General features: G+C 71.2%; 42 protein-coding genes. 19 read left to right on the plus strand and 23 right to left on the minus strand.

Annotation, left to right across the window (positions count from 1 at the left end; translation table 11 throughout):
* Together NON00_RS14455 and NON00_RS14460 are read left to right on the plus strand one after the other, a co-directional pair.
* A partial coding sequence (locus NON00_RS14455; RefSeq protein WP_256022330.1) for an ATP-binding cassette domain-containing protein occupies positions 1-1,154 on the plus strand: 1,154 nt, incomplete at its 5' end.
* Between the two features lie 149 nt (positions 1,155-1,303).
* On the plus strand, positions 1,304-1,684 hold the full coding sequence (locus NON00_RS14460; protein WP_256022331.1) for a nuclear transport factor 2 family protein: 381 nt from the start codon (positions 1,304-1,306) through the stop codon (positions 1,682-1,684).
* 1 nt (position 1,685) lies between these two features.
* Here NON00_RS14460 and NON00_RS14465 read toward each other — a convergent pair whose 3' ends face one another.
* The 8 genes from NON00_RS14465 to NON00_RS14500 all read right to left on the minus strand — a co-directional run bounded on the left by NON00_RS14465 (position 1,686) and on the right by NON00_RS14500 (position 9,541).
* Complete coding sequence (locus tag NON00_RS14465; protein ID WP_256022332.1) at positions 1,686-2,486, minus strand: tetratricopeptide repeat protein; 801 nt, start codon at positions 2,484-2,486, stop codon at positions 1,686-1,688.
* Positions 2,487-2,659: 173 nt separating this feature from the next.
* Positions 2,660-3,601 (minus strand): hydroxymethylglutaryl-CoA lyase, encoded by a 942-nt coding sequence (locus NON00_RS14470; protein ID WP_256022333.1) that lies wholly within the window; start codon positions 3,599-3,601, stop codon positions 2,660-2,662.
* Entirely contained in the window at positions 3,598-4,797 is a 1,200-nt protein-coding gene (locus tag NON00_RS14475; RefSeq protein WP_256022334.1) for a CaiB/BaiF CoA-transferase family protein, read from the minus strand. Before NON00_RS14475 ends, NON00_RS14470 begins: the two co-directional genes overlap by 4 nt.
* 114 nt (positions 4,798-4,911) lie before the next feature.
* Positions 4,912-5,073 (minus strand): hypothetical protein, encoded by a 162-nt coding sequence (locus NON00_RS14480; RefSeq protein ID WP_256022335.1) that lies wholly within the window; start codon positions 5,071-5,073, stop codon positions 4,912-4,914.
* Positions 5,070-5,900 (minus strand): ABC transporter permease, encoded by an 831-nt coding sequence (locus tag NON00_RS14485; protein WP_256022336.1) that lies wholly within the window; start codon positions 5,898-5,900, stop codon positions 5,070-5,072. The genes NON00_RS14480 and NON00_RS14485 overlap by 4 nt, the downstream gene beginning before the upstream one ends.
* The gene (locus NON00_RS14490; protein ID WP_256022337.1) at positions 5,897-6,844 is read right to left on the minus strand and encodes an ABC transporter permease; all 948 of its coding nucleotides are present in this window, start codon (positions 6,842-6,844) and stop codon (positions 5,897-5,899) included. Before NON00_RS14490 ends, NON00_RS14485 begins: the two co-directional genes overlap by 4 nt.
* The gene (locus tag NON00_RS14495; protein ID WP_256022338.1) at positions 6,829-8,526 is read right to left on the minus strand and encodes a peptide ABC transporter substrate-binding protein; all 1,698 of its coding nucleotides are present in this window, start codon (positions 8,524-8,526) and stop codon (positions 6,829-6,831) included. The genes NON00_RS14490 and NON00_RS14495 overlap by 16 nt, the downstream gene beginning before the upstream one ends.
* A 304-nt stretch (positions 8,527-8,830) precedes the next feature.
* Positions 8,831-9,541 carry an orotate phosphoribosyltransferase gene (locus tag NON00_RS14500; RefSeq protein WP_256022339.1) on the minus strand — a complete coding sequence of 237 codons (711 nt, stop codon included), beginning with the start codon at positions 9,539-9,541 and terminating at the stop codon, positions 8,831-8,833.
* A gap of 51 nt (positions 9,542-9,592) precedes the next feature.
* On the opposite strand from NON00_RS14500, the gene NON00_RS14505 reads away from it, so the two are divergent.
* Positions 9,593-10,543, plus strand: coding sequence for a mitochondrial fission ELM1 family protein (locus NON00_RS14505; protein ID WP_256022340.1), 951 nt, complete (start codon positions 9,593-9,595; stop codon positions 10,541-10,543).
* A gap of 20 nt (positions 10,544-10,563) precedes the next feature.
* On the opposite strand, the gene NON00_RS14510 is transcribed toward NON00_RS14505, so the two are convergent.
* A complete protein-coding gene (locus NON00_RS14510; protein ID WP_256022342.1) occupies positions 10,564-10,797 on the minus strand; it encodes a hypothetical protein in 234 nt (77 codons plus the stop codon).
* Between the two features lie 30 nt (positions 10,798-10,827).
* Here NON00_RS14510 and NON00_RS14515 point away from each other — a divergent pair, with 30 nt between their 5' ends.
* On the plus strand, positions 10,828-11,898 hold the full coding sequence (locus tag NON00_RS14515) for a tartrate dehydrogenase (RefSeq protein WP_256022343.1): 1,071 nt from the start codon (positions 10,828-10,830) through the stop codon (positions 11,896-11,898).
* 140 nt (positions 11,899-12,038) lie between these two features.
* Positions 12,039-12,278, plus strand: coding sequence for a hypothetical protein (locus tag NON00_RS14520; RefSeq protein ID WP_256022344.1), 240 nt, complete (start codon positions 12,039-12,041; stop codon positions 12,276-12,278).
* Positions 12,279-12,352: 74 nt separating this feature from the next.
* On the opposite strand, the gene ggt is transcribed toward NON00_RS14520, so the two are convergent.
* Both ggt and NON00_RS14530 read right to left on the minus strand, forming a co-directional pair.
* The gene (gene ggt / locus NON00_RS14525) at positions 12,353-14,044 is read right to left on the minus strand and encodes a gamma-glutamyltransferase (protein ID WP_256022346.1); all 1,692 of its coding nucleotides are present in this window, start codon (positions 14,042-14,044) and stop codon (positions 12,353-12,355) included.
* Positions 14,041-14,790 carry a gamma-glutamyl-gamma-aminobutyrate hydrolase family protein gene (locus tag NON00_RS14530; RefSeq protein WP_256022348.1) on the minus strand — a complete coding sequence of 250 codons (750 nt, stop codon included), beginning with the start codon at positions 14,788-14,790 and terminating at the stop codon, positions 14,041-14,043. Before NON00_RS14530 ends, ggt begins: the two co-directional genes overlap by 4 nt.
* A 127-nt stretch (positions 14,791-14,917) precedes the next feature.
* On the opposite strand from NON00_RS14530, the gene NON00_RS14535 reads away from it, so the two are divergent.
* Positions 14,918-15,415, plus strand: coding sequence for an ankyrin repeat domain-containing protein (locus NON00_RS14535; protein WP_256022350.1), 498 nt, complete (start codon positions 14,918-14,920; stop codon positions 15,413-15,415).
* Positions 15,416-15,561: 146 nt separating this feature from the next.
* On the opposite strand, the gene NON00_RS14540 is transcribed toward NON00_RS14535, so the two are convergent.
* Both NON00_RS14540 and NON00_RS14545 read right to left on the minus strand, forming a co-directional pair.
* Positions 15,562-16,272 (minus strand): amino acid racemase, encoded by a 711-nt coding sequence (locus NON00_RS14540; RefSeq protein ID WP_256022351.1) that lies wholly within the window; start codon positions 16,270-16,272, stop codon positions 15,562-15,564.
* Positions 16,269-17,045, minus strand: a complete 777-nt coding sequence (locus NON00_RS14545) for a sulfite exporter TauE/SafE family protein (protein WP_256022352.1) — start codon at positions 17,043-17,045, stop codon at positions 16,269-16,271. Before NON00_RS14545 ends, NON00_RS14540 begins: the two co-directional genes overlap by 4 nt.
* 71 nt (positions 17,046-17,116) lie before the next feature.
* On the opposite strand from NON00_RS14545, the gene NON00_RS14550 reads away from it, so the two are divergent.
* Together NON00_RS14550 and NON00_RS14555 are read left to right on the plus strand one after the other, a co-directional pair.
* Entirely contained in the window at positions 17,117-17,947 is an 831-nt protein-coding gene (locus NON00_RS14550; RefSeq protein ID WP_256022353.1) for a sulfite exporter TauE/SafE family protein, read from the plus strand.
* 113 nt (positions 17,948-18,060) lie between these two features.
* Entirely contained in the window at positions 18,061-18,315 is a 255-nt protein-coding gene (locus tag NON00_RS14555) for a hypothetical protein (RefSeq protein ID WP_256022356.1), read from the plus strand.
* Between the two features lie 99 nt (positions 18,316-18,414).
* On the opposite strand, the gene NON00_RS14560 is transcribed toward NON00_RS14555, so the two are convergent.
* Positions 18,415-19,995, minus strand: a complete 1,581-nt coding sequence (locus tag NON00_RS14560; RefSeq protein ID WP_256022357.1) for a DUF697 domain-containing protein — start codon at positions 19,993-19,995, stop codon at positions 18,415-18,417.
* A gap of 66 nt (positions 19,996-20,061) precedes the next feature.
* Between NON00_RS14560 and NON00_RS14565 the strand changes: the two genes are divergently transcribed.
* Positions 20,062-20,826 carry a hypothetical protein gene (locus NON00_RS14565; protein ID WP_256022360.1) on the plus strand — a complete coding sequence of 255 codons (765 nt, stop codon included), beginning with the start codon at positions 20,062-20,064 and terminating at the stop codon, positions 20,824-20,826.
* 127 nt (positions 20,827-20,953) lie between these two features.
* Here the strand turns inward: NON00_RS14565 and NON00_RS14570 are convergent, their stop codons facing one another.
* Positions 20,954-22,291 (minus strand): FAD-binding oxidoreductase, encoded by a 1,338-nt coding sequence (locus NON00_RS14570; protein WP_256022362.1) that lies wholly within the window; start codon positions 22,289-22,291, stop codon positions 20,954-20,956.
* 258 nt (positions 22,292-22,549) lie between these two features.
* Between NON00_RS14570 and NON00_RS14575 the strand changes: the two genes are divergently transcribed.
* Together NON00_RS14575 and NON00_RS14580 are read left to right on the plus strand one after the other, a co-directional pair.
* Positions 22,550-23,491 (plus strand): glyoxylate/hydroxypyruvate reductase A, encoded by a 942-nt coding sequence (locus tag NON00_RS14575; RefSeq protein WP_256022364.1) that lies wholly within the window; start codon positions 22,550-22,552, stop codon positions 23,489-23,491.
* Positions 23,491-24,261, plus strand: a complete 771-nt coding sequence (locus tag NON00_RS14580; RefSeq protein ID WP_256022365.1) for a class II aldolase/adducin family protein — start codon at positions 23,491-23,493, stop codon at positions 24,259-24,261. Before NON00_RS14575 ends, NON00_RS14580 begins: the two co-directional genes overlap by 1 nt.
* A gap of 116 nt (positions 24,262-24,377) precedes the next feature.
* On the opposite strand, the gene NON00_RS14585 is transcribed toward NON00_RS14580, so the two are convergent.
* Entirely contained in the window at positions 24,378-26,024 is a 1,647-nt protein-coding gene (locus NON00_RS14585) for an ABC transporter substrate-binding protein (RefSeq protein WP_256022366.1), read from the minus strand.
* A 308-nt stretch (positions 26,025-26,332) separates the two neighbouring features.
* Here NON00_RS14585 and NON00_RS14590 point away from each other — a divergent pair, with 308 nt between their 5' ends.
* The 8 genes from NON00_RS14590 to NON00_RS14625 are packed head-to-tail and all read left to right on the plus strand — an operon-like array spanning position 26,333 to position 35,847.
* Positions 26,333-27,109: a class II aldolase/adducin family protein gene (locus tag NON00_RS14590; protein WP_256022367.1), complete on the plus strand. Its 777-nt coding sequence runs from the start codon at positions 26,333-26,335 to the stop codon at positions 27,107-27,109.
* Positions 27,110-27,120: 11 nt separating this feature from the next.
* Entirely contained in the window at positions 27,121-28,806 is a 1,686-nt protein-coding gene (locus tag NON00_RS14595) for an amidohydrolase (RefSeq protein WP_256022368.1), read from the plus strand.
* Positions 28,807-28,810: 4 nt separating this feature from the next.
* Positions 28,811-29,752 (plus strand): ABC transporter permease, encoded by a 942-nt coding sequence (locus tag NON00_RS14600; RefSeq protein ID WP_256022369.1) that lies wholly within the window; start codon positions 28,811-28,813, stop codon positions 29,750-29,752.
* 21 nt (positions 29,753-29,773) lie between these two features.
* Positions 29,774-30,649, plus strand: a complete 876-nt coding sequence (locus tag NON00_RS14605; RefSeq protein ID WP_256022370.1) for an ABC transporter permease — start codon at positions 29,774-29,776, stop codon at positions 30,647-30,649.
* A gap of 39 nt (positions 30,650-30,688) precedes the next feature.
* Positions 30,689-32,281, plus strand: coding sequence for an ABC transporter substrate-binding protein (locus tag NON00_RS14610; protein WP_256022371.1), 1,593 nt, complete (start codon positions 30,689-30,691; stop codon positions 32,279-32,281).
* Between the two features lie 25 nt (positions 32,282-32,306).
* Positions 32,307-33,740 carry an amidohydrolase family protein gene (locus tag NON00_RS14615; protein WP_256022372.1) on the plus strand — a complete coding sequence of 478 codons (1,434 nt, stop codon included), beginning with the start codon at positions 32,307-32,309 and terminating at the stop codon, positions 33,738-33,740.
* Complete coding sequence (locus NON00_RS14620) at positions 33,740-34,783, plus strand: ABC transporter ATP-binding protein (protein WP_256022374.1); 1,044 nt, start codon at positions 33,740-33,742, stop codon at positions 34,781-34,783. The genes NON00_RS14615 and NON00_RS14620 overlap by 1 nt, the downstream gene beginning before the upstream one ends.
* Positions 34,780-35,847, plus strand: coding sequence for an ABC transporter ATP-binding protein (locus NON00_RS14625; protein ID WP_256022375.1), 1,068 nt, complete (start codon positions 34,780-34,782; stop codon positions 35,845-35,847). The genes NON00_RS14620 and NON00_RS14625 overlap by 4 nt, the downstream gene beginning before the upstream one ends.
* A 100-nt stretch (positions 35,848-35,947) precedes the next feature.
* On the opposite strand, the gene NON00_RS14630 is transcribed toward NON00_RS14625, so the two are convergent.
* The 7 genes from NON00_RS14630 to NON00_RS14660 form a co-directional block, all read right to left on the minus strand.
* A complete protein-coding gene (locus tag NON00_RS14630; RefSeq protein WP_256022376.1) occupies positions 35,948-36,256 on the minus strand; it encodes a hypothetical protein in 309 nt (102 codons plus the stop codon).
* Positions 36,253-36,546, minus strand: coding sequence for a toxin-antitoxin system protein (locus NON00_RS14635; protein WP_256022377.1), 294 nt, complete (start codon positions 36,544-36,546; stop codon positions 36,253-36,255). The genes NON00_RS14630 and NON00_RS14635 overlap by 4 nt, the downstream gene beginning before the upstream one ends.
* Before the next feature lie 102 nt (positions 36,547-36,648).
* On the minus strand, positions 36,649-37,830 hold the full coding sequence (gene lpxB / locus NON00_RS14640) for a lipid-A-disaccharide synthase (protein WP_256022378.1): 1,182 nt from the start codon (positions 37,828-37,830) through the stop codon (positions 36,649-36,651).
* Positions 37,827-38,711 (minus strand): carbon-nitrogen hydrolase family protein, encoded by an 885-nt coding sequence (locus NON00_RS14645; RefSeq protein WP_256022379.1) that lies wholly within the window; start codon positions 38,709-38,711, stop codon positions 37,827-37,829. The genes lpxB and NON00_RS14645 overlap by 4 nt, the downstream gene beginning before the upstream one ends.
* Positions 38,708-39,310, minus strand: coding sequence for a GNAT family N-acetyltransferase (locus tag NON00_RS14650; protein WP_256022380.1), 603 nt, complete (start codon positions 39,308-39,310; stop codon positions 38,708-38,710). Before NON00_RS14650 ends, NON00_RS14645 begins: the two co-directional genes overlap by 4 nt.
* A 94-nt stretch (positions 39,311-39,404) precedes the next feature.
* On the minus strand, positions 39,405-40,040 hold the full coding sequence (locus tag NON00_RS14655) for an isochorismatase family protein (RefSeq protein ID WP_256022382.1): 636 nt from the start codon (positions 40,038-40,040) through the stop codon (positions 39,405-39,407).
* A gap of 194 nt (positions 40,041-40,234) precedes the next feature.
* Positions 40,235-41,818 carry an ABC transporter substrate-binding protein gene (locus NON00_RS14660; protein WP_256022383.1) on the minus strand — a complete coding sequence of 528 codons (1,584 nt, stop codon included), beginning with the start codon at positions 41,816-41,818 and terminating at the stop codon, positions 40,235-40,237.
* Positions 41,819-41,911 lie beyond the last annotated feature (93 nt).

Below are 41,911 nucleotides of genomic sequence, written 5' to 3' on the forward strand. Positions count from 1 at the left end.
ACCCGGCGCTGGGCGGGGAGGCGGCGCTGCGCCGGCTGGTGGCCGCGCTGCGCGCCGCCGCCGTGGCCGAGGCGCAGAGCCAGCTCCGCACCGCCGCCGTGGACCCGCTGCTGGGCATCGAGGACATGCTGGCCGCCAATGCCGAGCCGCGCGCCCTGGCCCGGCTGGAAGTCTCCGCCGCCGCCCTGGCCGAAACCCAGGAACAGCTCACCCGCCGCGCCGCCTGGGGCGGGGCCGCCGGGGCGCTGCTGGCCCAGGCGGCGCTGCTCGGCGCGCTGGGCTATGGGCTGGCCGGCGGGCCGGGCGCGGTGGGCGCCACCATCATTGGCCTGTTCCTCGCCCTGGCGGCGGGGGAGGTGCTGGCCGGGCTGCCGCGCGCCGGCACCGCCCTGGCCGCCGCCGGCGCCAGCGCCCGCCGCCTGTTCGAGGCCGCCGACACCCCGCCCCCCGTGGCCGAGCCCGCCAGCCCCGCCGCCCCGCCGCGCGGCCACACCCTGCGCGCCGAGGGCGTCCGCTTCGCCTGGGCGGAGGACCGCGAGCCGGTCTTCACCGATCTCAGCTTCGACCTGCCGGAGGGCGGGCGGCTGGCGCTGCTCGGCCCCTCGGGCGCCGGCAAATCCACCCTGGCCACGCTGCTGCTGAAGCTGGCGGCCCCGCAGGCCGGGCGCTTCACCCTGGGCGGGGTCGATCTGGCCGATCTTCCGGCCGATGCCGTGCGCGCCCGCATCGCCTGCCTGACGCAGGATGCGCGGCTGTTCGATGACAGCATCGCCGCCAATCTCCGCATGGCCGCGCCCCAGGCGGACGACGCCGCCCTGTGGCTGGCCCTGGAGCGCGCCGGCATCGCCGCCGAAATCCGCGCCCTGCCGCAGGGGCTGGACACCCCCTGCGGCGAGGGCGGCGCCCGCTTCTCCGGCGGGCAGGGACGGCGGCTGGCCCTGGCGCGCGCGCTGCTCTCCCCGGCCGATCTCATCATCCTCGACGAGCCCTCCGCCGGGCTGGACCCGCTGGCCGAGCGCGCCTTCCTCGAAACCCTGGAAAGCGCCACCGAGGGCCGCAGCGTCATCCTGATCGCCCACCGCCTGCTCGGCGTGGAGCGCCCCACCCGCATCCTCCGCCTCATCGGCGGCCGCGCCCTCCCCGCCATGGGTTAATTTTTTTCAGGCTGCCGCCGTCCTGTGGGGAGGCGGGGCGCGGGGCAGGGAAGCGAGTCGCTGGTGGAGGGGGTGTGATGGGGCCAGGGTCGGGACAGGGGTCGGGACAGGGGTCGGGACAGGGGTCGGGACAGGGGCCGGGTGATTGGGTGCGGGCCTTCTACGAGGCGCGGCGGGCGAATGACCCGGAGGCGCTGCGGCCCTGGCTGGCGCCGGATGTCCGCTGGTCCGAGCCGGTGGTGGGCGAGCATATGGGCCTGCTCATCGGCCCGGATGCGGTGATCGATATGCTGCGCCGGGCGCTCGCCACCACCGGGGGCAGCTTCTCCCTGCGCGTCGTCGAGACGATCGAGACCGGCCGCCACTGCGCCGCTATCATCGAATGGCAGGCGGAGAAGGAGGGCCGCCTGATCCGCGGCCGCGAAATGGCGGTCTATGGCTTCTCCGACGGGGGCTCCTCCGGCGTGCGCATCCGCGAGGCCAGCTTTTTCGCCGCCAATCTGGAGGATGACGCGGCCTTCTGGGCCTGACTCAGGCGGCGGGGCCGGCCTTGCGGATCAGCTCCGCCAGCAGGGTTTCGCCGAAGGCGCGCAACTGTGGCTCGGGGCGGGTGGCCAGGGCACGGGCCATCTTGCCCAGGAAGCCGGGCGAGCCGGCCCCCGCCGCCCGGCGGAACCAGGACAGGGCCTCCTCCGCCCGCCCGGCCTCGGCGGCCAGGCTGCCCATATTATACTGCGCGCGAAAATCCCCGAGTTCCGCCGCGCGGGCATAGAGCGCATGGGCCGCCGCCACGTCGCGCGGGGTTTCCCAGCCCTGTTCCATCCAGGTGCCGAGCACGGTCATGGATTTGGCGTGGCCGCCCTCGGCGGCGCGGCGGAACCAGCGCAGGGCTTCCGCCCGGTCCTCCGCCACGCCGGCGCCGCGCGCCAGCAGGGTGGCGAGGTTGTACTGCGCCCAGCCGAAGCCCTTTTCCGCCGCCTCCCGATACAGCGCGGCGGCGCGTGGCAGGTCCACCGGCGTGCCCCAGCCCATTTCATGGCAGCGGCCGACCATGGTGAGGCCCTTCAGATCCCCCGCCTGGGCGGCGACCTGAAACCAGCCCAGCGCCGCCGCGCGATCCTCCGCCACGCCGCGCCCTTCCAGCAGGATCTGCCCGTAGAGGATCTGCCCCTCGGTCATGCCGGCGCGGGCGGCGGCGGCGATCCAGCGCGCGGCCTCCTCCGGCGGGCCGGAAAAGGCCGCCTGGAGTTGCTCCGCGCTGGCCTCCCGCACCACGGACAAGGGCAGGGGCGGCGGAGCGGCAGGGCGGCGGGTGCGGCGGCGGAACAGCATGGCCTCTCTTTAGGGTTGTTGAGAGGCATTCGCAATTTCAGCAGGAAAAATGTTCTTTTTTGGAAAAAAAGAACCAAAAAACGTTTATCAGTTCAGCGTCCCGCTGTGCCGGGAGACGGCGGCAGCCTGAAAGAAAGTCTTTTTGCTTCTTTTTCTTCAGAAAAAGAAGAAATTCAAACCTTTGAATGAAGTGTTCCGCCCTGTTTCGCCCGCCCCGGCAGGGGATGCCCCACCACGTCTTCCGCGAGGCGCGCGGCCTCCAGCAGGGCGTCCAGGTCCAGCCCCGTCTCGATGCCGGATTCCGCGCAGAGCAGGGCGAGATCCTCGGTGCAGAGATTCCCGGCCGCGCCGCTGTGCTTCGCGAAGGGGCAGCCGCCCAGCCCGGCAATGGCGGCATCGAAGCGGGTGACGCCGAGGCGCATCCCCTCCCAGGCATTCACCATGGCCAGGCCGCGCGTGTCGTGCAGGTGCAGGGAGAGTTCGAGGTCGGGCCAGGTTTCGCGCACGGCGCCCACCACCTGGGCGATGCGGTGCGGCGTGGCCCAGGCCATGGTATCGGCCAGGGAGATGACCGGCCGCGCCAGCCCCGCCCCGCCGGCCAGGGCGAGGATGGCGGCGATGCGGTCCAGCACCGCGGCAACCGGCACCTCGCCCTGAAAATTGCAGCCGAAGGCGGCCATGATGGTGGCGCGGGCGAAGGGCACCTTGTGCTCGGCATAGAGCGCCATCAGCGCGGCGGCGGCGGCGAGGTCCTGTTCCCGGTCGCGGTTCTGGTTGCGTTTGCCAAACACCTCGGAAGCGGAGACGGACACGCTGCCATCGATGGTGAGGTTCGGCGCGACGAGGGCGCGCAGGAAGCCTTTCGCATTCAGCCAGAGCGCGCCGAAGGCCACGCCCTCCACCGCCTGTAGCCCCTGGCAGACGCGTTCCGCATCCGCCATGCCCGGCACCCGGCGCGGATCGACGAAGGACACCGTCTGGATGCGCCGCAGCCCCGTGCCGGCCAGGGCCTGGATCAGCGCGATCTTGCGCGCCGTCGGGATCTCCCCCGTCTCGAACTGGAAGCCCTCGCGCGGGCCTTCCTCGCGGATCTCGATGCGGGCGGGCAGGCTCATGCGGCGGGCTCCGGGTCGGGGAGGGCGAGGATACCCGCCGCCGCCAGTTCTGCCTGCTCCCCCGCGCCGATGCCGAGGGCGGCGAGGATTTCCGCCGCGCCCTCGCCCACCGCGGGCGGCTGGCGGCGCAGGGTGAGGGGGGCGTCCTCGAAACGCAGCGGCGTCATCGGCAGGGGCGCGGCGAGGCCGGGGCGCAGCCGCGTCTCGCCCAGGATGCCGCTGGCCAGGAGATGCGGGTCGGTGAACAGATCCTCCGGATGCGCCACGGGGGCGCAGGGGATGCGCGCGGCGCGGCCGAGTTCCAGCACCCCGGCCACCGTCATGCCGCTGAAGATGTCTGTCAGCCTGGGCATGATGCGGTCACGGGCGGCGACGCGGCCGGCATTGTCGGCCAGGGCCGGGTCCGCCGCCAGCTCCGCGAGGCCGAGCCGGGTGGCCAGGCGCTGCCAGTGCTGGTCGCTGGTGACACCGACGAAAACCTGCCCGTCGGCGGCGGTGAAGACGTCGTAGATGGCCCAGGTGATGCGGCGGGCCGTCATCGGCGGCACGCGCTCCCCGGCCATGGCGCCGGCGGCCATGTGCTGGCCCATCATGAAGGCCACGCTTTCGAACAGCGCGGATTGCACCTTCTGGCCCTGGCCTGTCTGCTCCCGCTGGCGCAGCGCGGCCAGGATGCCGACCACGCCGAACACACCGCCCATGATGTCCACCACCGAGGTGCCGGCGCGCATGGGGCGGCCGGGCAGGCCGGTCATATGGGCCAGCCCGCCCTGCATCTGCACCACCTCGTCCAGCGCGGGGAGGTCCTCATAGGGGCCGGGCAGGTAGCCCTTCAGCGCGCAATAGACGAGGCGGGGGTTGATGGCGCGCAGCGCCTCCCAGCCGAGGCCCAGGCGCTCCATGGTGCCGGGGGCGAAATTCTCCACCAGCACATCGGCGGTGGGGAGGAGGCGGCGCAGCACCGCCTGCCCGCGCGGGTCCTTCAGGTCCAGCGCGAGGCTGGCCTTGTTGCGGTTGTAGGTGGCGAAGAAGCCGGTGCCGAAGCCGCCGAGGCGGCGGGTGCGGTCGCCCTCCGGCGGCTCGATGCGGATGACCTCGGCGCCGAGATCGGCCAGCACCACGCCGCAGGACGGGCCCATGACGGTGTGGCCGAAATCCAGCACGCGCAGGCCGGTGAGCGGCAGGGGGGCAGACATTTTCTTTCCAGTAGAAATTATTTCTGTTGGAAAGAATGCAGGAGGGGGGAGAGAAAGGTCAAGGGGAAGGAAGGAAGAGGTTCTTTTTTGGAAAAAAGAACCAAAAAAACTTTTTCAGTCCGGGCGCCGGCGGCGCAGCCGCCGCCACAGCCCATAGGCCACCACCAGGACCAGGAGGATGATCAGCGAGCCCACCAGCCTGTTCAGCGAGTGGAAGAACGCCGCCATGTCGAGATAGGCACGCACCACGGAAAAAAGGCCGTCCAGCAGCTTCATCGGTCTCTCTCGCGCGCCACGCCATCGGCCACCAGGGCACAGCCGGCCACGGCGGCCAGGATCGCGAGGCCAGGCCAGACAGCGGCCAGCGGCGCGGCGAAGACCGCCTCCTGCGCATTGGCCAGCATATTGCCCCAGGAGGGTGCGGGGGGCTGGATGCCGAGGCCGAGGAAGCTCAGCACGCTCTCCGCCAGGATCGCCCCGGCGACCGAGAGCGCGCAGGCCACCGCCACCGGCGCCCGCAGCCCAGGCAGCACATGGCGCCAGAGCAGCCGCGCCTCGGAGACGCCCAGCGCCCGCGCGGCGCGGATATAGTCCTGCGCCAACAGGGAGAGTGCCGCCGCCCGCGCCAGCCGCGCCACCCCCACCCAGCCGAACAGCACCAGGATGGCGACGATGCGCAGGATATCCGTCAGCGCCTCGCCGCGCGGCAGGCCGAGCTTCGCCGGGTCCATCGCCGCCAGCAGCACCAGGATGGGCAGCGCCGGCAGCGCCAGCAGCCCATCGGCCAGCCGCATCAGCACCGCATCCACCCAGCCGCCGCGCCAGGCGGCCAGCAGCCCGATGCCCGTGCCCAGCAGCGAGGCCGCCAGCGCCGCCGCCAGCCCGACGCCGAGCGACACCCGCGCCCCATAGGCAAGGCGCAGCAGCAGGTCGCGCCCCAGCTCATCCGCGCCCAGCGGGAAATCGCCGCCGGGCGGGGCATAGCGGGCGAAGAGATCCGGCGTGAAGGCATCCCGCCCCAGCGCGGCGCCGAGCCAGGGCGCCGCCAGCGCCGCCAGCGCCAGCAGCCCGAGCAGCAGGAGGCCGAGGCGAAGCCGCGTCATCGCCCCTCGCCAATGCGCGGGTCGATCCAGGCCTGGGCGAGATCGGCGGCCAGCGTCGCCAGCATCGTCACCAGCGCCACCAGCAGCAGCGCCAGCAGGGCGAGATTGTAGTCATTGCCCATCACCGCGTCATAGAGCAGCTTGCCCATGCCGGGGCGGGCGAAGAGCGTCTCCGTCACCAGCGCGCCGGAGACCAGGGCGCCGGCATCGAGCGCCAGCAGGGTCAGCAGCGGCACGGCGGCATTGGGCAGGGCGTGGCGCCAGAGGATGCGCCCCTCGCCATTGCCGCGGGCGCGGGCGGCGGTGATGTGCGGCCGCGCCAGCTCCGCCCGCAGCGCGGTGGCGGCGTGGCGGGCATAGGCGGCCATGTGGCCGAAGGCGATGGTGGCCACCGGCAGCACCAGGAAGGGCAGGGCGGATTGCCCCGGCTCCGGCAGGCCGCCCGCCGGCAGCCAGCCCAGCGTGACGGCGAACAGAATGACCAGCAGGATGCCGAGCCAGAAGGAGGGCACCGCCTGCCCCAGCAGCGCCGCCGCCTGCACCAGCGGCGCTGCGCGCGGCCGGCGCGCCGCCAGCCCGCCCAGCGCCACGCCGAGCAGCGCCGCCAGCGCCACGGCGGCGCCGACCAGCGCCAGGGTGGCGCGCAGCGCCGGCCAGAGCACCGCCCCCACCGGCTGGGCGAAGAGGCGCGAATAGCCGAATTCCCCGCGCAGCACCCCCGCCCCCCAGGCCAGGTAGCGGGTGAGCAGGGGCTGATCCAGCCCGTGCAGGGCGCGCAGCCGGGCGGCATCCTCCGCCGTCAGCCGCGGGTCGGAGACGAGGGCGAGCGACACCGGGTCCCCCGGCATCAGCCCGATGGCGAACCACGCGGCCAGGGAGAGCAGCAGCAGCGTCAGCGCGATCTGCGGCAGGCGCAGCGCCGCCAGCCTCAGCGCGCCCGCCATTCCGCCACCCAGAGCGAGGAGTAATTGAGGTGCCCGGTGGGCCGCACCCCCTCCAGCCAGCGCGGCCAGATATGGGCGTCCGAGCGGTGCCAGAGCGGCAGCACCGGCAGGTCCTCCGCGATCTGGCGTTGCAGGGCGGACCAGAGCGGGCGGCGCTTCGCCGGGTCGAGCTCCAGCGGGATGGCCTCCAGCAGCCGGTCCACCTCCGGGTTGCTGTAGCCGGTGTAGTTCTGGCCGGAGAAATTGCGCGCCTCGCGCGGGATCTCGTCCGAATGGAAGGTGGAGCGCGGCACGCTCTCCGGGCTGCTGATCCAGGCGAAGAGCGCCAGCCCGCCGAAGCGCCTTTTGCTCAGCGTCTCGCTGAAGAAGACGCGCGGCGGCTCGTTGCGGATGCGCGCCTCGATGCCCACGGCCTTCCACATGCCGGCCAGGATCTGCTGCACCTGCTCCCGCGCGCGGTTGCCGGCGGTGCTCATGAACTCCAGGCTGAGCTTCTGGCCGCTGGCGTCGCGGCGGATGCCATCGGGCGCCATGCGCCAGCCGGCCTGCTCCAGCAGGGCGGCGGCGCGGGCGGGGTCGAAGGGGTATTGCGGGATGTCCGGGTCGAACATGGCATCGCGCGGGTGGATGCCGCTGGCGGCCACGGCCTGCTGCCCGTCATAGAGCCGCGCCACGATCTGCGCCCGGTCCGCCGCCAGCAGCAGGGCCTGGCGCAGGCGCCGGTCGGCCAGGATCGGGTTGTCCAGCCGCAGGTCGATATGCTCGTAGGTCAGGCCGGGGGTGAAGGCGAAGCGGAAGCGCTCGCCGCTGCGCTTCTGCAGCGCGGTCGCCTGTTCCAGCGGCAGGCCCAGCTCCCCCGCGATCATGTCCACCTGCCCGGCCAGCAGCTGCGCCTCCAGCGCCGCCGTGTTCTCCACGGCGCGGATGCCGATGCGGGCGAAGGCCGGGGCGGGGCCTGCCCAGTGCGGGTTGCGCTCCAGCGTCACGCCGCTGCCGGGCTGCACGGCGCTGATGCGGTAGGGGCCGTTCCACAGGGCGGGATTGGTGGTCTCGGTGTCATAGGCGGTGCGGCTGCGATAGGCGCGGCGGTCCGCCTCCCAGCGCGGGCGCTCGATGCGGGCGGGCAGGGGCTGGAAATCGCCGAGGGAAGCGAAATCATAGGTCACCTTGTCCAGCCGCAGCGTCACCGTGCGCGGGTCCACCACGATCAGCTCATAGGCGGAGCGGTAGAACTCGGCGGGACCGAAGCCGGTCTCGAAGGCGCGCCCGGCCTCCCAGGCGAAGCGCAGATCCTCGGCCGAGACGGGGGTGCCATCGGCCCAGCGCTCGCCCTCGCGCAGGCGGTAGGTCAGGCGCAGGCCCGCCTTGCCCTCCGGCGTCGTCTCCGGCACGGCATCGCCATTCTCCAGGCTGGGCAGCCGCTCACAGGCGAGGCAGGTGAGCTTCCAATCCGCGTCATAGGCCGTCATCGGCCGCCGCGCGAAGCCCAGGATATAGGACTTCGCCGCCATCGACTCGATATTGGGGTGGAAGGTGGAGGGGTATTGCGTGATGCCGATGGTCAGGCTCTCGCGCGTGCCCCCGGCCGGGCTATTCCCCGCACCATTCCCGGCACCATTCCCCTGGGCCAGAGCCAGCGCCGGGAGCAGCCCGAACAACCCCGCCAACACCACCCTTGCCATGCCGGTTCCATCTGCCGCTCATGGCCGGGACGGGAGCGCGGCACCGGCCACGGCCGTCCTGGCCCTGTCTCGCCGCACTTTCCCACCCTCCCCCTTTTTTTCCAGTTTTTTTCCAGCTGCCGGTCATGGCCGGTTTTTTGTCAGCTGCCGGTCATGGCCGGGACGGGATCGCGGCACGGGGCACGATCGCCTGGGCCCAGGGGTGCACCGAGGTGCGGAACCCGGCGAGGCGATGCAAACCGCCCCCCGGCTTCCGTGTTGCGTCCCGCTTCTCAACGGGACGGCGGCAGCCTGAAAGAAAGAATCAAGCGGTCTGGATTTCGTCGGGGGAGCCGATGCCGCCATGGGCCTTGGACCAGCCGGTGGGGTCTTCCAGGAACTTGCGGACTTCCTTCAGCGCGGCCTCGGAGAAATAGGGCTTCTCGCGGCAGACCTCGAGCACGTCCCACCAGGTGCAGAGGTGGAGGAGGTTGAGGTTGATGTCCTTCAGCCGCTCCTGCCCGCCGGGGAAGACGCCATAGAAGAAGACGACGAAGGTGTGGTCGCAGATGGCGCCGGCATCGCGCAGGGCCTGGGCGAAGCGGATCTTGGAGGCGCCGTCGGTCGTCAGGTCCTCGACCAGCAGGGTGCGCTTGCCCTCGGGGACATCGCCCTCGATCTGGGCGTTCTTGCCGAAGCCCTTGGGCTTCTTCCGCACATAGGACATCGGCGCCATCATCCGGTCGGCGATCCAGGCGGCATAGGGGATGCCGGCGGTCTCGCCGCCCGCCACGGCCTCGATCGTCTCATAGCCGATGTGGCGGCCGATCTTCTCCACCGCGAGGTCGATGATCTTGTTGCGCGCGCGGGGGAAGAAAATGATTTTGCGGCAGTCGATGTAAACCGGGCTCTTCCATCCGCTGGTGAAGGTATACGGCTCTTCCGGGCGGAAGTTGACGGCCTTGATCTCCAGCAGAATGCGCGCGGCGGTCAGGGCGGCGTCGCGGTCCCAATCAGAGGCGTGGGTCGAGGGCATGGCGGGGTCTCCTTTGGTGGCGGTTGGTAACGCCCTGTGCGGGGCGCGTCCATGACGGATGCGTCTCCCGGTGTCTGGGTGCTGGCCGATCCACGCGCCGGCACGGCGGCGCAGGCCCTCGGCATCGCCGAGCGGCTGGGCGTGCCCTTCCGCAGCCTGCCGCTGGAATGGGGCGCGCTGGCGCGGATTCCCTGGCCGGTGCCGACGCTGGCGGGGCTGGCGCCGGGGGCGCGGGCGGCGCTGCTCGGCCCCGCGCCGGGGCTGGTGATCTCGGCCGGGCGGCGCTCGGCGCCGGTGGCGCGCTGGCTCGGGCGGCGCGGCGCGCGGCTGGTGCATGCCATGCGCCCCGGCTTTGGCGCCGAGTCCTTCGACCTGCTGGTGATCGGCCGGCATGACGCGCCGAAGCCCGCCGCCAACCTCTTCCCCATCCTCGGCGCCTGCCACCGGATGGGGCCGGCGGTGCTCGCCACCGCGCGGGCGGAGTGGGCGGAGCTGGCGGCGCTGCCCGGGCCGCGCGTGGCGCTGCTGCTTGGCGGGGCGGTGCGCGGGCAGGGGATGGAGCCGGCACTGGCGGCCGCGCTCGGCCGGCAGGCGGCGGGCCTGGGCGGCAGCGTGCTCGCCACCACCTCCCGCCGCAGCGGTGCCGCCGCGCGCCAGGCCCTGGCCGCCGCGCTGGAGGGGGTTCCGCACCGGCTGCATGGCTGGGGCGGCGGCGGCGCCAACCCCTATGCCGGCTTCCTGGCCTGGGCGGATGCCATCATCGTCACTGGCGACTCGGTCTCGATGCTCAGCGAGGCCCTGGCCAGCCCGGCGCCGGTCTTCATCGCCGAGACCACCACCGCGCCGCGCCACCGCCGGCTGTGGGAAAGCCTCTATGCCGCCGGGCAGGCCCGGCCCCTGGCCCCGGGCGCGGCGCTGTTCCCGCGCGCGCCGCTGGATGAGGCGGCGCGGGTGGCAGCCGAGATCCAGGCGCGGGGATGGATGGAGGAAGTAGCGATATAGATTTACTTTTGTTTATTTTTTTATTTAAAATCATAGATATCTTCTTTTTCTGAAGAAAAAGAAGCAAAAAGACTTTCTTTCAGGCTGCCGCCGTCTCCCGTCCAAGCGGGACGCTGAACTGAAAAAAGTTTTTTGGTTCTTTTTTTCAAAAAAGAACCTCTTGCCTTGAAACCCTCGCGCCGAGGCATCGCGCAGCAGAAGCTGCTGCCGGAGCGGGGGAGGGGGGCCTTGCCCTGCCGGGGCGGTGCGGCCACGCTCCGCCGGCCCTGACTGGAGGAGGACCCATGTCCCGCAAATACCGCATTGCCGTCGTGCCGGGTGACGGCATCGGCAAGGAGACCGTGCCCGAGGGGCTGCGCGTGCTGGACGCGGCGGCGCGGCGCTTCGGCTTCGAACTGGAGCTGGCGCATTACGACTGGTCCTGTGAGACCTACCAGAAGACGGGGCGGATGATGCCGGAAGACGGCATCGACCAGCTGCGCGAGAGCGACAGCATTTTTCTCGGTGCCGTGGGCTGGCCGGGCGTGCCGGACCATATCTCGCTCTGGGGCCTGCTGATCCCGATCCGGCGGGAGTTCGACCAGTATATCAGCCTGCGCCCCTGCAAGCTGATGCCGGGCGCCAAGACGCCGCTGGCCAACCGCACCCCGGCCGAGATCGACTTCTACGTGGTGCGCGAGAACACCGAGGGTGAATATTCCTCCAGCGGCGGCAAGATGTTCGCCGGGACGGAGCGGGAATTCGTCACCCAGGATGCCGTCTTCACCCGCAAGGGCGTGGACCGGGTGATGAAATACGCCTTCGAACTGGCGATGACCCGCCCGCGCAAGAAGGTGACCAGCGCCACCAAGTCCAACGGCATCACCTTCACCATGCCCTACTGGGATGAGCGCTTCGCCGCCATGGCGAAGAACTACCCCGAGGTGACGACGGACCAGTTCCACATCGACATTCTCTGTGCCCAGTTCGTGCAGCATCCGGACTGGTTCGACGTGGTGGTGGGCTCCAACCTGTTCGGGGATATTCTTTCGGATCTCGGCCCGGCGGTGGCGGGCTCCATCGGCATCGCGCCCTCGGCCAATATCAACCCGGAGAAGGCGCATCCCTCGATGTTCGAGCCGGTGCATGGCTCGGCGCCGGATATCGCCGGCAAGCATATCTGCAACCCGATCGGCCAGATCTGGTCCGGGGCGATGATGCTGGAGCATCTGGGCGAGAAGCAGGCGGCGGACGCCATCACCCGCAGCATCGAGACGCTGCTGGCCGAGGGCGGCCCCCGCACGCGCGACATGGGCGGGCAGGCCAATACCGCCGATGTCGGCAAGGCCCTGGCCGAGGCGGTGGCGGCCGCCTGAGCGGCACGGGCGGGGAGGGGGCCTGATGGCCGCCTCCTCGCGCAGAGGAAACTTGAACAGCCATTCAGATGAGCTTATAAAAACCGCCGGGACGAGTTGCGAGTGATTCTCATTTGGCTCGCAACTGCAGGAGAGAGCGGATGGGCAACGACTTCAGCCACATCACCCGTCGGTGTGAGCGGGCGGTGGTGACCGCGTATCGCGAACTGCGCGAGACGGGGAATGACGATCTCTCGTCATTCCGCGCCTGCACGGCGCTGTACCGGATTCATCACCCCGAGGCCTCGGTGAACGAGGCGCGCCGGCTGGTGTCCGAGTGGATCGACCACCACATCGTGCGTGGCGAGTCCGGCCCGACGGATGGCTGCCTGTGCCCCTGAGGGCTTTCTGACAGAAAAAAGATGGGGGTCCGGGGGAATTCCTTCCCCCGGCCTTTTTTTATCCCTGTCTCTTTTTACGCCTTATTCCTGACTTCCGGGTTAAAGCGCACCCCCGGCCGGGCCAGGCCGCCGGAAATCCCCACCGGCGTGCCATCGGCGCGCCAGCAGGCGGCGCCCTCGATCATGCCGTTGTCATGGAAGCGCACCGCGCCCATGCCGCCGCCGATATGCTTCACCCGCTGCACCTTGTGCCCGAGGCCGGAGAGCGCCGCATCGAGCGCCGCGCCGATGGTCGGCTCCAGTTCCAGCGTATGCCCGTTGGTCCAGACGCGCGGCGCCTCCACCGCGTCCTGCAACTCCATGCCGTGGTCGATCAGGTTGATCACCGCCTGCATGGCCGAGCCGAAGATGCGCAGCCCGCCCGGCAGGCCGAGGGCGAAGCAGGGCTTGCCGTCCTTCGCCACGATGGTCGGCGCCATCGAGGTGAAGACCCGCTTGCCCGGCGCGACCGACAGCGCCTGGCCCGGATGCGGGTCGAAGTTGAACATGTAGTTGTTGGCGATCAGCCCGGTGCCGGGGATGGTGAAGCGCGCCCCGAACAGGCTGTTGATGGTCTGCGTCGTGGCGACGATGTTGCCCGCCGCATCCGCCACCGTGACATGGGTGGTGTTGGCGGATTCGGCCGGCGGGATGCCCGGCGCCCAGTCCTGCGCGCGGTCCTGGCGCAGCAGGGCGCGGCGCTCGGCGGCATACTCTTTGGAGGTCAGCCGCTCCACCGGCACCTTGACGAAGGCCGGGTCCGCCGTGGCCACGCCGCGGTCGGCGAAGGCCATCTTCAGCACCTCGGCCAGCAGGTGCACCGTGGCCGCGCTGCCGGAGCCGAGGGCGCCGATGTCGTAGCCCTCCAGCAGGTTCAGCATCTGGGTGATGTGCACGCCGGAGGAGGAGGGCGGCGGCGGCGCCATCACCGCATAGCCGCGGTAATGCCCGGTGACGGGCGCGCGCTCCACCACGCGGTAGGCGGCGAGGTCGGCGCGGGTGATCAGCCCGCCCGAGGCCGCCATGTGCCCGGCCAGGGCCTCTCCCAGCGGGCCGTCATAGAGGGCGGCGGGGCCGTGCTGGGCGATCAGGCGCAGCGAGGCCGCCAGCTCCGGCTGGCGCACCAGCGCGCCCACCTCGGGCGGGGCGCCGCCGGGCAGGAAGGTGGCGGCCAGCCCCGGGTCCAGCGCCAGTTCCGCCGCCGCATCGGCGATGGCGCCGACCAGATAGGCGGTGGCGCGGAAGCCCTCCGCCGCCGCGCGGATGGCGGGGCGCAGCACCTCCTCCAGCGGCAGGGTGCCGTGCTGCGCCAGGGCCTGGCACCAGCCGGCCAGCGCGCCCGGCACGCCCATGGCCAGCACGCCCAGCGCGTTCTTCCGCCCTTCCGTCTCCTGGTAGTCCGGCAGGGTGTCGGAAATCGGGGTGTACATGTCCGGCCGCGCCGCCGCCGGGGCGGTGGAGAGGCCATCCAGCACCAGATGCCGCCCATCGGCCAGCCGCAGATGCGCGACGCCACCGCCCAGCGGCCCCACCATCATCGGCTCCACCACCGAGAGGGTGAAGAGCGCGGCGATGGCCGCATCCACCGCATTGCCGCCGGCCAGCAGCATCTCCGCCCCCGCCGCCGAGGCCACGGGGTGGTTCGTCACCACCATGCCCCTGCTGGCCAGGGCCGGCTGCTTCTCGCGCGCGAAGGGGCTGCCGGCGTTCTTCTTCCAGCCGCTCATGCCGCGGCCTCCTGGCAGGCGGCGCCGAAGGCGCGGAAGATCGCGGTGCTCGGCGCGTCCTCGTGGTAGCGCCATTCCGGGTGCCACTGCACGGCGAGGTGGAAGCCCTTCGACTCCTTCGGGCGCAGCGCCTCCACCGTGCCGTCCGGCGCCACGGCCTCCACCGCCAGGGCCTCGGCCACGCGGTCCACGCCCTGCATGTGCACCGAATTCACCCGGAAGCGCGCCTGCCCGGTGATCTCGCGCAGCAGCCCCTCCGCCTGCACGTCATGGCGCATCTGGTAGCGCTCCGCGCTGGTGCCGCCATGGCCGCGATGGTCGTCGCGCCCGTCCAGCACATGCAGGCGGCTGTGCAGCGTGCCGCCGAAGGCCACGTTCATCTCCTGCAATCCACGGCAGATGGCCAGCACCGGCAGGCCGCGCGCCACGGCGGCGCGGATCAGCGGCAGGGTGAAGGCATCGCGGTCCGGGTCCTCCATCTCGCCCTCCGGCGCGGCGGGGCCGCCATAGAGGGCGGGCTGCACATTGCTCGGCGAGCCGGGGATCAGCAGCCCGTCCAGCCGCTCCAGCGCCTCGGCCACCTCCAGGGCAGGCAGGGGGGGCAGCAGCACCGGGCGGACGCCGGCGCCCTCGGCCAGGGCGATCATGTAGCGCGAGGGGGTGGCATGCTGCATATGCCCGCCCAGGTCACGGTGGCAGGCGGGAACACCCACCCAGGGGCGGCGCGAGGTCACGATGGCGGTCAAGGCAGTCCAGGCTCCGGCAGTCGGGAGGAAAGGCGCAGGCTCGCGCCGTGGCGCGGGCTTGTCCAGGGGTGGCGCCCCTTCGTTGCGCCCGCCCCGCCCCCATATCCGCCGCAGGAGAACCCAGCCGATGAGCGATGACACCCCCGAAGCCCTGAGCGACCTCGCCAGCCGCCTCTTCGACGCCGCCCGCGCCGGGAATGTGGCGCTGCTGGAGGAGGCCCTGGCCCACGGCCTGCCCGCCGACCTGCGCAACGACAAGGGGGACAGCCTGCTGATGCTCGCCGCCTATCATGGGCAGGATGCGGCGGTGCGCCTGCTGCTGCGCCACGGTGCCAACCCGGACCTGCCCAATGACCGCGGGCAGCTCCCCCTTGCCGGGGCGGTGTTCAAGGACGCCACGGCGGTGGTGGAGGCCCTGCTGGCCCATGGCGCGCGGGTGGACGCCGCCGGCCCCGATGGCCGCACGCCCCTGATGCTGGCCGCCCTGTTCAACCGGGATATCGTGCTGCGGAAGCTGCTCGACGCCGGGGCGGACCGCAACGCCACCGATGCCTCCGGCGCCACCGCCGCGCAGATGGCGCGCGCCATGGGGGCGCGGAATACGCTGGCGCTGCTGGAAGAATAAGGGTTTTAAAGTTATCGTTCTTTTTTAGAAAAAAAGAACCAAAAAACTTTTCTCAGTTGGCGTCCCGCTTCGGGTCTGAGGCGGGACGCTAAACTGAAAAAAGTCTTTTTGCTTCTTTTTCTTCAGAAAAAGAAGATATTTAAAACCTACTTCCCGGCCCAGCGCAGCGCCGCCAGCGCCAGCGCGTCGATGGTATCCACCAGCGGCAGGCCGATCTCCGCCGCCGGCCCGGCCTGGATGCCCAGCGGGATTTCCGTGCAGCCCAGCACCACCGCCGCCGCGCCGCGCGCCTTCAGCGCCCGGGCGGCCTCGGCCAGCGGGGCATAGGCCTCGGCCACGCGGTTGGCCTTCACCAGCGCGATGCCGGGGGAGACCAGGGTGGCCATCTCCGCCTCCGTCGGCACCAGGCAGTCATAGCCGCGCCCTTCGAGGCGCTGCTGGTAAAGCCGCATGGCCAGCGTCCCCGCCGTGGCCAGCAGGCCGATGCGCCCGCCCCGGATGCCCTGCCGCGCCAGATCCTCCGCCGCCGCGTCCACGATGTGCAGGATGGGCAGGGCGGTGGCGGCCTGCATGGCCTCGTACCAGCCATGCGCCGTGTTGCAGGGAATGGCGATGGCGCCGCAGCCCGCCGCCTCCAGCCCGCGCAGCCCGCGCAGCAGCCAGGGCAGCGGGTCCTCCCCCTGGCCCAGCCGGGCGGCGGTGCGGTCCGGGATGCGCGGGTCGGACCACAGCAGCGCGGGCAGGTGGTCCTGGTCGCGCATGGCGGGGGTCAGCAGCGTCAGCCGCAGCATGAATTGCGCGCTCGCCAGCGGCCCCATGCCGCCCAGCACGCCGAGGAAAGGGGCCGCGCCGCTCACAGGCCCAGCCCATCCGCCACCAGCTTGCCGCCGGTCAGCGCCAGAAGAGAGTAGATCAACCGATAAAACACCTTGTCGCTGATGCGCCCCTGCAGCCAGACGCCGAGCCGCACGCCCACCGGCGCCAGCGGCAGCAGCACCAGGCTGGTGAGCAGGTTGCCCAGGCTGAGTTGCCCGAGCGCCGCATAGGGCACCAGCTTGGCGTAGTTGACCACCCCGAAGAACACAACCGTGGTCGCCGCCAGCTGCGCCCGCTCCAGCCGCAGCGGGTAGAGATAGACCGCCAGCGGCGGCCCCCCGGCATGGGCGATGGTGCTGGTGAAGCCCGAGACGATGGACCAGAAGCCGCCGCGCACCGCGCTGGGCGCCGCCGGGGCGGGGGGCGTGCCACGCCGCGCCAGCCACAGCGCCCGCGCCAGGAAGGCAAGCGCGATCACCCCCACCATCAGCTTTGTCAGCCGGTCGCCCATGGCGCCGAAGGCCAGGCTGCCCAGCACGATCCCCACCAGCCCGCCGGGGAGGATGACGCGCATCTCCCGCGCGCTCCACCGCCCCCACCAGGCGCGCAGCCCGGCGAGGTCCATGGCGCAGAGCACCGGCAGCGAGATGGCCGCGGCCTGCGGCGCCGGCAGCAGCAGCGCCATCGCCGGCACCGAGAGATTGCCACCCCCCGAGGCGAAGCCGCCCTTGCTGATGCCGGTGATGAGCAGCGCCGGCACCGCCAGCGCATAGAACCAGGGATCGGTGATCAACAGGGAGTCGAGGGAGGGCACGGGCTGACGGACCAGAAGGGAAGTGATACGGCATCGTGCAACCAGAACCCCCGCCCGCCAAGGTGCCCCGCATGGAAACGCTCTCCGACCCCCTCTGGCTCGCCGCGCTGGCCGCCGTCATGGCCCTGACGGGGCTGCTCTCCGGCACGCTGGCGGGGCTGCTTGGGGTGGGCGGCGGCATCGTCATCGTGCCGGTGCTGTTCAACGTCTTCCCGCTGCTCGGCATCGAGGAGGTGGTGCGCATGAAGCTGGCCGTGGGCACCAGCCTCGCCACCATCATCCCCACCTCCATCGTCTCCGCCCGCAAGCATCACGCGAAGGGCGCCATCGACACCGCCCTGCTGCGCGCCATCTGGCCCTCGATGATCCTGGGCGTGGCGCTCGGCACCGTGCTCGCCATCTGGCTGAAGGGCGATGCCCTCTCTGCCGTCTTCGCCACCATCGCCCTGCTGGTGGCGCTGAACATGGGCTTCACCGGCGTGGACTTCAAACTGCGCGACACCACGCCGCGCGGGCCGGGCCTCTGGGGCATCGGCGGCTTCATCGGCACCGTCTCGGCCATGATGGGCATCGGCGGCGGCACGGTCGGCGTGCCCATCCTCTCCATGTTCGGCACGCCCATCCGCGCGGCGGTGGCCACGGCCTCCGTCTTCGGCCTCATCATCTCCATCCCCGCCACCATCGGCTTCGTCTCCGGCGGCTGGGGGGCGGCGCACCTGCCGCCGCTCTCGCTCGGCTATGTCAACCTCGTGGGCTTCGCGCTGATCGTGCCCAGCTCCATCATCGCCACGCCCTGGGGCGTCCACCTCGCCCACACCATCCCACCGCTGATGCTCAAGCGCGCCTTCGCCCTCTTCCTGGCGCTGACGGCGGCGCGGATGTTCCACGGGCTGCTCACCTGACGCAGGCCCGCGCGGCGTGAGAATGAGGCGCAGCGCCACGCTCCAGGCGTGGAGGGTGGTGTTAGCCTCCGGGCCGGCGGGGCAACCCGCCAGCCACCGCGCAGAGAGATGACATGCTGAAGACGCTCGCCGCCACGGCCCTGATCACCCTGTCCCTCGTCCCCACCGCCTTCGCCGCCTGCTCCCCCGATGACGCCATGCTGAAGGCCTCCGCCATCGCCGAGGCCCTCGCTTCCAAGACCCAGGGCAAGGCCCAGGGCGTCGCCGCCATCATGACCGAGATGAACGCCGCCGTCGGCGACGGCAACGTCACCGAAGCCACCTGCACCAAGCTCGACGCCCTGCTCGACCGGGCGAAGAAGCTGTAAGTCAGAACAGAAAAGTTCTTTTTTGGAAAAAAGAACCAAAAAACTTTTTTCCACCGGCGCCCCGCCTTCCTGGCAAGGCGGGGCGCGCACGGAAAACAATCAGGCGGGGGGCGCTTTCGCCTTTTCGCCCCAGCTTTCCCAGAAGCGGCGGAAGCCTTCCTTCAGCTCGTCGCCCTCGGGCATGTGGCCCTTCGCGGCGTGGAAGCGGCAGAGATATTCCGTGAAGCCATAGCCCAGGCCATAGGTCGTGCTCGCCGCGATCGTCGCGGTGATGGCGCCACCCAGCAGGCTGCCCACGCCCGGAATCAGCTTCAGCACCTGCCCGGCCACCATCCGCCCCCCCGCCGAGGTCGCCAACGCGCCGGCCAGGCTCGCCGCCAGGGCCAGCATGTTGTCGCGGTCCATCGCCACGCCCATCGCCACGGCGATCGCCGCCACCATGCCGACATTCACGGCGAAAATACCCGCCGCATCGGCCACCGGCACCGGCACGGCGGCGGCGGCGGCGGCCGAGGCCGCGGCGCCCGCCGCCAGCTTCAGCGCCCGCCGCCGCTTGCGCTCCAGATCCACCTGCTGCGCGGCGATGAAGGCGGCCTGCCGCGCCTCCGGCAGCACCTGCTCCGTCGCGGCGATCAGCTCCGGCAGGCCGAAGGGCGCGCGCTCCTCCCAGGCCTCGGCCAGGACGCGCACGATGTGGCGGGCCTCCGGGATCTCCGCCCGCACCGTCTCCTGGAAGGCGCGCGGGCCGATCGCCTTGGTCAGGATCACCACCGCCGGAATGCCGTGCCGGGCGCAGAGCTTCGCCACCTGCCGCTCGCCCTCCTCCACCCGCGTCCCCGGTTCGCTGATGCAGAGCCACAGGAGGTGGATGCGCTGGTCGAACTGCCTGCTGGCATTGCCGCGCTCGATCTCGGCCTCCAGCGCGGCGAGGGTGGGCTGGAAGGCCTCCATCTCCAGCCCCTTGGTGTCGCAGAGGCGGACGGGCAGGTGCGGCGGCTCGAACCAGGCGATGCCCTGGGTGACGGGGCGGCCCATCCCCGTCTGCGCCACCGCCGCGCCGAACACGGCATTGACCAGCGTGCTCTTGCCCACCCCCGTCTTGCCGGCCAGCAGGATGTTCACCTTGCCCATGCGCTGCCGCTCCTGCTCTGCCTGTTTCTGGAAATCCACGAGCAGCGGCGCCTGCCCGATCACCTGCCCGATGGCTGAGAACCAGTCCTGCACCCGTGGCCCCTCCCGCCCTGTCTCCTGCCGGTAGATGGGGGCGGAGAGCGGCAGGCGCATCCGCCGCGCGCGCGCCAGCAGCGGTGCCCGCAGCCGCGCCACCGCCAGCGCCAGCCCGCCGAGCGGCGTGGTCTCGCCCTGGCCCAGGCGGTCCAGCACCAGGGCTTCCAGCTCGGCCAGGGTGGCCTCGGCGGGCGGGGCGTGGCCGGCCTCGCGCAGGGCGGCGGCGGCAAGGTCCGGCTGCGCCGCGCCGAAGCCGCCCCCCGCCGCGTGGTGGCGGATGGCGCGTTCCACCGCGGCGGCCAGCACGGGCGGGGTGGCGCCGGGTGGGGGCGGCGGCGGGTCCTGCTCCGGCAGGCGGCGCAGGGCGGCCTCCACCGGGCGCAGCGCGCGCGCCGGCACGGCCAGGAACAGCCCGGCGAGGTCGAGCAGGAGGTCGGCGTGGTCGTCGTCCATGCGGGGCCCGGCTTGTGTTTTGCCCTGAGGCTAACAAACTCCGCCGGCAGGTCGAGGGAGGCGGGCATGGTGGAAGGACCGCTATCGGGGGCGGCGGGCGCGGCCGGGCGGCAATTGGGCGAATGGGCCGCCGCGCGCTGGGGCGCGCCGATCCGTGAGGCTTTCGAGAGCGGCAAGGGCCTCTCCGGCCCGCTCGCCCGCGCCCTGCTGGACGGGGCGGTGGTGGAGCAGGTGGTGGGCGCGGTCTGGCCCTCCTTCGCCGTGCTGGCGGCGCTGCTCGGGCTGCACGCGCTGGCGGTGTGGCTGGGCGCGCCGGAGCTGGAGCGGGTGGCGACGGGGCTGGTGGTGCTCGGCGCGCTGGGCTGGACGGTCTATGGCGTGGTGGCGGGGGCGCGGGTGGCGGCGCCGCATCTGCGGCTCTGGGCGGTGACGCGGCTTTCCCCGGTGGCGCAGGCGCGGCTGGTGCTGTTCCGCCTGATCCGCGCCGAGCATGAGCGGGCCCGCGCCCTGCTGCCGGGCGATGGCATGGCCGGCACCCTGCTGCGCGCCGCGCTGGACGAGATGGAGCGCCGCCTCGACCTCTCGCCCGGGCGCGCCGCCTTCGCCCTGGCGGATCATCTGGCGCCCGTGCTGCTGCGCCACCTGCTGGGCCGCCTGGGCCTGCTGGTGGCCCCGGTGGCGGGGGCGCTGCTCTACTACCGCTTCGCCATTTATCCCGGCCTGCTCTCGGCCACGGGCATGGGGCCGTGGTCCATCGCCCTCTACCCCGGCGCCGCCGCGCTGGATGCGGCGTTGGGCACGGAATGGCGGGCGATGCTGCTGATGCGCTGAAAGAGAACGTTCTTTTTTGAAAAAAAGAACCAAAAAACTTTTATCAGTTTGGCGTCCCACCGTGCCGGGAGACGGCGGCAGCCTGGAAAAGTCTTTTTGTTTCTTTTTCTTCAGAAAAAGAAAAAAATTATCTCTTTCGCTCCATCCAGTCCTTCAGCCGGTACCAGTTGCCGACCATGGGGAGAAACCAGGGGGAGCCGCTGTAGCCTGGCAGGGTGGGGAAGGGCAGGCTGTCGAGGGCGAAGGGGGTTTCCTGGTTGCCGGCGAGCTTCAGCGCGGCGTTGTGGCCGAGCCATGTGGCCATGGCCACGCCCGAGCCCTGGCAGCCGGCGGCGTAGTGGATGCCTTCCTCCACCCCGATATGCGGCAGGAAGTCGAAGGTGAAGGCGACATTGCCCGTCCAGGCATGGGTCAGCCGCGCCTCGGCGAGGTCGGGGAAGACGCGGCTCATCATGCGGTGGAGGATGGGCGCGGCGGCGGGGGGGATGATGGGCGCGAAGCTGGCGCGCCCGCCCCAGAGCACGCGCCTGCCATCCGGCGAGGGGCGGAAATAGCTCAGCACCCGGCGGCTGTCGCTGATGACGTGGCGGCCGGGGAAGAGTTCGTCCATCACCTCCGGCTCGAGTTCCTCGGTGGCGACCATGTAGGAGGCGACGGGGATCACCCGCCGGGCGAGCCAGGGCATGGGGCTCCTGCCATCGGTGCCGCGGGTATAGCCGTTGGTGGTGACGAGCACGGCATCGCTCAGCACCGGGCCGTGCGTGGTCTCGACGCGGAAATGCAGCCCTTCCTGCGTGATGGCCAGGACGCGGGTCTGGTCCATCAGGCGGGCGCCGGCGCGCTCGGCGGCCTCGGCCATGCCGCGGGCGAGCTTGGCGGGGTGGAGGCTGCCCGCCGCTTCGGTGAAGAGGCCGCCATGGTAATAGTCGCTGCCCAGCACCTCGCGCTGGCGGTCGGGCGGCAGCATGTGGGTCGGCTGGCCTGTCAGCTCGGCGATGAGGGGGGCCTGGCGGGCCATGGCGTCGTAATGCGCCGGGGTCCAGGCGGGGGTGAAGCGGCCGCAGCGGACATAGTCGCAGCGGATGGCCTCGCGCAGGATGAGATCCTCAAGGAAGGGGAAGCTGTCGGCGGCGGCCTTGGCGATGGCCTGGGCCACCGGGGGCGGCAGCTTGCTGCCGAGCACCGATCCGGCCAGCTTCAGCCCGCCCGAGACCATGCCGCCATTGCGGGAGGAGGCGCCCCAGCCGATCCGCTCCGCCTCCAGCAGCAGCACGTCCTGGCCCAGCCGCGCCAGGGTCAGCGCCGCCGAGAGCCCGGCATAGCCGCCGCCGACGATGATGACGGTGGCGCGGTCCGGCATCTCGGGGGCTTCGTCCCCGCTGTCGCGGGGGAGGGGCTCGGCCAGATCCCACCAATAGGGCTCGGTCTTGAAGCCGGGGGCGAAGAGGGTCTGCAGATTTGTCATGCGGATCTCGGCGTCTCGGCGTTGGGCGTCAGGGGCGGGGCATCGGGGCGTGTGGTCGCGGGGCAGGCATCAGGGTCGCGCCGGGGCATGGCGCATGGCAAGGCTTTGCACATGCCTTGCACAGGCTGGTTAATCGGTTGGCTTTCCTGCGCCTCGAAATGCTGCCGGTGGCCGTGGCGGGCCTCCCGCCCCCCCTGGACGGCGGCGCCCCCGCCGGGCAGGTTCCCGCCGCATTGCAGCAGAGGGACAGGCAGCAAGGTGGTGAAGATCCTGGTGAAGTCCGGTGGCCTGGCGGCTGTGCCCGAGTGGCGCGCCGCGCTGTCGGCGATCGACCCCCGCTTCTCGGCCCATTGGTGGCAGGATGAGAGCGTCCGCCCCGAAGAGGTGGATTACGTCGTGGTGTGGGAGCCGGAGCCGGGCTGGCTGGCGACCCTGCCGAATCTGCGGGTGGTGTTCTCCTCCGCCGCCGGGGTGGACCACATCACGCGCGACCCCTCCTGGCCGCGCCACCTGCCGCTGGTGCGCATGGGCGGCGATGCCGTCTCCCAGCGCATGGGCGAGTTCATTTCCTGGTCCTGCCTCTCCCTGCTGCGCGACGCGCGGCATTACGCGCTGTCGCAGGCGCAGCGGGTGTGGGCGCCGAAGGAGGTGCCCTTCACCGCGCGGGAGCGGCGCGTGGGCATCATGGGCCTTGGCAACCTGGGCAGCCAGGCGGCGAAGATGCTCCAGGGCCTGGGCTTCCAGGTGCAGGGCTGGGCGCGCTCGCGCAAGGAGCTGCCGGGCGTCGTCAGCTTCGCCGGGGCGGCGGAACTGCCGGCCTTCCTGGCCAGCACGGATATCCTGGTCTGCCTGCTGCCCTCCACGCCGGAGACCAACGGGCTGATCAACGCCGCCCTGCTGGCGCAACTGCCGGCCGGGGCCGCGCTGGTCAATGCCGGGCGCGGCGCGCATCTGGTGATCCCGGACCTGCTGGCGGCGCTCGACTCGGGCCATCTGGCCAGCGCGGTGCTCGATGTCTTCCCGGAGGAGCCGCTGGCGGCGGAAAGCCCGCTCTGGGCGCATCCGAAGATCATCGTCACGCCGCACGCCGCCTCGCTGCCCAGCCGGGCGGAGCGGGCGCGCTATGTCGCCGCCGCCATCGCCGATTTCGAGGCGGGCCGGCCGCTGCCCAATCTCTACGACCACGCCCGAGGCTATTGATGGCCCTGCCCCCGCCCCCCGTCCGCCCCGACCCCGCCCGCCCGCTGACCGAGCGGGAACTGCGCGAGGACCTCGCCTGCGCCTACCGGCTGCTGGCGCATTTCGGGATGACGGATCTCGTCTACACCCATCTCTCGGTGCGCGTGCCGGGGGAGGGGCATCGCTTCCTGGTCAATCCCTACGGGCTGATGTTCGAGGAGATCACCGCCTCCTCCCTGGTGGTGGTGGATGCCGAGGGCGCGCCGCTGCAGCAGACGAGCTGGCCGGTGAACCCGGCCGGCTTCGTCATTCACTCCGCCGTGCACCGCGCGGTGGAGCGGGCGCAGTGCGTGATGCACACCCACACCCTGGCCGGCATGACCATCGCCGCCCAGGCGGGCGGGCTGCTGCCGCTCAACCAGATGAGCATGGAACTGCACGACCGCGTGGCCATCCATGAGTACGAAGGCATCGCCGCCGACGACAACATGGAGGAGCGCGACCGCATCGTGCGCGACCTGGGTGACAGGCCCTGCCTGATCCTGCGCCACCACGGGCTGCTGACCATCGGCCGCACGGTGGGGGAAGCGTTTTACTGGATGTATTATCTGGAACAGGCCTGCCGCATCCAGGCGGCGGCCCAGGCGACCGGCGCCCCCCTGGCCATGCCGCCGCTGGAGGTGGTGCAGCGGGTGCGCGCCCAGGCGGCGGACTCGCCGGTGAAGGGCTGGCTGCCCTGGCAGGCGCTGAAGCGGAAGATGGACCGGGAACAGCCGGGATACCGCGACTGAGAAAGAGGAGCGGGGGCGCCGCCCCCCCACCCCCGCCGGGGAGGCAGGGCCTCCCCGGACCCCGCCTTCAGTCTGGCGTCCCGCTTGGACGGGAGACGGCGGCAGCCTGAAAAAAATTATTTTTTCTCGACGTTCCAGAACACCGGCACCGTGGCCGGCAGCAATCCGCTGAGCGTGGCGCGCCAGGCGGCATTGGTGCGGAACTGCCCGGCATTGATATAGGGCAGCACCTCCGTCGCGCGGGCCTGCACCGCGTCCAGCAGCGCGGCGCGCTTCGCCGGGTCGGCCTCCTCCCACCAGGCGCGGCGCAGCTCTTCCAGCTTCGCGTCGCAGGGCCAGCCGGGCAGGCCACCCTCGCAGGGGCTGGCCAGGAAGAGGTTGGAGAGCGGGCTGCCCGCATCCAGCGCATTGGCGATGGTGACGAAGAGGTTCCACCCGCCCTGTTCCGGCGCCTCCCGCTTGTTGCGGCGGACGGTGACGCTCGCCCAGTCCAGCGTCACCACATCCACGTTGAAGCCGGCGCGCTTCATCTGCTCCGCCAGCACCAGGGTGGCGCCATTGTTCAGCGGCAGGTCGGCGCCGTTGAGGAAGACCACCGGCCGCCCGTCATAGCCGGCCTCGCGCAGCATGGCGCGGAGGCGGGTGGTGTCCGGGTTCCGCAGGCCGGTGGCGCCGGCGGCGCTCTCCAGCGGCGTGCCGCACATGAAATAGGCCGGGCAGAAGGCGATCTGGTCCTCCGCCGGGATGCCCATGCCCTGGAGCACTTCCTTCTGGTCGATCGCCTGTAGCAGCGCCTGGCGCAGGCGCGGGTCGTTGAAGGGCGGCTGGCTGTGGTTCAGCCGCAGCCAGGCCATGCTGCCCACCGGGTTGATCAGCCCCACCGTCACGCCGCGCGCCCGGCGCAGCATGGGCAGCAGGTCCGGCGCCGGGTGCTCGACAAAGTCGATCTCGCCATTGGCCAGGGCGCTGGCGGCGGTGGCGGCATCGGGCATGGCCAGCCACTCGACGCGCTCCACCTTCACCACCTTGCCGCCGGCCAGGCCATCCGCCGGCTCGGGCCGCGGGCGATAGGCGGGGTTGCGGCGATAGACCGCGCGGTCCCCCACCCGCCAGTTCTCGCGCTCCATGATGAAGGGGCCGGAGCCGGTGGGGTCGGTGATGGCGGTGGTGGCCGGGGTGGCGGCGATGCGCTCGGGCATCACGAACAGCGCGCTGGCGGTGGGGCGGGCCAGCGCCTCCGTCACCAGCCCGAAGGGGCGGGAGAGGGTGAGGGTGAAGCTGCGCGCATCCTCCACCTCCAGCGCGGCGGTGGCGGCGGCCAGGGCCTTGCCCACCACGTCGCGCTGCGCCCAGCGGCGGATGGAGGCCACGGCATCGGCCGCGCGCACGGGCGTGCCGTCATGGAAGGCCAGCCCCTCGCGCAGGGTGAAGCGCCAGCGCAGCCCGTCCTCGGAGCGGGTGACGCTCTCCACCATCTGCGGCCGCGCCACGCCCTGGCTGTCGAGGGCGAAGAGCTGGTCATAGACCATGAAGCCGTGGTTGCGGACGAAGGCGGCGGTGGAGAGCACCGGGTCGATGCTGGTCAGCTCGCTGCTGAGCACGACGCGCAGCGTCCCGGCAGGAGCAGGAGCGGGGGCCTGGGCGCGCGCCGCCGGGGCGAGGGGCGCGGCGGCGAGGGCGGCGCCGGCGCAGGCCGCCAGCAGGGCGCGGCGCAGCGTGGCGGGGAAGCGCTCGGACACGCTCTGGAGCACGCTCTGAAACACGGGGCTTCATCCTTCCTGTCGGTGGGCGGAGGATGGCAAGAAGCGCGCCAGCGCGGCAAAATCCCCGGCGGAATCCCGGGCGGGGTTGTTGCGCTGACGTTTTTCCCAGGCTATGGCTTGGAAGTATCGCAGGGCGCGCGGTGGCCGCGCGCTGCGATGCCACCCCTGCCCGCAGGAAGGGCGGGGAAGGCAGGGTTTTGCCTGGGGCACGGGCAAGGCGGTTTTTGCTGCGCCGCAAAGCTGCATGCGCATGGTTGACGCGCTTTCCCCCGGCTGATGACATTCCCTCAACCTGAGGGAGTTCGGTCATGAACATCGCCACCCCGCCCGCGCGCATCGCCTGCTCCGAGGAGGAATGGCGCGTCCGCTGCGACCTCGCGGCGCTCTACCGGCTGGTCGCGCATTTCCGCATGACGGATTTCATCTACACCCACATCAGCGCGCGCGTGCCGGGGCCGGAGCACCACTTCCTCATCAACAAGTATGGCGTGCTGTTCGAGGAGATGCGCGCCTCCGACCTCGTGAAGATCGACCTGCACGGCAATGTCGTGGAGGAGGCGCCGGAGTCGAAGCCGGTGAACGCGGCGGGCTTCACCATCCATTCCGCCCTGCACATGGCGCGGGAGGATGCGGTGTGCGTGGTGCACACCCACACCGCCGCCGGCATCGCGGTCTCCGCCCAGAAGCACGGGCTGCTGCCGATCAGCCAGCACGCGCTGAAGTTCTACGGCCACCTCGCCTATCACGGCTATGAGGGCATCGCCCTCGACCTCGACGAGCGCGAGCGGCTGGTGGCCGATCTCGGCCAGCACCGCGCGATGATCCTGCGCAACCACGGCCTGCTGGTCACGGGGCGCAGCATCCCCGAGGCCTTCAACATGATCTACTACCTGGAGCGCGCCTGCCAGGCGCAGGTCGCCGCCCTCTCGGGCGGGGCGGAGCTGGTGCTGCCGCCGGAGGAGGTGCGGCTGAAGACCGCCGCGCAGTTCAACGGCGACCCGAAGAAATCTCTGGAGCACAGCGAATGGGCCTGGGCCTCCGCCCTGCGCCTGATCGAGGGCAGCAAGTCGGACTGGCGCCAGTGAGTGCACAGACGGTGAGCGCAGGGATGGGGGGCGCCGACCTCCTCCTCACCGGGCGGATCTTCCGCGGCCTGGAGGGCGGCTTCGCCGAGGCGCTGGCGGTGAAGGATGGCCGTGTCCTGGCCGTCGGCACGGCGGCGGAGGTGGCGCCGCTGGCCGGCGCCGCCACGCGCCGCGTCGATCTCGACGGGCGTGTCGCCATCCCGGCCTTCAACGAAGCGCATATGCACCTGCTGCCCTATGGCCTCGGCCTCGCGCAGGTGAATCTGCGGGCGGAGGAGGTGCGCACGCTGGACGAGGTGCTGTCGCGCCTCGCCGCCGCCGCGCGCGGCACGCCGAAGGGCGGCTGGATCCTCGGCCGCGGCTATGACCATGGCGAGCTGGATATCGGCCGCCACCCGCTGGCGGAGGAGCTGGACCGCGCGGTGCCGGACCATCCGGTGCTGATCACCCGCACCTGCGGGCATGTGGCGGTGGCCAATACGGCGGCGATGAAGCTCGCCGGCGTCAGCCACAACACGCCCGACCCGGAGGGCGGCGCCATCGAGCGCCGGGGCGGCCGGCTGACCGGCCTGTTCCAGGAACGCGCCATGCGGCTGATCCGCGACATCATCCCCGCGCCCTCCGAGGCGCGGATGGTGGACGCCATCGAGGCGGCCGGGCGCAACCTGGCCGCGCTCGGCTTCGCCTCGGCCAGCGACATGAATGTGGGCATGACGGCGGGCCTCGCCGAGATCGCCGCCTATCGCCGCGCGGAGGCCGAGGGCCGCCTGCTGCAGCGCATGTGGCAGGTGCTGGCGGGCAACCCGGAGGGCATCGCCGCCGCCGCCTGGGAGGCGGGGCTGCGCCCGAATGTCTGCGCGGGGCCGACGGCGGAGGCGCTGCTGGCCTGGGGCGCGGTGAAGGTCTTCGGCGATGGCTCGGCCGGCGGGCTGACCGCCGCCTTCTTCGACCCCTATCTGGAGAGCGCCGGCGGCGGCACGGGGATTTTCTGCTTCCCCGACGCGACCATGCACGCCCTGCTCCGCACCTATCACGAACAGGGCTGGCAGCTCGACATCCACGCCATCGGCGATGCGGCGATCGAGCAGGTGCTGGCGGGGATGGAGGCGGCGGACAGCGCGGCGCATCCCATCGCCGGGCGGCGCCACCGCATCGAGCATTGCGGCTTCCTCCATGCCGGCCAGCGGCGGCGCATGCTGCGCCACGGCATCCTGCCCGTGCCGCAGCCGGTCTTCATGTATGAGTTCGGCGATCTCTACGTGAAGAATCTCGGCCTGGAGCGCGCCGAGGTGGCCTATCCGATGAAGACCTGGCTGGAGGAGGGGCACCACCCCGCCGCCTCCTCGGACAGCCCGGTCTGCACGGTGGACCCCTTCATCAACCTCTACAGCATGGTCACGCGGCGGACCAACCGCGGCACGGTGCTGGGCGCGGCCGAGGCGCTGACGCCCGAGCAGGCGGTGCACTGCTACACCTGGTGCGGCGCGCACAGCCAGTTCGCCGAGGCCGAGCGCGGCACGCTGGAGCCGGGCATGCAGGCCGATATCGCCATCCTCTCGCGCGATATTTTCGCCTGTGCGCCGGAGGAGATTCTCGCGACGCAGGCGGATCTCACCTTCCGCGGCGGCCGCGCGATCTTCGACCGCCACGGCGAGGCCGCCTCCCTGGCCTCCCCCCTGGCTGGCGCGGCGGACTGAGCCCATGCTGCGCCACGTCCTGCAGCGCCTGCTGACGACGATCCCGGTGATGCTCGGGGTGCTGCTGATCGGCTTCCTGCTGATGCAGGTGGTGCCGAACGACCCCGCCATCGTCCGCGCCGGCCCCACCGCCACGGCGGAGCTGGTGCAGGAAATCCGCCGTGAACTGGGGCTGGACCAGCCGCTCTACGTGCAGTTCGGCATCTATCTCTGGCGGCTGCTGCAGGGCGATCTGGGCGTCTCCATCATCAACAATGTCGCGGTGACGCAGGAGCTCGCCGGCACCATCGGCCCGACGCTGGAGCTGATGTTCGCCTCGCTCTTCTGGTCCATCCCCATCGGCATCGCCATGGGCACCATCGCCGCCTACTGGCGCGGCTCGCTGCTGGACCGCGCGGTGACGGCGTTTTCCGTCGCCGGCGGCTCGGTGCCGGTGTTCTTCCTCGGCCTGATGCTGATCTGGTATGTCGGCTTCCAGTGGCAGCTGCTGCCCTTCACCGGGCGCGGCGGGCCGCTCTGGACGCTGGAGGGCTGGCAGTCCATCGCCCTGCCGGCGCTGACGCTGGGCGGCACCTTCATCGCCCCCGTCGCGCGCATGACGCGCACCGCCGTGCTGGAGGTGCTGGGCGCCGAGCATGTCCGCACCGCCCGCGCCAAGGGCCTCTCCGAGCACGCCGTGGTGCTGCACCACGCGCTGCGCAACGCGCTGATCCCCGTCGTCACGCTGATCGGGCTGCAGATCGGCTTCCTGCTCGGCGGCGCCGTGGTCACCGAGACGGTGTTCTCCTGGCCGGGCGTCGGGCGGCTGGCGGTGGGGGCCATCCTCTCCTCCGACTTCCCGATGGCGCAGGGGACGATCATCGTGCTCTCGCTCGGCTTCATCATCGTCAATCTGGTGGTCGATGTGCTCTATGCCGCGCTCGATCCGCGCATGCGGGGGGGCTGAGCCTTGTCCGGGAGCAACGCCATGGCCGCGCCGACCGCCGCCCCCGCCGCCGCCGCCCCGCCGCGCCGGCCGGGCCTGATGAAGCGCCTGCTGCGCGAGCCGGTGGCGGCCCTCGCCTTCCTGGTGGTGGCGCTGCTGGTGGGCGCCGCCCTCCTCGCGCCCTGGCTGGCGCCGACCGACCCCTTCGACAACAACCTGGGCGCCGCCATGGCGGTGCCGGGCACGCCGGGCCTGCCGCTCGGCGCCGACAGCCAGGGGCGGGACATGATCACCCGCCTGCTCTTCGGCCTGCGCATCACGCTGATGATGGGCCTCGCCGCGGTGCTGCTGGGCGGCCTCGGCGGGGCGGTGGTGGGCTTCGCCGCCGCTTTCTACAGCCGCGTGGACGGGCTGCTGATGCGGCTGATGGATGTGCTGCTCTCCTTCCCGGCCATCCTCTTCGGCCTCGCCATCGCCGCCATCCTGGGGCCGGGGATCCCGGCCGTGGTGCTCGCCCTCTCGGTGGCCACCGTGCCGCTGATGGCGCGCATCGTGCGTGGCGCCGCGCTGGTGGTGATGCGCCAGGACTATATCGAGGCCGCCCGCGCCACCGGCATGAGCGATGCCCGGCTGATCCTGCGCCACCTGGCGCCCAACTGCCTCTCGCCGGTCTTCGTCTTCGCCACGCTGCGCTTCGGGCAGGTCATCCTGCTCGGCTCGGCGCTGTCCTTCCTCGGCCTCGGCGCGCAGCCGCCGGTGGCGGAACTGGGGGCGATGGCCTCGGAGGGGCGCAACTTCCTGTTCTTCGCGCCGCATATCGCGGTCATCCCCTGCGGGCTGATCTTCGTGGTGGTGCTGGCCTTCAACCTGCTGGGGGACGCGCTGCGCGACGCGCTCGACCCGCGGCTTCGTGTCTGACGCAAGACGGCCCGCCAAGGGCCCATGGGAGACGAGTGCATGAGGAAGACCTTGGGGGCCGCGCTGCTCTCGCTCGCCGCCGCGGTGCCGGCGGCGGATGCCCTGGCCCAGGCCGCGCCGCGCGACACGCTGGTGATCCTGCGCGAGATCGACGCCGACCGCTACGACCCCGCGCGCTCCACCGCGCGCGGCGCGGGCGAGGTCATCTACATGATGGCCGACACCCTGGTCTCGCTCGACTTCGACCAGAAGACGGTGCGCCCGGCCCTGGCGGAAAGCTGGACCGTCAGCCCCGACGGCAAGCTCTACACCTTCAGGCTGCGCCAGGACGTCACCTTCTGCGACGGCAAGAAGCTGACGGCGGCCGATGTGGCCTATTCGATCAACCGCTGGATCGCGCCCGAGACGCGCAGCCCGGTGAAGTGGCGCGCGGGGCCGGTGAAGGAAGTCCGCGCGGTGGACGACTACACCGTGGAATACGAGCTGACCGAGCCCTATGGCGAGCTGCTCTACCAGCTCACCCTGTTCTTCGCCTCGATCGTCGACAAGGACACGGTGGAGAAGCTCGGCGCCAATTTCGGCGTGCAGGGCTTCAACGGCACCGGCCCCTATTGCTGGCAGTCCTGGACGCCGCGCCAGGAGCTCGTGCTCACGAAGCACCCGAACTACAGCTGGGGCCCGCCGATCTACCAGAACCGCAGCCCGCAGATCGGCAAGGTCATCTGGCGCATCATCCCGGAGGCGAATACCCGCCTCGCCGCGCTGCAGACCGGCCAGGGCGACATCACCCAGTATGTGCCGCCCTTCGCCGTCGCCCAGCTCCAGCGCGTGCCGGGGATCAAGCTCGCCACCCAGCCCAACTACTTCTGGGACTGGTTCATGGGCTTCAAGGTGGACAAGCCGGTGATGAACGACCCGGCGATGCGCCGCGCCATCAACATGGCGATGAACCGCGAGGCCATGGTCAAGGCCGTGTTCTTCGGCGCCGCCGAGCCGGCCTCCGCCTACCTCAACCCCAACACCATGGGCTATGACGCGGAGGCGGCGAAGCTCGTCCCCGCCTTCGACCCCGAGGGGGCGAAGAAGCTGCTCGACGAGGCCGGCTGGAAGCCCGGCGCCGACGGCATCCGCGAGAAGGACGGCCAGCGCGCCAGCTTCAACGTCTATGGCATCCAGGGCGCCGAGTGGCGCCGCCTGACCGAGGCGATGCAGGCCGACCTGCGCCGCGTCGGCATCGAGCTGCGCATCCAGCTCTGGGACGCGACCGTGGCCTGGGGCAAGCTGGCGACGCAGGAATTCGACAGCTTCGTGATGTCCTATCCCTATATCTCGGCCACCGACGGCTTCTCGCTCTACTTCGACGGCGCCAACCGGCCGACGCCCAACCGCATGAACTGGAATGACGAGGCGACCAACCGCCTGCTCTCCACCGCCAAGACGGCGCTGGACGCGGAGGCGCGCGCCAAGGCCATCGCCGAGGTGCAGCGCATCGTCAGCACCAACAATGTCTGGTTCCCCGTCGCGCGCGAGAATCTCTATGTCGCCGCCGCGCAGCGGGTGGAGGGCGCGCGCGCCCATGGAATCTACGGCGTCGGGCTCTACAAGGGCCTCGACCTGCGCCTGACGCGCTGAACCGCTGGAAGGAAGGGCAGGGGACATGACCACCACCGTCATCCGCGACGCCGATCTGGTGATCGCCTGGGACGCCACGGCGCGGCAGCATCTCTATCTGACGGATGCCACGCTGGCCTTCCGCGACGGGCAGATCACCTTCGTCGGCCGTGGCTATGACGGGCCGGCGGAGGAGGTGATCGACGGCAAGGGCATGATGGTCATGCCCGGCCTCGTCAACATCCACTGCCACCCTTCCAGCGAGCCGCTGAACAAGGGGCTGATCGACGAGATCGGCTCCCCCGGCCTCTACAATTCCTCCCTCTACGAATACATGCCGATCTTCCGCGCGGATGCGGAGGCCGTGCCCTCCTGCGTCCGCGTGGCGCTGTCGGAACTGCTGCTCTCCGGCGTCACCACGGTGGCCGATCTCTCCATGGCGCACCCCGCCTGGCTGGACCTTCTGGCCGAGAGCGGCATGCGCGTCTGCATCGCGCCCATGTTCCGCTCCGCCCGCTGGTTCACCAAGAACGGCCATGTCGTCGAATATGAATGGGACGAGGCCGCCGGCGAGAAGTCGATGGACGAGGCGCTGCGCCTGATCGAGCGCGCGCAGCAGCACCCCTCCGGCCGCCTCTTCGGCATGGTGGTGCCGGCGCAGATCGACACCTGCTCCGAGACCCTTCTGCGGGAAAGCTTCCAGGAGGCGGCGAAAAGAAACCTCTCCTGGCAGATCCACGCGGCGCAGAGCGTGGTGGAGTTCCACGAGATCACCCGCCGCAGCGGCTTCACCCCGATCGGCTGGCTGGACAGCATGGGGCTGCTCTCGGAACGCTCGATCATCGGCCACGGCATCTTCCTGGACGACCACCCGAGCACCCGCTGGCACACCGAGAACGACCTGGACCGCCTCGCCGCCACCGGCACCACGGTGGCGCATTGCCCGACCGTCTTCGCCCGCCGCGGCATCGCCATGCGCTCCTTCGGCCGCTACCGCAAGCGCGGCGTGAACATGGGCGTGGGCACCGACACCTATCCGCACAACATGCTGGATGAACTGCGCCTCGTCTCCTACCTCGCCCGCACCCAGTCGGGCGATCCGCGCAGCCTGACCTCCACCGATCTCTTCGACGCCGCCACCATCGGCGGGGCGCAGGCGCTGGGGCGGGAGGATATCGGCCGCCTCGCCCCCGGCTGCCGCGCCGATTTCGTCATGGTGGACGTCACCCACCCGCAGATGCGCCCGGGCCGCGACCCGATGCGCAGCCTGATCTACGCCGCCGGCGACCGCGCCATCCGCTCCGTCCATGTCGAGGGGCAGATGCTGGTGAAGGAGGGCAAGGTGATGACCATGGATTATGAGGGCGCCGCCGCCCATCTGCACGAGGCGCAGAAGCGCATCATCGACCGCGCGCCGCAGCAGGACTGGGCGCACCGGCCGGTGGACAAGATCTCGCCCCCGACCTTCCGGTGGGCATGATGGCCCCGGATCTGCTTCGCCAGGATCTGCTTCGCCAGGATCTGCTGCCACCCGATCTCCTGCGCGTCGAAGGGCTGCGCACCAGCTTCCGCACCTCCGCCGGGCTGGTGCGCGCGGTGGATGGGGTGGACCTCTCCGTGCCGCGCGGCCGCACCCTCGGCATCGTGGGGGAGAGCGGCTGCGGCAAGTCCATGCTCTCCCTCTCCATCATGCGCCTGGTGCCGCCGCCGGGCCGCACCACCGAGGGGCGCATCCTGCTGGAGGGGCGCGACCTGCTGGCGCTCTCCACCGCCGAGATGCGGCAGGTGCGCGGCGGGCAGATCGCCATGATCTTCCAGGAGCCGATGACCAGCCTGAACCCGGTCCACACTGTCGGCCGGCAGATCACCGAGGCGATGCGCGTCCATTCGCCGAAGGCCAGCGCGGCGCAGCTGCGGGAGGAGGCGATCGCGGCGCTGAAGCGCGTGCGCATCCCCTCGCCCGAGCGGCGCTTCGATGAGTATCCGCACCAGCTCTCCGGCGGCATGCGCCAGCGCGTGATGATCGCCATGGCGCTCGCCTGCCGCCCGCGCCTGCTGATCGCCGATGAGCCGACCACGGCGCTCGATGTCACCGTCCAGGCCCAGATCCTCGACCTGCTGCGCGAATTGCAGGAGGAGACGGGCATGTCCATCATCCTCATCACCCATGATCTCGGCGTGGTGGCGGAAATGGCCGATGAGGTGGCGGTGATGTATGGCGGGCGCGTCGTCGAGCGCGCCTCCGCCCGCGCCCTCTTCGAGGACCCGCAGCACCCCTATACGCTCGGCCTGCTCGGCTCCGTGCCGCGGCTGGATGAGGAGCGGGAGCGGCTGCTGGCGATCGACGGCGCCGTGCCGCCGCCCTTCGCCTTCCCCGAGGGCTGCCGCTTCAATCCGCGCTGCCCCTTCGCCATCGGCCCCTGCCGCGGCGAGATGCCGCCGCTGCGCGAGATCGTGCCCGGCCATGCCGCCGCCTGCCTGCGCGCGCCCATCGAGAACTCCCTGGCCATGGAGGCCGCATGACCCGCCTGCTGGAGGTCGAGGGCCTCGCCAAGCACTACCCCGTCAAGCGCGGGCTGATCCTGCAGAAGCAGGTGGGGGCGGTGCGTGCCGTCGATGGCGTCTCCTTCCACCTCGACAGGGGGGAGACGCTGGCGCTGGTGGGCGAGTCCGGCTGTGGCAAATCCACCACCGCGCGGCTGGTGCTGCGGCTGATCGAGCCGAGCGCCGGGCGCGTGCGCTTCCAGGGCCAGGATGTGACGCAGGCGCGCGGCGCGGCGCTGCGCGCCCTGCGCCGGCAGATGCAGATCGTCTTCCAGGACCCCTATGCCAGCCTGAACCCGCGCCTGACGGTGGGCGACGCCATCGCCGAGCCGATGGCGGTGCACGGCCTCGGCGATGCCGCCAGCCGCCGCGCCAGGGTGCAGGAACTGCTCCGCCTCGTCGGCCTCCAGCCCTTCCATGCGGAGCGCTACCCGCATGAATTCTCGGGCGGCCAGCGCCAGCGCATCGGCATCGCCCGCGCCCTCTCGGTGGAGCCGGAGCTGGTGGTGTGCGATGAGCCGGTCTCGGCGCTGGATGTCTCGATCCAGGCGCAGGTGGTCAACCTGATGAAGGACCTCCAGGCGCGGCTCGGCCTGTCCTACCTGTTCATCGCGCATGACCTGGCGGTGGTGAAGCACATGGCGGACCGCATCGCCGTCATGTATCTGGGCGCGGTGATGGAGGTGGGGGGCAAGCACGCGCTCTTCGCCAAGCCGCTGCACCCCTATACCCGCGCCCTGCTGGCCGCCATTCCGCACCCGGACCCGGCGCGGCGCGGCCGCGTCACCCCGCTGGGCGGCGATGTGCCGAGCCCCATGGCCGTGCCCCCCGGCTGCCGCTTCCACACCCGCTGCCCCTTCGCGCAGGAACGCTGCAAGGCCGAGGTGCCGGCGCTGCGCCCGGTGGGGGCGGAGGGGCAGCAGGTGGCCTGCCACTTCGCCGAGGCCCTGCCCGATCCGGGGCTGGACTATACGGGCGGGCTGACCGAAGCCGCGGCGAAGCGCCTCGCGCTCTATGACGCGGCGCGGCGCAGGGCAGCCTGAAGCAAGAGGTTCTTTTTTGAAAAAAAGAACCAAAAAACTTTTTTTCAGTGCAGCGTCCCGCTGCGACGGGAGACGGCGGCAGCCTGAAAGAAAAAGAAGATTACTTGCCTTTCTGGATGATATCCCAGGCCGGATTGCTTCCGCCGGGCGGCTGGAAAATGGCGAAGCGCACGCCCGGCTGGGTATTGCCGATGGTGATGGTGTATCCGCCCGCCACCTGATCCAGCGTGGCGTCATCGAGCGGGGGGCTGGCCTGCCACAGCGCCCATTCCTCCGCCGTGAGGCTGAGGCCGGCGCCCTGGGCGATGGCCAGGGCGTCCTCCACCGTCAGGCCGGGCCGGCAGAGCGCCTCCGCCAGGGCCGGGTGCTCGGCCCGCAGGCGGGCCAGGGTGTCGGGGGTCTGGCTCATGGGGTGATCGTCGCGAAATCGTCGATATCGGTGATGGGGCCGGGGGCGATGGGCTGCTGCTGCGCCAGCTCGCCCAGCTGCCAGCCGCCGGCGATGCCATCGAGCTGCGCATCATCCAGCGCGGCATGCTCCGCCAGCAGGGCGGCCAGCGCGGCGGGGGAGGCGGTAAGCCCGGCCTCCCGCAGCAGGCGCCCCGCCTCCTCCAGGCCAAGGCCGGGGGTGGCCAGGCGGTCGCGCAGGCCAGGATGGCCGGACAGCGCGGCCTGCAGGCGCGACACGTCGTCGCTCATGGCATTCCTCCTCTGGCATTCCTCTTCGGGCAGCCACGGGGCTGCGGGCGCCGGAGAGGAAGCTAGGGCAGGCCGGGGGTCCCTGTCCCGGAGGGGTTGCCTCTACTTCTGTGCGCCCTGTCTCACCAGCATCTCAAGCACCGCGGCGGCGGCGGCCTCGCTGGGGATGCCGCCGGGCGGGCGCAGCCCGTCCATCACGCGGGCGAAGCCCTCGCGCTGCGCGGCGGCGGCGGCCGGTTCCTCCAGCAGGCGGGCGAGGCCGGCGGCCAGCCGCTCCGGCGTGCAATCCTCCTGGAGATATTCCGGGATCACCGGCGCATCGGCCAGGAGATTGACAAGGCTGACATATTTCACGTGGATCAGCCGCCGGGCGATGGCCGCCGTCAGCGGGTTCACCCGGTAGCCGACGATCATCGGCACCCCGGCCAGCGCCACCTCCAGCGAGGAAGTGCCGGATTTGATCAGCCCCACGCCATTCTCCCGCGCGGCGGCGAAGGCATCGTATTTCTCGGCCACACCGCGCAGCAGGAGGGGCTGCACCGGCCAGCCCGCCACCCCCTCCCGCACCGCCGCCTCCACCGGCCCGGCCAGCGGCATGACGGGCCGCAGGCCATGGGGGGCCAAACCGGGCATCCGGGCGGAGAGCGCCGCCAGCGCCGCGCCGAAGACGGGCAGCAGGCGGCGGATCTCGCCGCCGCGGCTGCCCGGCATCACCAGCAGCACCCGCTCCTCCGGCCGCAGCCCGTGGGCGGCGCGGAAGCGCGCGGCATCGCCCTTCTCGGCCCCGGATTCCAGGATGGAATGGCCGACGAAGCGCACCGGAATGCCCGCCTTCTCGAAGAAGGGCGCCTCAAAGGGCAGCAGGGCCAGGATGCCATCCACCTGCCGGGCGATCTTCTTCACGCGCCCGGGCCGCCAGGCCCAGACCTGCGGCGCGACATAGTGCAGCACCGGAATGCCCATGGCCCGCGCCCGCGCGGCGACGCGCAGGGTGAAGCCGGGGCTGTCGATCGTCACCACCAAAGCGGGGCGGCGGGCGGCGATGTCGGCCGTCACCTCGTCCAGCCGGCGCATCACCCGGCGCAGCTTGGGCACCACTTCCAGGAAGCCCATCAGCGCCAGTTCGCCCAGCGGGAAAAGGCTGGCGAAGCCCTGCTCCGCCATGCGCTCCCCGCCCAGCCCGGCGAAGGCCAGATCCGGCCGCTGCCGGCGCAGCGCGGCGATGAGGCGGGCGCCGAGCATGTCGCCCGAGGCCTCCCCGGCGACGAGATAGACCAGCGTCATGCGAAGGCCGCCGGGCGCGGGGTGGGGAAGGGGGCGGGCCAGTCCCGGTGGTTGAACACCGCGCCCTCCCGCCGCACGGCCGCGATGCGCGCCGGGTCGAGATCGGCATAGACCCATTGCGCGGCATCGGCCGCGCCCTGGGCGATGACGCCATCCTCCGGGAAGCCGCGGTCGATCGGGCCATAGACGGCGGCGGCGCCGCGGTTCTGGTCCAGCGCGGCGGACCAGGGGGCCTCCCCCACCGTGGGGGAGACGGCGACGAAGCACTGGTTCTCCAGCGCCCGCGCGGCGGCGGAGAAGCGCACGCGGTTGAAGCCGTGCTGCGTGTCGGTGCAGGTGGGCACCAGGATCAGCCAGGCCCCGGCCTCCACCTGGGCGCGGACATGGCCGGGGAATTCGCTGTCGTAGCAGATGGACAGGCCGATGCGGCCCCAGGGCGTGTCGAACACCGCCGGCGCCGCGCCGGCGGAGACGCCCCAGCGCTCCGCCTCGAAGCGCGTCATGGCGTGCTTGTCCTGGAAGGCGGCGCGGCCCTCCGGGTCGATCAGCGGGGCGCGGTTGCGGATGGCGCCATCGGCGTCGCGCATGGGCAGGCTGCCGGGCACCAGCCACAGCCCGGCGCGCCGCGCGGCGCCGCGCATGGCTTCCAGGATGGCGGGGGCGGCGGCGACCAGGGCGGCGAGTTCCTCCGCCTCCGTCGCCGGGGAGAGGCCGCACAAGGCCGAGCCGAGTTCGGCGCAGGCATATTCCGGCATCACCGCCATCCGGGCGCCCTGGGCTTTCGCCTCGGCCAGCCAGCGGTCCAGCTTGGCGGCCCAGGCGGCCACGCTCTCCGGCCGTTCCACCGGGTATTGCATCAGGGCGAGGCGCAGCATCGTCATGGCAGGGGGGCGCCGTCCAGGCTCTTGATCCAGAAGGAGAGGGTATGCGGCTGCTCCGCCGCCTCGCCCGGGCCGCGCCAGGAGAAGGTGCAGGTCAGGCCGGGGTAGGGGGTATAGCCGCGCTTGCGCCAGAAATCGTCCAGCGGGACGTAGTCGGCCGGGCGGCGGGGGTCCGCCGGGTCGCGCCGCACGGCGCAGAAGGTGGCATAGGCCAGGCCCAGCGCGCGCGCCTGCGCCTCGCGGTGGCGGAAGAAGGCCACGCCCGCGCCCTGGCCGCGATAGCCCCGGCGCAGCACGCTCTCGCCGAAATAGCAGAAGCGCGCCGGGTCCAGCCCGGCCGCGGTGAAGGCCCCCCGCACCGTGGCGTGGGTGCCTGCCATCGGCTCGCAGGTGGCGATGCCCACGGGGGTCTCGCCATCGCGGCAGACCACCACGGCGGCGCCGGCGGACTCCGCGTAGCTGCGGAGATAATCGGCCTCGTAAGCCTCGTCGCCCTCGTAGAGATAGGGCCAGTCGCGGAACACCTCGATCCGCAGCCGCGCCAGGGCGGGAAGCAGGGGATGCAGGGCCGCGCCCTGCAAGGTTTCGAAGGTCAGCATGGGTTGGAAGTAGGGGAGAAGGCAAAGAGGGGGAAGGCTGGGGGAAGGAATTCCCCCAGGCTCCCTTCTTTTTTCTGCCCCCTTCTTTTTTCTATCAGTGGGGGGTGTTTCGGTGGGACCAGCGCGCGATGGCGGCGATGGCCTGGGCGCTGTCGATGATGTCGGCATAGCGGCGCCCGACATCGCGCAGATTGGCGGCATGCGCCTCCGCGTCATGGTCGCCCACGCAATCCTCGGCGACGAAGGTGCGGAAGCCCAGGCTGAAGCAGTCATTCACGCTGGCGCGCACGCAGCCGCTGGTGATGCAGCCGGTGACGATCACGCTATCCACCCGCTCCCGCGTCAGGATGGCCGCCGCCGGGGTGGCGAAGAAAATGGAGGGCGCGGATTTCACCAGCACCACATCCGGCGCCTCGGCGGCGATGCGCGGGTCCAGCTCCGCCTCCGGCTCGCCGGGGCGGTAGGTGGAGACGGCGGCGATCTTCCAGTGTGGCGCCGCGCGCGGGCTGTCATAGGCGTTGACGCAGGCAATCACCGGCAGCCCCGCCTGCTTCGCCGCGCGCATCACCCGCACCGTGTTTTCCACCGCGCGCTCCACCATCGGTGCGCCCCCCAGCGGGAAGGCGGCCTCGGTGAAGCCGCGCTGGAAATCCACCACCACCAGGCCCGGCTTCTCGCCAAAGCCCAGTTCCCGGCTGCCATAGCCGCGCTGCTGATAAATATCGCCCATCCGGGTCCTCCCCTCGGTGGACCGGCCTTTCCTCCGGGGGGATGGAAGCGGAAGAAGCAGGAAAAGAAAACGTTCTTTTTTGAAAAAAAGAACCAAAAAACTTTTTCAGTGTGGCGTCCCGCCGTGCCGGGAGAGGGCGGCAGCCTGAAAAAGTCTTTTTGCTTCTTTTTCTTCAGAAAAAGAAGATGCTGCCATTAAGCGTTTTTCTCCATTTCCCAGAAGAACTGCACGGGCGCCAGCACCATATTGGTCAGGCTGCTGCGGTAGGCCATGGGCTGCTGGATCAGCCCGGCGGGGGCGTAGGGCACCACCTCGAAGGCGCGGCGCTCGATCTGCGCGGCGATGTCCTTTTGCTGCGCGGCGTTGTCGGTGGCGATCCACTGGTCGCGCAGGCTCTCCAGCGTGGCGTCTTCCGGCCAGCCGAACCAGGCGGCGGCGCCATTGGCGCGGATGAGCGGGTGCAGCGCCGGGTTCAGCACATCGGCGCCCGACCACAGCGTGTGGAAGACCGACCAGCCGCCCTGCTCCGGCGCGCCGCGATTGGCGCGCTTGCCGATGAAGCTGGCCCAGTCGGTGGAGATGAACTCCACATTCATGCCGAGCTTCTTCAGCAGTTCCTGCGTGACGAGGGACTGGTTGTAGGCGATGGGCTGGTCCGCCGGTGCCAGCAGCACGACCTTTTCGTTGTTGTAGCCGGCTTCCTTCAGCAGGGCGCGGGCGCGCTCCAGATCGGCCTGCATGGCCTCCGCCCCGCCGGCGCCGGTGGACATGGGCGAGCCGGGGGTGAAGAAGGTCTTGGCCTCCTGGTAATAGTCGCGGCTGCCGACGACGGACTGCATGTAGTCCGGCTGGCGCATCGCCATCATCACCGCGCGGCGGATGCCCGGGTTGTTGAAGGGCGGTTGCAGGTGGTTGAAGCGCATCAGCAGGATCAGGCCGAGCGGCACATTCTGCACGATGATGTCGCGGCTGCGCTTGATCACCGGCAGCAGGTCCACCGGCGGTTGCTCGTACCAGTCCACCTCGCCCTGCACGAGGGCGCCGACGGCGGCGGAGGCCTCGGTCAGCGCCAGCCACTCGATGCGGTCGATCCGCGCCACCTTGCCGCCGGCGGCCCAGGAGGGGGCTTCCTCGCGCGGGGTGTATTTCTCGAAGCGGGTGTAGATGGCGTTCTGCCCCGGCACCCATTGCCGGCTCTCGAAGCGCCAGGGGCCGGAGCCGATGGCCTCGCTGATCGGCTTGAAGGCATCGGTCTGGGCGATGCGCTCCGGCATGATGAAGGGCACGTTGGAGGAGAGCTTGCCGAGGGCGGCCGGCAGCATCGGGAAGGGTTTCTTCAGGTCGATGCGGAAGGTGCGGGCATCGATGGCGGTATAGCCGGCGGCGAAGCCGGCGAAGGTCTGGCCGAAGGCGTCGCGCTTGCTCCAGCGCTGGATGGAGGCGATGCAGTCGGCGGCGGTGACGGGGGCGCCGTCATGGAAGAACAGCCCCGCGCGCAGGTGGAAGGTCCAGGCCAGCCCATCCGGCGCCACCTGCCATTCGGACACCATCTGCGGCCGGATGTTGAACTGCGCATCCGTGGCGAAGAGCGTGTCGTAGACCAGATAGCCGTGGTTGCGGATGACGTAGCTGGTGGCCACGATCGGGTCGAGCGAGGGCAGCGGCGTGGAGGGGATGAAGCGCAGCGTGCTGCTCTTGCCGCCCTGGGCGCGGGCGAAATGGGGCAAGGCGAGGCCCGCTGCGGCCCCGGCCAGAAGCTGCCGGCGATGGATGCTCATTGCTGTTCACTCCAGGATGGGCCACGGAGGGCGGGGTCCGGGGAGGCCCTGCCTCCCCGGCGGGGGTGGGGGGGGGGGGGGCCCCCCGCGTCG

The organism is Roseomonas sp. GC11 (assembly GCF_024437745.1).
Lineage (GTDB): Bacteria > Pseudomonadota > Alphaproteobacteria > Acetobacterales > Acetobacteraceae > Pseudoroseomonas.

Bases quoted from the DNA above. Each gene is read 5' to 3' on its own strand.
- NON00_RS14465 (WP_256022332.1), bottom strand. From the start codon at position 2,486: ATGCTGTTCCGCCGCCGCACCCGCCGCCCTGCCGCTCCGCCGCCCCTG.
- NON00_RS14470 (WP_256022333.1), bottom strand. From the start codon at position 3,601: ATGAGCCTGCCCGCCCGCATCGAGATCCGCGAGGAAGGCCCGCGCGAG.
- NON00_RS14475 (WP_256022334.1), bottom strand. From the start codon at position 4,797: ATGTCTGCCCCCCTGCCGCTCACCGGCCTGCGCGTGCTGGATTTCGGC.
- NON00_RS14480 (WP_256022335.1), bottom strand. From the start codon at position 5,073: ATGAAGCTGCTGGACGGCCTTTTTTCCGTGGTGCGTGCCTATCTCGAC.
- NON00_RS14485 (WP_256022336.1), bottom strand. From the start codon at position 5,900: ATGACGCGGCTTCGCCTCGGCCTCCTGCTGCTCGGGCTGCTGGCGCTG.
- NON00_RS14490 (WP_256022337.1), bottom strand. From the start codon at position 6,844: ATGGCGGGCGCGCTGAGGCTGGCGGCGCTGCGCCTGCCGCAGATCGCG.
- NON00_RS14495 (WP_256022338.1), bottom strand. From the start codon at position 8,526: ATGGCAAGGGTGGTGTTGGCGGGGTTGTTCGGGCTGCTCCCGGCGCTG.
- NON00_RS14500 (WP_256022339.1), bottom strand. From the start codon at position 9,541: ATGCCCTCGACCCACGCCTCTGATTGGGACCGCGACGCCGCCCTGACC.
- NON00_RS14505 (WP_256022340.1), top strand. From the start codon at position 9,593: ATGACGGATGCGTCTCCCGGTGTCTGGGTGCTGGCCGATCCACGCGCC.
- NON00_RS14515 (WP_256022343.1), top strand. From the start codon at position 10,828: ATGTCCCGCAAATACCGCATTGCCGTCGTGCCGGGTGACGGCATCGGC.
- NON00_RS14520 (WP_256022344.1), top strand. From the start codon at position 12,039: ATGGGCAACGACTTCAGCCACATCACCCGTCGGTGTGAGCGGGCGGTG.
- ggt (WP_256022346.1), bottom strand. From the start codon at position 14,044: ATGAGCGGCTGGAAGAAGAACGCCGGCAGCCCCTTCGCGCGCGAGAAG.
- NON00_RS14535 (WP_256022350.1), top strand. From the start codon at position 14,918: ATGAGCGATGACACCCCCGAAGCCCTGAGCGACCTCGCCAGCCGCCTC.
- NON00_RS14550 (WP_256022353.1), top strand. From the start codon at position 17,117: ATGGAAACGCTCTCCGACCCCCTCTGGCTCGCCGCGCTGGCCGCCGTC.
- NON00_RS14555 (WP_256022356.1), top strand. From the start codon at position 18,061: ATGCTGAAGACGCTCGCCGCCACGGCCCTGATCACCCTGTCCCTCGTC.
- NON00_RS14560 (WP_256022357.1), bottom strand. From the start codon at position 19,995: ATGGACGACGACCACGCCGACCTCCTGCTCGACCTCGCCGGGCTGTTC.
- NON00_RS14565 (WP_256022360.1), top strand. From the start codon at position 20,062: ATGGTGGAAGGACCGCTATCGGGGGCGGCGGGCGCGGCCGGGCGGCAA.
- NON00_RS14570 (WP_256022362.1), bottom strand. From the start codon at position 22,291: ATGACAAATCTGCAGACCCTCTTCGCCCCCGGCTTCAAGACCGAGCCC.
- NON00_RS14580 (WP_256022365.1), top strand. From the start codon at position 23,491: ATGGCCCTGCCCCCGCCCCCCGTCCGCCCCGACCCCGCCCGCCCGCTG.
- NON00_RS14590 (WP_256022367.1), top strand. From the start codon at position 26,333: ATGAACATCGCCACCCCGCCCGCGCGCATCGCCTGCTCCGAGGAGGAA.
- NON00_RS14600 (WP_256022369.1), top strand. From the start codon at position 28,811: ATGCTGCGCCACGTCCTGCAGCGCCTGCTGACGACGATCCCGGTGATG.
- NON00_RS14605 (WP_256022370.1), top strand. From the start codon at position 29,774: ATGGCCGCGCCGACCGCCGCCCCCGCCGCCGCCGCCCCGCCGCGCCGG.
- NON00_RS14610 (WP_256022371.1), top strand. From the start codon at position 30,689: ATGAGGAAGACCTTGGGGGCCGCGCTGCTCTCGCTCGCCGCCGCGGTG.
- NON00_RS14615 (WP_256022372.1), top strand. From the start codon at position 32,307: ATGACCACCACCGTCATCCGCGACGCCGATCTGGTGATCGCCTGGGAC.
- NON00_RS14620 (WP_256022374.1), top strand. From the start codon at position 33,740: ATGGCCCCGGATCTGCTTCGCCAGGATCTGCTTCGCCAGGATCTGCTG.
- NON00_RS14625 (WP_256022375.1), top strand. From the start codon at position 34,780: ATGACCCGCCTGCTGGAGGTCGAGGGCCTCGCCAAGCACTACCCCGTC.
- NON00_RS14630 (WP_256022376.1), bottom strand. From the start codon at position 36,256: ATGAGCCAGACCCCCGACACCCTGGCCCGCCTGCGGGCCGAGCACCCG.
- NON00_RS14635 (WP_256022377.1), bottom strand. From the start codon at position 36,546: ATGAGCGACGACGTGTCGCGCCTGCAGGCCGCGCTGTCCGGCCATCCT.
- lpxB (WP_256022378.1), bottom strand. From the start codon at position 37,830: ATGACGCTGGTCTATCTCGTCGCCGGGGAGGCCTCGGGCGACATGCTC.
- NON00_RS14645 (WP_256022379.1), bottom strand. From the start codon at position 38,711: ATGACGATGCTGCGCCTCGCCCTGATGCAATACCCGGTGGAACGGCCG.
- NON00_RS14650 (WP_256022380.1), bottom strand. From the start codon at position 39,310: ATGCTGACCTTCGAAACCTTGCAGGGCGCGGCCCTGCATCCCCTGCTT.
- NON00_RS14655 (WP_256022382.1), bottom strand. From the start codon at position 40,040: ATGGGCGATATTTATCAGCAGCGCGGCTATGGCAGCCGGGAACTGGGC.
- NON00_RS14660 (WP_256022383.1), bottom strand. From the start codon at position 41,818: ATGAGCATCCATCGCCGGCAGCTTCTGGCCGGGGCCGCAGCGGGCCTC.